Raw genomic sequence first — 53,728 nt, forward strand, 5'->3', positions numbered from 1 at the left:
CAGCACTTCAACGCCATCCTTGGGCACCGGGAATGGCACGCCGCCGTAGGCATCGGAGAAGCCGCTGCCGCCTTCGAGCAATTTGGCCGAGGTCGCATTCTTGAGGGTGTTGTCGTACAGCCATTGCGGTGCCGAACCGGAGCGGCGGGACGGGTAGATCGGCATCTGAAAGGTGTCGGGGTAGCTGTTGAACAGGGCGATCTGGCCGGGGCTGAGGTGGGCTTTGTACTGGTCGAGATTGGCTTTGGTGATGGTGGAAAGCGGTTTGTCGGCGGCGTACGGGTCGGGATGGTGTTGGCCGGGTTTGTAGCCGGCCGGGGCTTGAGTGATGCCGCCGGTCCACGCGGGAATCGTGCCGGCGGCATTGCCCGCGCGCTCGGCGCCCATGGGGGTCAGGGTGGTTTTCAGTTGTTCGGATTGTTGTGGGGTGATGCCCGCGAAGACGCTGCTAGCGGCAAGGCCTAAAACAAACCCTAGCGAAGCTTTGGTCAATCCCGAAGTGTGAACCATGATCTTCTCCAAAATACAAAAACCTGTGGGAGCGAGCCTGCTCCGGGCGGCGTTCCGACGAAAGCGGTGGGTCAGTCGACATCAATGTTGAATGTGCCGGCCTCTTCGCGAGCAGGCTCGCTCCCACAGGGGCTGTGTGTAGCCTTTAAAGGAAATACTTGAGGTTGAACCCGACGTTATCGCGGTCGCGAATGCCGTTGTTCTGCCCGCCGCCGTAGAACTCGGTGTACTGCAGTTCGGCTTCGAGCTTGTTCTGGTAGTTGGCCTTGATCCCCAGCGTGTAGGCCTTGCGACCTTCGATGGTGTTGCCGGCCTGATAGCTGTTGCCCTCGAAATCGTCCTTGTAGACGATGTACGGCGAGACGTTGACCCCGGCATACACATCGTTCCAGGTGCCGTTGAGCATCGCCGTGTAGCTGTAGGAATTGCGATTGACCTGATCGTCGCGATCACCGCCGGAGACATAGGAATAGTTGCCCGTACCCGCGTAAAAACGACGACTGCCGTCATACGCGGTGTATTGCAGACTACTGCCGCGCAGGTGTTCCGAGGCCAGTTCGAAGATGCCGAACAGCGAGTCGAACGAAGCCGTGGGGCCGAAGTTGTAGATGGTGCCCAGCGAGGTGTTGAACGCTTCCACGCGCTCGGCGTTATTGATCTGGCTGTCGAGCGTCACCATCTGCCCGCCGACATTGATCGACCTGCCCGTCACCGCCACGGCAGCTCCGTTGGCCAGGTCTCCGATCAAATCGTTGGTCGCCGCGACACCGATTGGCAGGTTCGGCCGATAAGCGATTTCACCGAATACCGACGCCTCACCCAGCGTGGTGTTGAAGCTGAAGCCGTACATGCGGATGTCTTCGGCATAGCGCCGATGCGCCTGGATATTGCCCATCACATCAGCGGTGGCCAGACCATTGGCCAGCGCCCCGGCCTGACTGCCGGCAACACCGGACAACAGGCTGGTCAGCGCATCCATGTCGATGCCGTTGTACCCGCCCAGATCCGCCGCGATGGTCGGTTCCTTGGCGTGGTAGTTGACCATGTACAGACCGAACTCGGTGCTGTTGAGCTGCTCAGCGATGTAGCGAAAGGCAAAACCAAACTGCCCATCGTTGCGCGCGTTGTAATCCTTGCCGATGCTCGCCACTTTCAGCGTATTGCCATACGCCGGGGTCACGCCGTTGGCGTACAGTCCTGTTGTTTGCAGGGCGGAGTTCAGCAGCGGGTTGTTGCCGAGTGCGCTGTACAAACCGATGACGTTGCCAAACTCCGGCACAGGCGTATCCAGCGCGGTGCCGCTGAAGTTGTTGTAACCGGTGTTGCCGCCGTCGGCGAACAGGTCGGTCTGCGAGTAGAACGTGCCGACCGGGTCGATGCGGGTTTCCTTCCAGTTGGTCTGGTAAAAACTCTCCATGGTCAGCGAATCAGTCAGGCCGATGTTGAAGCTCAGCGCTTCGACCGGTACCAGCACTTCCTTCACTTCGGCGCCGGGCAAGCGGTACTTGGCGGCGTCCACCGGGTTGGTGGTGTTGATCCCGCCGCGATAGAAAATCCCCTCGCCCCAGTTGAACACTTGGCGACCAACACGCGCCGTCACCGGCATCTGCGCAACGTCCCAACTGCCATGCACATAGGCGTCGAGCATCTCGATGCGGCTGCCGGCGATGTCGCGAGTCTGACTGGTGAAATGATCGTCCTGCGGGTAGCTCTGGCTCGGTTGCGACGGGCTGTTGTTGTCGTAGTAGTCGTTGCGCTTGTCCATCAGTTGCGTGTCGTAGAACGCGGTGCCGCGCACGAACACGCCGTAGTTCTGATAATTAGCCTCAAGCTCGGAGGTGATCTTGTACACCTCGGAAACCAGCCCGGTGTCGAAGTTGCGATTGCCGTCGTTGGTGTTGACGTCATCGTTAGTCTTGTCGCGGCCCTGCACCCGCCACAAACGGCCGTAAGACAAGGTCGTGTCGAGGGAGCCAGTGACCTGCTTGTCCATCAGGCTGAACTCCACCGCGTGCGCCGCATCGACTGCGCACAGTTGCAGCAACCCGGCCAGGCCGACACCGGGGAGCCCGGCGCCCGTCAGGCGCAATCGAGAGTTGATCATGTGTTCCTCCTTCCCTGTGTTTTTATTGTTTTGGTGTACGTTGCCACGCTACGGCGCCAATCCCGCGCTGACGTAAATCCGGCTGTGCGCGCCGAAATGCCCGAGCAACTTGAACAGCTGCTGGTTGAGTGCCGGGTGGTCGAAATCTTCGCTATGAAGTTGATTGCCGCTGCTGAAATCACTGCTGACCGGCGCCGTTTCCAGCCACTGGCCGATGGCTTCGTCGAAGGCTGCGGAGTCATTGACGGATTCTGCACTGACCACTTCGCGCAGATAATCGACCGAGTACGGTGGGTAGCTTTTGTCCCGAGCCACATCGGCGTAGGCAGCGAGCATCGGATGCGGCTGACCGGCGCGCAGCACGCGGCGCAGCCAGGTCGACTGGTACTTCTCGACTTCCATGTGCCGAGTAGCGACGCGCTCGATGGAGGCTTGTTTGTCCTCAGCGAAACCGGCGATTGCCTTGCCTTCCAGCAACAGAAGACTGGCAAGGTCGACGCCTGGCAACGGCTTGGCGTGATACGGCTGGGTCAGGTCCTGAATGTGGTGCAGGCCCCAGCCGAGAAAGCGATACCCCCAATACCGATGACCGCTGGCAAACGCCAATCGCGCCAGGCCCATGTATTGATACGCGCGCCAGTCCGGCCAACTGCGCTCGAGGAAACCGGCAGCGGCGTAGACCACCGCGCTTTCATGGAAGAAGCCCATGTGGAACGGCGCCTGCGAGCTGTACTGGAACCGCGCATCACCGAACGGTTGCGGGCCGAAACCGTAGATCGCGCCGACCTCGCCAGGGTTGTCGCTGAACAGATTGATGTCGTGGCCGTAATCCGGTTCGTCGGCGGCACTGGCGAGTATGGCCAGCGGGGCGACTTTTTCATGCTCGGCGACCACGATGAAGCGTTGACGATTCCACGGCGAAAGGGTTTGCTCGACCATGACCTGATTGGCCTGCAAATGCTCACGTTCGGGCAGGTCTTTGCCGGGCAATGGCTGGATGACCGTCGCCAGATGAATCTCGGGATTGATGCGCAGCGCCGTGAGAAAGTCGTGGCGCAGATTATCACTTGGCACCGCTGGCAATTTCAGGTTATCGGGGCGTGCCGGGTACTGGGCGAAGTGCGCACGGGCGAAGGCTTCCTGTTGCTCCAACAGCGCCAGCACGGCCGGGTATTGCTCGCTGAGAAACCGCTCCAGTGGCTCGACTTCGACCGCTGGCGCATCGCGCAACGCCGGCAGATCCTGCAACGCCAGATAGCTGCCGACCGTATGGTTCGACCAGCCCCAGGCGCTCGGGGCCGTTGCACAAAGCAGCAACAGGAGGAAGGTCAGCTTCATTGCTTTTCGTTCTTATTGGCGGTGCCGAGGGGGATGAGCCTAACAACCGACCCCGGCGCTGACACTGTCCGATCTCACCAGAAAAGTTCTCCGATGGCGCCAATTCAAATCGCAATACGGTCCCTGTAGGAGCTGCCGAAGGCTGCGATCTTTTGACTTTGATCTAAAAAAACAAGATCAAAAGATCGCAGCCTTCGGCAGCTCCTACAGGGGATTTGTGGTGGTCAGCTAAGCGGGGTAACCGGTGATTTTGCGGATGCTTTGATACAGCGGTTTCAGCTGGCGGTACATGCGCAGGTAGACGTCTTTGTAAAGTTGCTCGTAGATTTTTTGTGCCTCGGGTTGTGGGGTGAACACCGCACCGACGCGGGTCATCGCGGCGATTGCAGTTGGGAAATCTGCGTGCAATCCGAGCCCCACTGCACAGCAGATCGCCGCCCCCAAGCCAGATGCTTCGTAGACATGCGGACGCTCCGCCGGCAGGCCGAAAATATTCGCCGTCAGCTGCATCGCCGCATCACTCTGCGAGCCACCACCGGCCACGCACAGGCGCTTCACCGAAACCTTTGAACGCCGCTCGATGTTCTCCATGCCCTGGCGCAACGCATACGCCAGCCCTTCAAGAATCGCCCGGTAAATATGCGCGCGGGTGTGCACATCGCCGAAGCCGATCATCGCGCCCTTCGCTTCCACGCCCGGCTCGCGAATTCCTGGCGACCAATACGGTTGCAGCATCAAGCCCATTGATCCTGGTGGCACCGCATCGACCAGCGCATCGAACAACTGCTCCGGCTCGATACCCTGCTCTTTGGCCTGCTGCATCTCGCGCAAGCCGAACTCGTTCTTGAACCAGCTGACCATCCAGTAACCGCGATAAATCATCACCTCGCAGTTGAACTGATCGGGCACCGCTGACGGATACGGCGGAATCAACGGGACGATTTCCAGATAGCGCGAACGGGTGCTGGTGATCGTCGCCGTGGTGCCGTAGGACAGGCACACCGTACTCGCATCGACCACGCCAGAACCGACCACTTCGCAAGCCTTGTCGGCGCCTGCAGCAATCAGCGGCAAGCCTTCGGGAATCCCCGTATGGCGAGCGGCCTCGGCGCTAATGTGGCCGAGGGTTTCTCCGGGTTTGTGCAGGGTCGGCAATTGCTCGGGGCGCACCGCCAGCGCCTGCCATTTCCAGTCACTCGGCGCGGCCCATTTCAGCCGTTTGAAGTCGAACGGCAGGTAGCCAACGCAACAACCGACCGAGTCGACAAAGCGCCCGCACAGTCGATGGGTGAGAAACCCCGAGAGCAGCAAAAACTTGTCGGTCGCCGCCCACACTTCAGGCTGATGTTTTGCTATCCAGTTAGCCTCAGCCTGAGCACGAAAATAATCCACCGTGCCTTGCGCGCCGATCAGTTTGAACAGCCAGCCCCACGGCCCTTTGATCCCGCCCTCGACCTCGCTCTGCCTTTGATCGAGCCACAGAATCGCCGGACGCAGCGGTTTGCCCTCGGCATCGACGTTGATCACCGTGCCGCGCTGCGTGGTCAGGGAAACACCGGCAATCTGTGAGCGATCAATCCCCGTTTGCTGCCAGACCTGCTGACACGCCTCGCCGAGTTTTGCCCAGTAATACTCCGGATCCTGCTCGGCCCAGCCCGGTTGCGTCGAGTAGTACGCCTGCAATTCAACCTTGCCTTTGCCGAGCAGATTGCCCTGCAAATCGAAGAGCAGCGCGCGCACGCTCTGGGTGCCGTTGTCGATGGCCAGCAGGTAACGCTTGTTCGGGTGGTTGTCCATGGAGCTCTCTTCAAGGGGCATCAAGGCGTGGCATCCGGCAAACCGTGATGGCGTTGCCACAACGCCCGATAACGCTGTTCTTCCTGCTGCCAGTGTTCGTCGCTCCAGGCCAGTCGCGGCTGGCAGAGATGGCGGATGGCAGCAAAATACGCTTCGCCACCACGCGGCAATAGCAGACCGAGACGCGTGCGGCGCAGGAGCAGATCGTCGAGGTGCAGAACCATTTCCGACTCACAGGCGAAAGCCAGTTCGGCCCACAGCGTATCTGTAGCGCCGACTGTGTCATGGCCGATCTCCCTGAGCAGTTGCGCCAGCCTTGGCAAGTCGCGCCCATGTCGCCCGGCGAGACGTCGCCATTGATGGCTGCTCAACTCTGGAATCGCCAGCGCAGGGACAGCGGCAAACACCGGCGCGGCGTCATCGACCAACGGACGTTCGAGCATGGCCGCGCAGGCCTTTAGCACTTCGATGGCTTGTGGACGAAACGTGGTCAGCTTGCCGCCGGCCAGGGTCACGCAACCGGGCTCCTGCCACAGCACATGTTCACGGGTTTCGTTCGAGGGTTTGTCTTGATGATTACCCGCTGCACTGCCGACCACCGGACGCACGCCGGACCATGTCGACAGCACATCCGAAGCACTCACTTGCGCGCCGGGAAATTGTTGCGTGCAGGCGGCCAGCAGGTAGTCGAGCTCTTCGTTAGAGATGCTCGCGCTCTGATCCAGATCCTCACGGTGATCGAGGTCCGTGGTGCCGACCACCGTCGCGCCTTCCCACGGAAAAACGAACACCGGACGCCGATCGCGCTCATGCAGAAACGTGAACGCCTGCGCCACCGACAAACGCCAGCCCGGCAGCAATAAATGACTGCCGCGCAACGGCCGCAATTGCCGTGGCGTCTCATTCGGCCGCAAGCGCTCAGCCCAAGCGCCAGTGGCCACAGCAAGCACGCCACAGCGCAATTGCAGGGTGGTGCCGGCCTCGCAATCCTCGACCTGAACGCCACACACTCGGCCGTTCTCTCGCAGCAAATGCTCAACGCGAACGCCGTTAACCACGACAGCGCCATCGGCCCGCGCTTCGCTCAACACCCGCATCACCAGTCGCGCGTCATCGGTCAGCGCGTCGACAAAACAGGTGCCGCCGAGCAAGTCGTTTTCCTTCACCCCCGGCGCCAGATAGCGAAGCTGTTGCGCGTCATGAAAGCGATGGCTACGCCGTCCAGCCAAGGCGTCGTACACGCTCAGCAAACCACCCAACACCCGAGGCCCGGGAAAGCCGCCACGATAGTGCGGCATCATGAAACTCATCGGCTCGACCAACCCCGGCGCTTCGTCGAGCAAGCGCTGACGTTCGCGCACCGAATCACGGGTCAGGCGCCATTGTCCCTTGGCGATGTAACGCAAACCGCCATGAACCATTTTCGATGATCGACTGGACGTGCCCCAGGCAAAATCGCGCTGCTCCAGCAGCAGGCAACGCCAACCTCGACGCGCCGCTTCGCGCAGAATGCCGGCGCCGCTGATGCCGCCACCAATCACGATCAGGTCCCAGGTTTCATCTGCCAATGTCGGCAGAATCTGCTGGCGCCACGCGGCGTTCCAGTCCTGACTCATGGCCGTCACTCCGGCAGCAGCGTGCCGGGGTTGAGGCGCCCGGCCGGATCGAAGTGTTTGCTCAGCGCCTGCAAGGTATCCATCGCCAATGCGCCCTTCTCGCGCAACAGGTACGGCGCATGATCCTTGCCGACGCCGTGCTGGTGACTGATGGTGCCGTGGTTGTCGACGATGGTCTGGCTGGCCGCGTGTTTGAGCGCTTTCCAGCGTGCCAGCGTCGCGGGGTAATCCGCCGCCGGGCGAAACACGTAAGTGGTGTAGATGCTCGAACCTTCGCCGTAGACGTGGGACAGGTGGGTGAACACATGCACCCGCTCGCCTTCAGCGGCCAAGGCATCACGCAAACTGTTTTCGACGAGGTTGAGCAGGCTGTCGACGTTGCTCCAGTCGGTGGCGGTTTCGAGGGTGTCGACCACGTAACCGGCATTCCACAGGTTCTCGCGCAGGTAAGGAAAACGGAAACGGTTCTGCGCCCACTTCTTGCCGAGCAAGGTGCCGGTGAATACGCCGCCGAAGGCTTTGAGGTGTTGTCGTGCCTGTTTCAGCGACAGTGCGTTTTGCCGGCGATTGCCGGTTACGCCGAAGGTCAGCAGACATTTGCCCGTGCCTGCGCCGCGCAGGTTCAGGTACTTTTCCAGCCAGGCGATTTGTTGCGGATGACCGGCCAGCGCCAGTTGCGTTTCGGTTTCCACGGCGTTAGATAAACGCAGCATCGACAGCGGCACGCGTGCCTGGGCCAATTGGCGAATAGCTCTGAGAGCCTGCGGCCAGTCGGGGAGAAACACACCGTAGAAACGCTCATCAGCAGGCAATGCGCTGACCCGCACCTTGACCTCGGAAATGATCCCGAAACGGCCCTCGCAACCGAGCACCACTTCGCGCAGATCTGGTCCGGCGGCAGAGGCCGGGAAGGTAGGAATGTTCATCGGCCCGGCAAAGGTTTCCAAGGTTCCGCCAGCAAATAACTGCTCGATCCGGCCATAGCGCAACGACTGCTGACCGCTGGACCGGCTGGCGACCCAACCGCCCAACGTCGAGAGCTCCCACGACTGCGGGAAATGCCCAAGCGTGTAGCCCCGCGCACGCAACTGACTTTCCACCTGCGGGCCACTCGCACCGGGGCCGAACGTCGCCAGCAGGCTCTGTTCGTCGAGGTCGATCAGGCGATTCATCCGCGCCATCGAAACCGTCACCACCGGCCGCGCCGAATCCGGCGGATTGATGTGCCCGGCCACCGACGTGCCGCCGCCATACGGGATCAGGCACAGGTCCTGCTCGTGAGCGAGCGCCAGCAACTGGCGAATGTGTTCAGCGGTCTCGGGGAAAGCCACCGCATCGGGATAATTGCCCAAAGCACCTTCGCGCAACGCCAGCCAGTCCGGCAGGCTCTGGCCCCGCGCATGCAGCAAGCGGTCATTGGCATCGACGCTGTACAAGGTGTGCGCCTGCAACCGGGAGGCCGGTACGCGGGCCAATGCTGTTTCGAGCGAAGCATCGGGCAGCCCGCGCCCCTCGCCCAGTCGCTCATGAAGAAACTCCGCGCCCTGGGCCGGCAGTTCGACCACCGTGCTTGCCTCTCCCCAGCCGTTCCAGCGTCGCATGCGTGTGTCCTTCTAACCGTCAGATCAGTGATATTTCAGGCCCCCATACTAGCCAGCGGCCGCAAAGTGTCACGGTCGCATCCGGCCAGTTCGTGTAGCCAATTGAGTCAAACGTCGCGCAAGCGTCAGCCATTTACTTTAGTCGGGGTTTCAAATTACCTTTCAGGCTATTCGTCCGCCTCCGCTGCCGTTGATCAAAGGAATGGGATCATGCAATCGCTCGGCTACACCTCGGTTCCGCCGCTGCTCAAGTACCTGCGCCATGCCGAACAACTGGGTATGGATATCGAGCCTGCGTTGGCGGCAGCGGGTTTGCAGGCGCAGCAGTTGAGCGACAACACCCTGCGTTTGCCCGGTGAGGCGCATGAACGCTTGCTGGATTATTTCTGCGAGCACTCGGGCGATCCGCTGTTCGGGCTTAACGCGGCGAATTTCGTACTGCCCAATTCGTGGAGTGTGCTCGGTTACATCACCATGAACTGCGCGACGCTGGGCGATGCGATGAGCCGGATCATGCCGTTCGAAAAACTGGTCGGCGACATGGGCGTCAGCCGCGCCGAGGTGCAGGACGGCCATGTACATTTGATCTGGACCTGCCGCTATCAGCGTCCACGGATTCGTCGGCATCTGGTAGAAAACGTCCTCGGTTCGTGGCTGCACTATGCGCGCTGGATCGCCGACACGCAGATGTCGCCGGCCGGGGTCTGGCTGGAACATTCCTGCCCGGCCGAGGCCACGCCGGCGCAGTACGAAGCGTTTTTCGATTGCCCGGTGCTGTTTGATCAGCCGTATTCGGCGCTGGTCGTGCCGCTGGCTTATTTGCAGTTGCCGTTGCGTCAGGCGGATGCGCAGTTGCTGCGCACGCTGGAAGAACATGCGCTGGGCTTGATGGCGACGCTGGAGGATGCGTCGCTTGAGCAGCAGGTGAAAAACATTCTGCGGCAGTTGCTCAAGGAGGGTTTGCCGCGCAAGGAACAGGTCGCCGAGCAGCTCGCCGTTTCAGTGCGGACGTTGCAGCGGCAGTTGCATCAGGCGGGGACGTCGTATCAGCAGATTCTCGATGATTTGCGTCAGGAGCTGGCTGAGCATTATTTGCTTAACAGCACGCTGCCGATTCAGGACATTGCGCAGTATCTGGGGTTTACCGAACCGAGGTCGTTTCACCGTACGTTCAAGAGTCGGCGGGGGATGCCGCCGGGGGAGTTTCGGCAGATGCATCGCGGGTGATTATTCGGGCCTCTTCGCGAGCAAGCTCGCTCCCACATTGGGTCGGCGGTGAACATCAACTTTGTGAACAACGGAGATCAACTGTGGGAGCGAGCCTGCTCGCGAATGCGCCAGTTGCCGCACCCAATTCCTACAGGTAAATCTTCGATACTTGTGCGCAATAAACATCCCGCACCACAGGTGTTTAAAGACACTCAGCGTTACGCGAAACAGCCCACAAATCCTTGCGCCGTAACCTACGCCTAAGCCAGAATCCGCCGGCTTGTGCGCCCTGAGCATGCTGCGTAACTTGATTGCGTCACTGATTCCCAGTGATCGGGTTTAGTAGCCCGGTGGTAACTCTGCTGGTCGTACATTCATCACAGGTACTCGCGTACCTGAGCTTGATGGTGGCTGTACGCAGGGCGCTTCGGCGCGCCGGCTTTTAGCTGAGTTCCCCGGTCTACTAACCTGCGTACAGCTGCCACCCTTTCGTTTAGTAGCCAAAGGGTTGCCGCTCAACAAAGGGAACACAGCTATGTTCAAGATAACGCCAAACCCGCCGGTCACCGACCCGGCCTCCCCCTACGAATCCCCCGACTCAAAGAAATTCCACGAAGCCGCCGAACGCGCTCTCGACCACTATCTCGGTCCGACAAACGCCGACCTCATGGCCACGCCCTACTCCCCCAACACGCTGTACATGGCCAATCCCCAAGCCGACACCGAATCACTACTGGCCGACGCCAGCGAAACTCTTGGCTCAGCGACCGTCATGCTCAACAACCATGCCGCGCAGGTTGAAGGCACTCACCGCAAAACCCTGCAGGGCATTGCGCAAGTGGTGATGGTGGCGGAAATGGCCGTCAATCGCGTGTTGGACAGGTTAGTGCCGACCAACTAACGAAAAAGCCCGCTGCCCAACTGGAAGGGTTGGATGGCGGGCTTCTTTTTGTGGTATGTCATTTTCCCCTCACCCCAGCCCTCTCCCGGAGGGAGAGGGGGCCGAACGGGGGATATTGATTAGATACGCCGACCTGAAAGTGCTGCGGTGAATCCATAATCGACTCGGTCTTTCAGGTCGATGTACAGCGTCAGACACCTCGGTCAGTCCCCTCTCCCTCTGGGAGAGGGTTAGGGTGAGGGGCTTTTCAGCTCAGAGACAGATCGCATTGGTAAACACCAACCGATTACCAAACGGATCAACGATCGTCATGTCCTGGCTCCCCCACGGCATCGCCTGAATCCCCGGATGCGAGAACTTGTAATCCTTGGCCTCCAACTGCTGCTGAAACGCCTCCAGCTCATCCGTCTCGATGCGCAGCGCCGAACCCGGGCACGCATCGCCATGATGCTCGGACAAATGCAACACACACTCGCCACGCGACACCTGCAGATACAACGGAAAATTCGCCTCGAAACGATGCTGCCAGTCGATCTTGAAACCGAGGAAGTCGACGTAAAACTCGACAGCTTTGGCTTCATCGAAGATCCGCAGGATCGGGGTGGTTTTGCCGAAGCTCATGGGGTGCTCCCTGACTGATTGGCCCCACAGTGTAGACGGGGTGGATGTAAGCAATTCGGCTTGGGCTGGCGTTTCTTTAATTGCACAGTGCCACCATGAGACATAGATCAAAAGATCGCAGCCTTCGGCAGCTCCTACAATGGAACGCATACCTCTGTAGGAGCTGCCGCAGGCTGCGATCTTTTGGCGCCATCAGAATCAATGAAATCCTTCGCGCAAATCACCTTCGCGCGCCAGAAAACGCCCCTCCCTCCGGCCATTCGCCTGACCATCGTGATAACTCAACGCGCCATTGATCCAAACCCCATCAATCCCCTTCGCGGGCCGTTGCGGATCATTGAAATCCGCGACATCACGCACGGTCACCGGATCGAACAACACCAGATCCGCCCAATAGCCTTCACGAATCTCGCCTCTTTCCTTCAAACCAAATCGCGCCGCCGACAACCCGGTCATCTTGTGCACGGCGGTGTGCAGCGGAAACAGCCCGACATCGCGACTGAAATGTCCCAATACCCGTGGGAAAGCGCCCCACAGGCGCGGATGCGGGAACGGGTCCTCCGGCAGTCCGTCAGAACCGACCATCGATAACGGATGGGCGAGGATTCTTCGTACATCCGCCTCGTCCATGCCGTAGTACACCGCGCCGGCCGGTTGCAGGCGTTTCGCGGCATCAAGCAACGGCAGATTCCATTGCGCAGCGATGTCGATCAGGTCGCGGCCACTGACTTCCGGGTGCGGCGTCGACCAGGTGATGGTGATGCGATGCGCATCGGTGACTTGCTTCAGATCCAGCGTCGAAGAACTCGCCGCATACGGGTAGCAATCGCAGCCGACCGGGTGGGTTTTCGCGGCCTCTTCCAATGATGCAAGCAGCTCGGGACTGCGCCCCCAGTTACCGACACCGGCACATTTGAGGTGGGAAATGATCACTGGCGATTTCGCATGTCGACCGATTTGAAAAGCCTCATCCATCGCTTCCAGCACCGGCTCGAATTCGCTGCGTAAATGCGTGGTGTACACCGCACCGAACGCCGTGAGTTCTTCAGTCAGTTGCATCACTTCATCGGTGGAGGCGCTGAAGGCGCTGGCGTACGCCAGACCTGTGGATAACCCCAATGCACCGGCCTCAAGGCTTTCGCGTAACTGTTCGCGCATTGCGGCGATTTCGTCCGGCGTCGCTGTGCGGAACAAGTCATCCAGGTGATTGCTGCGCAGCGCCGTGTGGCCGATCAGTGCCGCCACGTTCAGCGTGGTATTCGCCGCTTCGACCGCCGCGCGGTAATCGCTGAAACGTGGATAAACAAATGCCGCCGCCGTGCCGAGCAGGTTCATCGGATCCGGCGGATTACCCTTCAGGGTCACGGGCGAAGCGCTGATCCCGCAGTTGCCGACAATCACCGTAGTCACGCCCTGGCTGAGTTTTGGCAGCATCTCTGGCTGACGAATCACCACGGTGTCGTCGTGGGTGTGCACGTCGATGAAACCCGGCGCCAGCACACGGCCAGCGGCGTCGATTTCCTCGCTGGCGGTGGCATCGTGCAAGTCGCCGATACGCTCGATGCGGCCATCGCGAATCGCCACGTCAGCGCGGTAACCGGGGGTGTTGCAGCCATCGATGATCAGGGCGTTGCGAATCAGGGTGTCGTACAGCATGTCAGTCTCCCAGCGGCAGGTGATCGTCGCCGCCACGGTATTCGTCGAGGGCCAGTTTGATCCGCCGCAGACGCTCTTGATTGTCTTCAGGATTGGCCAGCGCCAGCTCGGTCGCGAGCACGTCGATGGCGAGCAGCATGCCGTAGCGCGCCGCCGTCGGTTTGTAGATGAACGAGGTTTCTGCGCCTTGCAGCGGCAGGACGGTGTCGGCCAGTTCTGCCAGTGGCGAGTCGGCGCGGGTGATCGCCAGAATGCGCGCGCCGTAGTTGCGCGCCAGCTCTACAGTCTCGAGCAATTCCGGGGTGATGCCGGTCAGCGAACAGACAATGAGCACTTGCTCGGCGTTCAGGCTGGCCGCAGTGACGCGCATCATCACCGCGTCATGACACACGGCAATCGGGTAGCCGAGGCGCACCAGGCGTACCTGCAATTCATCGCTGCACAGGGTCGAGCAACCGCCCATGCCGAAGGCGTGAATCATCCGTGCCTGGCCGAGCAATTTCACCGCATCGGCAAAGCGTGATTCGTCGAATCCGGCCAGATGCTGGCGCAGGGTGGTTTCGATGTCGCCGACAATCTGCCCGTAAAACGCCGACTGTTCAGGCGTGCCCGCCGGGTCGAGAAAACGGCTGCCAACGCCGCTGGCCTGAGCCAGTTGCAGGCGCAGATCACGCAGGTCGCGGCAGCCCACCGTGCGGGCGAAACGCGACAGCGTGGCGGTACTGACTTCGGCGCGTTGCGCGAGGTCTTCGAGGCTGGCGCTGGCGGCGAAACCAACGTCATCGAGCATCAACCGAGCGATGCGGCCTTCACCGGCGCTGAAGGAATCCTGACGTGCGCGGATCTGGTAGAGGATGTCCATGGGCGGCGGGCTCCGGTTACAGCAAGTAAGAAAGGCCGACGGTCAGACCGAACGCGACTACCGAGATCAACGTCTCGAGCACGGTCCAGGTCTTGAACGTCTGCGCGACCGTCATGTTGAAGTATTCCTTGATCAACCAGAAGCCGCCGTCGTTGACGTGGGAAAAGATAACCGAGCCTGCGCCGGTCGCCAGCACCAACAGCTCAGGGTGTGGATAACCCAGACCAATGGCCACTGGCGCGACCACGCCGGACGCGGTGGTCATGGCCACGGTCGCGGAGCCTGTGGCAATGCGCATCAGCGCGGCGAACAGCCAGCCCATGATCAGCGGCGACAGCTGGAATTCGTGGGCGAGGCCGACGATCTGATCGGTGACGCCCGCGTCGACCAGAATGCGGTTCAAGCCACCGCCAGCACCGACCAGCAAGGTGATACTGGCGGTGGGTGCCAGGCATTCGTTGGTGAATTTGAGGATCGATTCACGGTTGAAACCTTGAGCTATACCCAACGTCCAGAAGCTCAACAAGGTCGCCAGCAACAGCGCAATCACCGAGTTGCCGATGAACAACAGGAACTGATTGAAACCGCTGCCCGGCGTGGAAATCAGGTTGGCCCAGCCACCGATCAGCATCAGCACCACCGGCAACAGAATGGTCGCCATGGTGATGCCGAAACCCGGTAGTTTGTCGCGCGGTTCGCGGTCGAGAAATTGCTTTTCCAGTGGGTTATCCGCCGGCAATTGAATGCGCGGCACGATGAATTTGGCGTACAACGGCCCGGCAATGATCGCGGTGGGAATGCCGATGGCAATCGCGTACAACAAGGTCTGCCCGACCGACGCCTGATAAGCCTGCACCGCGAGCATCGCCGCCGGGTGCGGCGGCACCAGCGCATGCACCACCGACAGGCCGGCGACCATCGGCAAACCGACCATCAGAATCGACACGCCAACACGCCGGGCCACAGTAAATGCAATCGGCACCAGCAACACAAAACCGACCTCGAAGAACAGCGGCAGCCCGACCAGAAAGGCGATGCAGACCATCGCCCAGTGCGCATTCTTTTCACCGAATTTATCGATCAACGTGCGCGCCATCTGCTCGGCACCGCCGGATTCGGCCATCATCTTGCCGAGCATCGTCCCCAACGCAACCACCAGCGCAATATGCCCCAGCGTCTTGCCCACCCCGGCCTCATACGCCCCCACCACACCCGACGGCGGCATCCCCGCGACCAGCGCCAGGCCGATGGAAATCAGGGTGATGACGATGAACGGATTGAGCCGGTAACGGGCGATCAACACGATCAGCGCAATGATGGCGACGGCGGCATAGACCAGCAGCCAATAGCCGAAGGAAGGCGTCATGCGGTACTCCTCGAAAGGGTCACGTTCGAATGGGTTGTGAAACTCATAAATCATTTCGAGATCGAGATTTCAAACCGTATGAAAGTAATTTTCGTGGAGAGGCAAGGCGTGTCGCTGATGGGTATGTCTTGTCATGATTAATGAAAATCATGGGGCGGGATTTACATGGCTTTTCAGTGAACGAGAAACCAATGTGGGAGCGAGCCTGCTCGCGAAGGCGGCTTCACATTCAGCATCTTTGCCGACTGATCCACCGCTTTCGCGAGCAAGCTCGCTCCCACAGTTTTGATCGCATTCCTCCAGACAGAAATGCGCAAAACCTGTGGGAGCTGGTGGACAACTCACACCATTTCGTTACGAATCCATTCAACCACCGACGTGCGCTTCGGCTCCCAGCCATGGACATGTTTTTCAAATCCAGCCAAGCGCTATACTCGCCTGACAACCTCCGCGGAGTCCCTGCCATGAGCCCCACGCCTCGCACCCAAAAAAAACTGACAACCGAAACGTTGATCCGCGCAGTTGCCAGTTCGACAGCCATCGAGACAGGTCAAAGCGTGGAGACCATTGAGCGCAAACTCAAACTCAGATCCAGTAAGTTCCTGCACTTGTCCCTGGCCAAGTAGCTCCGTGTCAAGTCGCAAAGCCCGAAACGAAAACGGCTGCCCAATGGCAGCCGTTCTAAAGGGTGATAACAAAGCCCGGCGGGGCTCAAACTGCAATCACACCATTTCGTTACGAATCCATTCAACCACCGAAGTACGCTTCGGCACCCAGCCCAGCAGTTCGCGCGCATGTTTGCCGCGCACTCGGCTGTTGGAGCCGAGGCCGTAGTTGGCCATTTCGTAGCCCCATTCGGCTTCGGCGTCTTTCAGCGGCCAGTCTTGCGGTTGACCCAGATTCAGCGCTTCGGCCATGGCGGTGGTCATGTCGATGAACGATGCTTCGCCGCTTTCGACGAAGTAGAAAGTACCTGGTACGTTCTTGGTCAGCGCCAGCAGATACAGGGCGACGACGTCTTCGATGTGCACGTTGGACCAGATGTTCTGGCCGGTGCCGACGTGGCGCACCACACCGCTTTTACGCGCCTGCTTGAGCAGACGTGGCAGTTGCACGCTGTCGCGATTGACGCCCAGGCTGTGGCCGTAGATCAGTGTGTTGCAGATGACGGCGGAGTTCACGCCGTCCTTCGCTGCCGCGAGGATCAGGTTGTCGATGGCCACGCGCGCCGCTTTGTCGACGGTCGGCTCCGGCAGATTGTCCTCGTAGTAAATGACATCGCTGGATTTACCGCCCGAGGCATCACCGACGATGCTCGAACCGCTGGTGTGCAGGAACACTTTGTTCGAACCGCGCAAGGCATCGAGCAACGCTTCAACTGCACCGCGATGATCGCTGCTGGCGGCGTTGATCACCGCATCGGCAGCACGGGCATGTTCGGTGAGCAGTGCTTTGTCATCGAGGGTGCCGATGACCGGGGTGATGCCCAGTGCTTGCAGTTCATCAGCCTGTTCGGCGCTGCGCACCAGACCGGTGACTTGATGCCCGGCCTGAACCAGACCGGTAGCGATCGAGCCGCCGATAAATCCGGCAGCGCCGGTGACGAATACGTTCATGGAGTAACTCCCTGCGTGAGTAAGTGATGGGACGAGTATCGGCCCGTGAGCCGGAGGGAAAAACCCGCCCTCACCCAATTCACTGTTGCGCAGAGGTCACGAATCAGCCCTTGAAGTCGGCGCTGGCGTAAGCAGCGAGTTTGCTCTGGATAAAGTCGAGGAAGCACTGAATGCGCAGCGCCAGTTGCGAGTTACGGTAGTACACCGCGTTGATTGGCTGGCGATAACCGCTATTGAATTCGCCCAGCAGGACTTTCAGGCGCCCGGAGCGAATGTCGTCGATGGTCATGAAGTGCGACAGGCAGGCGATGCCCTGCCCTTCCAGCGCCAGGTGGCGCACGGTCTCGCCGCTGGAGGCGCTGATCGCCGGGGTGATCGGCCAGCGATCACCGTGTACATAACGCAGCGGCCACTGGTTGAGACCTTCGTTCTGGGTGAAGCCGAGCAGGGTGTGTTCACTCAAGTCCGCCACTTGCAGCGGCGCACCGTGTTTTTCCAGATAGGCCGGGCTGGCGACGATCAGCAGCGGACTGCAACCGAGCGAGCGCGCATGCAACGTCGAGTCAGCGAGAGTGCCGATGCGGATGGCGACGTCGGTGCTTTGTTCCAGCAGGTCAATGATCAGGTCATTGCTGTTGAGTTCGAGCTGGATGTCCGGATAGAGGCGGCGGAATTCGTCGATATACGGGACCACCGCGTGGAGCATGAACGGCGATGCGGCATTGATCCGCAAGCGTCCGGACGGGGTTTGCTGGCGTGAGGACAGACGCTCTTCGAGTTGCTCCATCTGATCGAGAATCAGTTTGGCCTGCTCGAAGAAATACTTGCCCTCTTCGGTCAGGTCCATGCGCCGCGTGGTGCGGTTGATCAGCGTGGTGTCGAGCTTGGCTTCCAGCTTCGACAACGTGCGGCTGACCGCCGAAGGCGTTTGCCCGACCTGCTCGGCGGCGGCGGAAATCGAACCGCATTCGATCACGCAGACGAAAATCTGCAACTCATCGGATCTGGCTTTCACGGGTGTCCTCTTTGAGATCGCCAAGATCGCAGATGACTGCAACGCACTGTAGGAGCTGCCGCAGGCTGCGATCTTTTGCTGTTACCACCGATAGTAGCCCGAAACCATTCAGGCCTTGAGACCAAACACCTCGGTCAAATGCTGCTCATAACGCGCCACATCAGCCTCGATGTTCGGACGCTTCATCACGTCGACACAGAGGAACGTCGGCAACCCGGTCATACCGAGAAACTCGTTGGCCTTGTGGAATGGGAAGTACACCGCGTCGACGCCTTTGGCTTCGAAGAAATCAGTCGGGTCATCGAACGCTTGCTGCGGCGCATTCCAGGTCAGCGACAGCATGTATTGCTTGCCCTGAATCAGACCACCGCTGCCGTACTTCTGCGAGGCATCGGAACGGGTGCGGCCATCGCTGGCGTAGAGGCTGCCGTGGCCTTCGGTGAAGACTTCGTCGAGGTACTTTTTCACCGTCCATGGCGCGCCCATCCACCAGCCTGGCATCTGATAAATGATCACGTCGGCCCAGAGAAATTTCGCCACCTCTTCGGCAACGTCGTAGCCCTCGTCGATGAAGGTGGTTTTCACATCGACACCACCACGATCGAGCACGCTCAGCGCGGCCTCATGCAGGGTGGCGTTGTAGCGACCGTCGGAGTGAGCGAATTTTTTACCGCCATTGAGCAACAGCACTTTTTTCATGAGAAAGCCTCGGCGCAGCCATTGGGCTGGGTGGAGAAGAGAAACTGGAATGGCGGCAGATTAATGATGTGTCTCGCGCGGAATAAGGCCTGATTGCGCAAAATACATTTGATCAAAAGGCACGAATCTATCGCCGATTGCTGCAATAACATCCGCGGCATTCTGAAATTGAGGAGTCGTTGTGATGAGTGAACGCTTGGGTTTTATCCTGCACGCCAAGACCCGCCCGGAAAAAGCCGAGGCTTTCGAAGCGCTGTTTCGCGCTTACGTTGAGCCGAGCCGCGCGGAGCCGGGCTGCATCGAGTACCACATGCTGCGCGACAAGGAAGATCCGACGCTGTTCATCTTCTACGAGATATGGGCATCCCAGGCGCATCTCGACGTGCACTCGAATCTGCCGCACATGAAGGCATTCTTTGAGCGACGCATGGATTATCTGGAGCGCGATTTCGATATCCGCCAGATCGAAATGCTCAGCGAAGCCTCGGCTAACCGCTGATCAGCAGATGGGCGCCGAGTGCGCCCATACCAATAAAGAACACCCGCTTGAACAGCACGGCGCTGATGCGTTCGCGCAGCCATTGACCAAGCAACATGCCGAGAATGGCCGGGATCAGCGCCAGCAACGAAGCGCTTAGTTCGCCGCCACCGAGGGCGCCGCGCCAGAGCAATCCAGCGGCCAGTGCCAATGTCGAAACGGTGAATGAAAGGCCCAGCGCCTGCACCAGTTGATCGCGACTCAAACCCAGCGCTTGCAGGTACGGCACCGCCGGGATCACGAAGACGCCGGTGGCCGAAGTGATGACACCCGTGATCAAACCGCACGCCGGACCCAGCCAGCCTTCATGACGTGGATTGACACTCAGCGTTGGCAGAAACAAGCCGCTCAACGCGTAGAGCAACAGTGCCGCGCCGAGTCCGCGTACCACCCAATGCCCGCCTGCCATGCCGATCCACATTGTGCCGACGCCGGTGCCGAGAAAGATCATCAGCAGCATCGGCCACAGGCGTTTGATCAGTCCTTTCAAATGTCCGCCGAATGCCAGTTGCCAGACATTGGTCAGGGTTGCCGGAATGATCAGCAATGCGGCTGCCTGCGACGGCGCCATAGCCAGACCGAGCAAACCCATGGCGACGGTCGGCAGGCCGAGGCCGATCACGCCTTTGATCAGGCCGGCGAGGATGAAGGTCATGATGACCAGCAGGGACAGGGCCAGACCGAGGTTTTGGTAGAAATCTGTGAGTGTGTTCATGGCACTACTTTGCGCCAGTCGAGGTTGGCCGAAAATCTGCCATATACTGAGGCTGCCTCTGCCCATACAAGAGGCTGAGATTTTCTTTGAAGCTTCGGGCCTCTTCGCGAGCAAGCTCGCTCCCACATAGGATGGGTGTCGTACACAACTCCCTGTGAGAGCGAGCCTGCTCGCGAAGGGGCCAGCCCGAACACCCTAAAATCAGAGGCCACCCTCATGCACTTCGACCTCACCGACCTGCGCCTCTACCTGCACATCCTCGACACCGGCAACATCACCGCCGGCGCCGCCCGCAGCCATTTATCCCTGGCTGCCGCCAGCGCCAGAATCCGCGCCATGGAAGCCTCGCTCGGCAGCGATTTCCTTGAGCGCGGCCGCCGTGGCGTCACCCCGACGCCCGCCGGCAAAGCCCTCGCCCATCACGCGCGCATCCTTCTGCAACAGGCCGAACGCATGCAGCAGGATCTGGCCGACTATGCCCAAGGCGTCAAAGGTCAGGTGCGCTTGCTGTGCAACACCACGGCGATCACCGAATACCTGCCGGAAGTGCTCGCGGATTTCTTGCGCGACCATCCCAATCTGGATATCGATCTGCAAGAACTGCCCAGCGCCCGCATCACTCACGCCCTGCGTCAGGGCGCGGCAGACCTGGGCATCGTGTCTGACGCGGTAGACACCAGCGGCTTGCAAACCCGCGCGTTTCGCGATGATCCACTGGTACTGGTTTTGCCGCCGGGTCATGCCTTGGCGAGTCGGGCCTCGCTGACGTTCGGCGAAACCCTGGCGCATGACTACGTGACGCTAAGCGCCAACAGCGCACTGGCCATTCATCTGGAGGAACAGGCCCTGCACATCGGCCAGCGCATGACCATCCGCATCCGCACCGATGGCTTTGACAGTGTCATGCGCATGGTCGCTCGCGGCGCCGGCCTGGCCATCGTGCCAAAGGTTGCCGTCGAGCGTTGGGCCCCCATGCATGCGCTGATCTGCCGTCCGCTCGACGACCTCTGGGCGAACCGCACCTTGAAACTGTGCGCGCGGGATTTCGCGCACCTGCCCGGATACGCCCGTGCCCTGCTCGATGCGCTGATGCCTTGACTCTACCGCTAGGGGCAGACTCTATCCTGTGAGCTTCATTTCAGGAGTACACATAATGAGCAAACGAATGCTCGTGATTCTGGGTCACCCCTCCACCGACAGTTTTTGCGGGGCATTGAGCGAGACCTACGTGCAGGCGGCCAAAGACGCCGGGCATGACGTCCGTCTGTTGCGCCTGGACGCGCTGGCGTTCGACCCGGTTCTGCACGAGGGTTACAACAAGGTTCAGCCGCTGGAGCCGGATCTGCTGCAAGCCCAGGCCGACATCACCTGGGCTGAACACCTGACGTTTGTCTATCCGATCTGGTGGGGCGGGATTCCGGCGTTGCTGAAAGGATTTGTCGACCGGATTTTCCTGCCCGGTTTCGCCTTCAAGTATCGCGAAGGCAAAGCGTTCCCGGACAAGCTGCTCAAGGGCCGCACCGCGCATCTGCTGGTGACCATGGACACGCCGTACTGGTATTACAAATGGGTCTACGGCATGCCGGGGCTGCATCAGATGCGCAAGACCACCCTGGAGTTCTGCGGGATCAAGCCGTTGAAGACGCTGACCTTCGGGCCAATTCTAGGCTCCAAACCGAAACAGCGCGAAAACTGGCTGGAGCAAGCCCGCGTGAGCGCTGCCTGCTGACGCAACACGGCTGAAACACTGACGGCGCGTGGCCGTCGTCAGTCCGTCTGCGGGTTCCCGTCGGTGCCCGTCCGTCGCCTGTGCACGTCATTTACGCGCAGTTGCAATTTTCAGATGCTATTGGACATATAATCGCCGCCGATCAGGCATGACGCCTGATCGCGCTAGCTATGTTTGACCATCGAGACGGACCTTTATGTATATCGGCAAAGCCGCCCAGCTGTCGGGCACCACTGTCAAAAGCATTCGCCACTACGAAGAAATCGGCCTGTTGCCCGAACCCAAGCGTGAAGGTAAATACCGCATCTACAGCCAGCAAAGTGTCGAGGTGTTGACGTTCATCAAGTGCGCCCAGCAACTGGGCTTCAAGCTCAAAGAGCTGCAGGTGATCCTCAACAACTACCGCGGCGACGAATTCCCGTGGGACATGGCGCAACGAGCCATTGCCGAAAAAAAAGCCGAACTGGTGACCCAGATCGGCGATTTGCAGCAATTGCACGACGGCCTCGAGGCGTTCGAAAGCAACCTCAACGACGCCCGCCAGGAATGCCAGTTCGAACGCATCGCTCGCTATGGCGAAAAAAACCCGGTCAATACACTGAACTGAAAACCCTGCTGCGCCGCATGAGCAGACTCGCCTGCCGCCTCAGGGCAGGTGCGCCCGCCCGTTGGCGAATCAGCCCGGCACCGGCTCCCCTTCTGTGCGCAATGCTGGAGCCGGCGCATGCACAGGCGCAATCGCCGCAAAGAACCACGGCGATACCAGCGTCACCAGGACAATGGTCATGACCCCGCTGGAAAACAGCGCCATCGCCACCAGTGCACCCAGATCGACAATCGGCTTGAAGTCGGAAAACAGCAGCGCCATGAAGCCTACCGAGAAGATCACCACGTTGATCACCGTCGAACGGCCGACGCTGTGCATCGCCTGCAAAATGGCCGCGTCGATTTCAATGCCCTGCTGCACCAGCAACTTGATGCGTGACAGCAGGTGCACCGCGTAATCCACCACGCCGACCACGAGGAACGTCACCAGCGTCGTGCCGATGTTCAGCTCGATGCCGAACAGGAACATGAAGCCGTAGACCGTCACCGAGGTGGTCAGCAAGGTCAGCATGCCGAGCACACCGAGGCGCACCGATTTGAGCCAGTACATCATCATCAGCGTGACCACCAGCAAGGCCAGGGAAAAACTCAGCACCTGGCCCTGAGTGATTTCCTGCAGTACGCCCGTCCAGATCAACGGAGTACCGGCGTGGGTCACCTCAAGGTTGGCCGGTTTATTGATCAGCAACCAGGCATCGAGGCGGTCGAGCATGCCCTGATAGTCGCTGGCGACCGACGAGGTCATGGTGTACAGGGTCAAGGCCTTGGAGAAATCGGCGTTGAGCACGTTGTTCAGGTCCGAGCCGCCACCGTTTTCGAACAGCATCACGTGCTGCTCGATCAGCGAATTGCCCGGTACTTCAAACTGCTCGACCTGCCCGTCGTCATTGACTGACATGACCTTCTCCACGGCATTCGGCACCCGCAGATAATCCGGGTTCATGTCGTTGAGCACCAGGTTCATGCGTTTGACGTAGGTGGCCAGCGAGTAGCCGTAACTGACGTTCGGTTGCTGTTTGATGAAGTGGTCGAGCTTGTCGATGAACTGCACCACTTCGGTGGTCAGCACGCCGCGCGGCTCCTTGCTGTCGATGGCGATCCAGCCCGGCGCCGTCCCCGCTACTTTGGCGTGGTTGATGAACTGATCGGACACGCGAATGTGGCTTTCCGGCTTGAAGTAGGCGATGCCGGAGTCTTCAATGTCGACGCGGAAGGTGAACACGGTGGCCAGTGCCAGCAGCGGCAGAATGACCATCAGGATCGGTTTGCGGAAGCGGATCATCCAGGCACAGAACGCCACCAGATACCGCGAGATGATCGATTCCTGGTGCACGACAGCCTTGGCTTGCTGCGGCTGATCCTTGCCCCAGATCGAGATCCACGCCGGAATCAGCAACAGCGAAATGATCAGCGCCGCGGTCAGGCCGATGGACATGAACACGCCGAAATTACGGATGCTGACAATGTTGTTGGTGGTGGAAATCATGAACGTGGCGATGGTCGTCACGGTCGTCAACACCACCGGCACCACCATCAAGCGCTGGGTTTCACGGTTGGCCTCGCGATTGCTCTTGCCGGCGTTTTTCTGCTCGTAATACTCCGCCATCACGTGGATCGCATCCGAGCAGCAGATGGTAAACAGGAATACTGGCAGCACACTGGTCAGCAGGTCGAACGGCACCCGCAATAGCGCCATCAGCCCCAACGTCCAGATGGTGCAGAACAGAATATTGAACAGCGGCAACAGCACGCCCAGCGGTTTGCGGAAGAAGAAGATCAACAGCAGTGTGATCAGCAAAAACACGATCGGAAAAAGCACGGCCAGGTCATGGTCGATGATTTCCTGCTGCGCGGCGATGAAGATCGGCATGCCGGCAATGAAGATTTCGTCCTTGTACTCCGGGTGCTCCGCCTGATATTGCGCGACGATGCCACGTACGATCTGATAAGCCCGCAGTTGCGCCTGAGCGTCGTCCTGCTTGGTGCCGAGCTCAGCCACCAGCATCGCGACCTTTTTGTCCTTGGACACCACCCCGTCGACCATCAACTCGTTGCCCATGATCTGCGACTCGACCAGCGCCGGGTCCATGTCATAGGCATTCAGGGTTTTGTGGATCAACAGCTCGCCGTCGTCGGTCAGGACGATGTTTTCCAGATCGCCCATCGAGGCCATTTCGCGGATCGGGTTGATCCGCTCGGCGAGAAAGGTCAGGAACAGCTGATCATGGGAATCCCAGTTTTGACTCTGGGCATGATCACGCAATGCCTTGGCGTTGGCGTAATCGTTCTGCGAAAAGCCACCCTCGAGAATATCCCGGGTCAACAACTGCGCACGGCTGTCGTCTGCATGCCGGGCGACGATCTGCGCCAACTGCTCCTTGTCGGCATCGTTGGCCAGGATCATCTTGCGCACCGACTGCGACATCGAAAACAACGCGTTGAGTGTTGATTTGTTGAACACCGTTTGCGGGTTGTTCAGCGCCACCATCACCGAGTCGAACGTGCCGGTGAACTCACCCTGCAAGTCGATGATGGTCTTGCGCGCCGGGTGGCTTTCCTTGAGCAGATAAGGGTTGGTGTCGGACACCAGCGCGCCCAGCGTATAAGTGAAATACGCCGTAATCGCCACCAGCAGGAAAACAATCGCCCGCGCATAGCGCTCGACGAAATTCAGATATCTTTCCATGATCATGCGGTTCCAGGTCGTCGGGGTCGGCGCTTAGCGGGCAGACACGGCAAATTCCGGCAGGTCACCGGTTTTCAGCCCGCGCTTGATGGCGGTCTGGGTGAACAGGCGATCTTCCAGCGAGACGTTGTACTGCAACTGGTTGAAGCGCATTTCCGAACGGGTGCCGTCGATGAAGTGCTCGGTTTCGCTGAGCACAATGCTGTCGATCGAATCGATGGTCGCGACTTTCTGCGTGCGCATCTGCTTGATCAGCACACCTTTGACGTCGAAGAAGTCCTGACGCATGACCAGGAAATTCTGCTTGTCGATCCACACCTTCAGCTTGTTGTAACCGGTCTTGGCCAGCACCTCGGGGGACGCCGGTTCACGCTCGATCACGTAGCAGTCGCGGCCCTTGATCTGCTCTTCACCGACGAGTTTCTGCGAGTAGTCCTTGACGCGGATCTTGTCCAGATCGGCGTACGAGTACTCACTGCCCATGAACGAGCCACGCTTGTCGGTGGTGGAGATGCGGCGGGTCTGACGGCTGACCGGCAGGTACATCCACTGGCTGTCTTCCAGGCCGAGGGTTTCGTGCGGGTTTTCGATGTGGAAGGCAACGTCACGCACGTCAGTCGGCGCGGAAAAGTACATGCTGAATTTGTCGCTGTCCGGGTAATCCTTTTGCAGGTAGGTGAACTCGCGAACGCGGGTATTGCCTTTCTTGTCATGCAGGATCAGCGAAACCTGGGACATGAAGCTGTTCCCGTCATTGCGATCGCGTACCTGGCGGATGATCTCATCGGCATTGCCGGCCTCGGCGGCACTGGCGCAAGCGCTGCCAAGGATCAAAGCGGCGGTGGTCAGACTTTTCAAAAACGGCAACATAACAACTTCCTTTTCGTTGGATGAATGCACCTGCGCGCGAGAGCGGCAGGCGTGATGGGTCAGAACAGATAGCCGGCCGACAGCCGCACTTGATCGCGCTTTCTGTACTCGCCGAAAGTCTTGTCGGGCTTGCCGAAAAACACGTCCACCTCCAGGCCGAGCTTGATGTAGTCCACCGGCTTGTAGGTGAAGATGCCTTGCAGCAAGGCGTCGTCCTGAAACGGCGGTGAGCCAGCGACCACCAGACGACTCTTGAGGCGGTCCTGCCAATGGGTGCCTTCGGCCGACAGGGTGAACAGCGGCTCACGCTTGTCCTGCAACATGCCGTCCTGCCAATCGAGCAACACCTGCTCCTGCCACTGCGCGGAAATCAGCCAGTCGCGCAACAGGTAGTCGACGCCCAGCAGCGACTTGACCATGGGCGTGCTGTCGGCACCGTAGGCGCGGGTCGGATTGGTCACGCGCCAGTTGTCGAAATACGCGACCTCGCTGCGCACCACGATGCTGTGCCCGGCGTCGATCGCCAGCCCGGCACCGCCCATGGTGTAACGGGGAAACTGCCGTTCCAGCCGTGTGCGACCGTCGTCGGCGAGGCCTTCGACCGCGTACACCGGGTCTTGCTGACGAGCGCTCAAGGCAACAAAACTGGTGTCCACCGCGCCGATCCGGCCGTTGGCGCTCAGGCCATAGGAATAGCCCTTGTCGCCGTCATAGCCGGGCTTGGAATCGAGCAGGAAATACTGTGGGTCCGGCGTAGCAAACAGTGGCGCGGCAAATTCACTGCCCTCAACCGGCGCCCGGTTTTTCACGAAGTCGGTGATCCACAACGCCTCCAGTTCCCACTCGCCCACCGGTTGCGCAAAACGCACCATGGGCACGGCGATGCGGCTGTCTTCGAGCAGCGGCGTCAGACCATCACGATAGTCCAGCGGGTTGATCTGATCGAGCACGCGCAATTCATCCGCGCGGCCCCAGACCACTTGCTGCCAGCCCACTGTCACTTCACCGTCACCCAGCGAATGGCCGACGTAGAGGTGCCGCCAATCGGCATCGAAACGGTACTTGTCCCGCGCCCGTTCGCTGTACGGATTGTTGCCATCGTAGCGTGCGTCGTAACGCACGCGGCCCTTGGCCTTGTAGTAACCGCCCTCCCAGTTGTCTTCCAGGTTGGCTTTGAAATACACGGCTTTCTGCGTGACCTGATCGTCACCGTGCAGGCGCAAAGCCGTGGCCACGCCGACTTCACCGTCGGCGTAATCGGGCTTGAGATCAGCGACGGTAAACTCGGCCATCGCGGTGGGCGCAGCCATGCACGCCCACACCGCACCCACGATGTGACTGTTGTGAAATCGAGGCATCGCTACATTCCCAACCCGACACCGCCATCGATCACCAGACTCTGGGCAGTCACCCCACCAGCCTCGGGGCTGGCCAGGTAACGCACCATCGCCGCCACTTCTTCGCTCTGGATGAAACGGCGCATCGGCAGTTTCTTCTTCGCGTTGCGTACGATCTGTTCCTGGGTCAAACCGGCAATTGCCGCTTGCGTCGCCAGTTCACCCTGCAACATCGGCGTATCGATCCACGCTGGCAGAATCGCATTGACGGTGATTTGCCGCGAAGCGAGATCCAGCGCCAGCGCTTTGGTCATGCCGACGATGCCGTGCTTGGACGCGCAGTAAGCGGTGTTGCGCACCTTGCCGGCACGGCCGAGGATCGACGACATGTTGATGATCCGCCCACGGTCCGGCATCAGTGCCAGACACAACGAGGTCACATAGAACGTACCGTTGAGATTGACCGAAATCACCTTGTGCCAGTTGTGCAGATCCTCCGGTTCGTTCTCGTTGCAGATGCCTGCACTGTTGACCAGCACGTCGACGTACTCGACTTGCGAGCCGAGCGCCTTGAAGAACGTCTCCATGGCCGGCAGGTCGGCAATGTTCGCCGCATGGATCTCGATCCGCGCCTGGATCTGCTCCTGTTGCTCATCGACCCAGCGCTGCAGTTCGGCCAGATCGAGATCCAGCAGGATCAGGCGATTTTCGGCGTCGGCGGCAAAACCCTCGGCGACCGCACGGCCGATGCCTTTGGCTGCTCCGGTGATCAGAATGGTCCGGCTCATGGCATCTTCAACCCGCCGTTAACCGACAGGACCTCCCCGGTCAGGTACAAACCGCGATCGGCGAGGTACAGCACCGCTTCGGCAATTTCCTCCGGTTCGGCGTAGCGCTTGATCAGCAGACGCGACTGGATTTCCTCCTCCTGACTGCCGATCAGCGCCGTACTCATCTCGGTCTTGACGATGCCCGGGGCGACCGCGTTGACGCGAATGTTGCGCGGCGCCAGCTCCACCGCCAAGGCACGGGTCAACGATTCGACCCCGCCCTTGGCAGCGGCATAGTTGCTTTGGCCTTTGCCGGGCTTCTGCGCCGCCACCGAACTGATGTTGACGATGCAACCGCTGCGCTGGCGCAACATGCCCGGCACCACCTGCTGACAGCACAGCATCGTGCCGATCAGGTTGGTCTGGATCACGTCGACCAGGTCGCGCGCCGACATCGTCGCCAGCAAACCATCGCGAGTGATACCGGCGTTGTTAACCAGCAGATCGATACGCTGAAAATGCTGATCGACCCGCTCGAAAAACGCCTTGATGCTGTCGCCGCTGCTGACATCGCACTGCAACGCCAGGCAATCGATCCCCGACGCCTGAACCTCATCGCGCAAGGTCATTGCCGCGACTTCATCGCGCACGTAACTGAACGCGATCTGATAACCCGCCCCGGCCAGGGCCAGGACAATCGCCCGACCGATGCCACGACTGCCACCGGTCACCACTGCTACTTTATTCGGCATGACCGTTCCTTAAAGCGAGTTGTCGGTTTTGAACTGCGCGAGGCTGAAGCCGTGGGTCGCCGCCAGTGCACGAATCTGCTGCACTTGCTCGCGGCTGATGTCGCCGTAGGAGTAGTGCTGTTTCATCCCGGACAGGCCCATCAATACCGACTCGGCCATGCACGCGTACAACTGACCTTGCTTGAGATAGGCCCGTACGTTTTTCACCAGGCCATCGCCCAGCGGCGTCTGCACGATGCCGCCGTGCATGTAGAGCACGTCGCTGCGTTGACTGGCGAGATTCTGGTCAACGTTCAGCGGAACGGCGATGTCGCAGATCACACTGTTTTCGGCGAAGTGCTCGGCAAAGAGAAACGGCTGCGGTGCGTTCGCCGCGCAGAGCACGATGCGCGCCTGTTTCAGCACATCAAGATCGTTGCTGACGGTGATGAAAGCGTTTGCGCCCAAGCGTTCTTCGACCAGCTTCGCCACACGCTGCCCCAGATCGGCACTGCTGCCGTGGGCCTGCAACAGCGCATCAATACCGTCGATTTGCTGCAAGCGACGGGCAAGACGGTCGTGCTCGGCGACACCCTTGAGGATCGCGCGGGCGGCTTCGGCGTAAATCAGTTGCGCGGTTTTTTCCAGACGACGCAGGGAGCCGTCGCGGCCGCTGCCGATAAGGATCAGGTGCTCGACGCTGGTCGACAGCAGTGAGGCGTAGGTCGAGGCAATATTGCCCGCCGCACCGACCACCGCAGCGGTCTGCTCGCTCAGTTCCAGGCCTTGCTGCTTGCAGCCCTGTTCGATGGCTTCCAGGCCCATGCCGATGGTCAGCGCGTTGCCGGAAGTCAGCGCCATGTCGGGAATCTGCAAGGCCTGGCAGTTGTTGGTGACGATCGAGGTGTACATACCCAGCCCGGCGACGGTGTAACCATCGGCGCGGGCATCCTTGATGCGATTGCCGACTTCTTCGCGGATGGTTTGCAGATCACCGCTGGCGATATAAGCCGCCATGGCATCGGAGTCCATGCACAGCGGGTACAGGGTGAATTCCACGGCGGTGCCGAGTTTCGAGCGGATCTGCACCGGGCCGATTGGCGCGGCACGGCGCTCGGGCGCCATGCGTTTGATGAACTCGCGCTTCTGCTCGGCGCTCAGGGTCGACAGTGAAGGATCGACGTCGCTGAGCATGTCCGAATCAATCAAATGGTTGATGAACGCCACGCGCGCCACCACGCGTACGTTCTCGTCAGACTTTGGGAGGCTTTCGTTCTCCTTGAAGCTGACCTCACGAGCCGGCACCTGCGCAATGCTGTCGGCGCACACACCGGCCGCCAGCGGAAACGCATCACGCCGACGCAGCATGTCGCAGACTTTCTGCAAGGAAGCGATCAGTCCGTCGATTTCTTCGAAGGTGATGCACACCGGCGGCTCCAGACGAATCACATTGGCGTTGCTGCCCGACGGCGCCACGCGCAGGGATTCGAATTGCAGCAGGTAGCCGGCGATGATGTAGCCCAGCGCATCGTTGTACTGCGCCGATGCCTGAACCAGCGAACTGGTGCCGGTCAGGTCGTGCAGTTCGAAGCCCAGCAGCAAGCCACGACCACGCACGTCGGCGATCACGTCCGGGTAGGCCGCTTTGAGTTCCAGCAGCGAAGACTTGAGGTATTCGCCCTTCTTGTTCACGTCCTTGAGCATCGCGCTGTCGTTCTCGAACAGACGGCGCAAGGCCGACAAAGCGATATGGCAAGACGCATCGTCTTCGGCGAAGGTCGAGCTGTGGATGTAGCTGAAATCGTTTTCGTAGTGGCTGGCGCGGATTACCGTCGCAGCGATTTTCATCAAGCCACCGCCCAGCGCTTTCGACAGGCAGTAGTAATCACCCTGCAAGTTGAAATGGCTGGCGCCGAGCAAGGTGCCGGTGCGGCCGAAACCCGATTGCACTTCGTCGATGATCAGCGGGCATTGCTGCTCGTTGCACAGGCGCCGCAGGCCCAGATAGAACTCATTGGCGAATTCGTTGATGCCACCCTCGCCCTGAATCGGCTCGAGCAATACCGCCGTGATCGCGCTGAATGCTTCGCGGCGTACCTGCAGGGTTTCGCCGCTCCATTCCAGGCTCAGCCAGTGACGCACATGACGGGCCGGCAGGTCGTGCAACTGCTGTGGCTGTTGCGGGTCGATGAACTCGACATTGAGGCCGAAACGGGCGAACGGCTTGCGGTACTGCTTGCCATAGGTCAACTGAACGGTGTTCACCAGTTTGCCGTGGAAGCTGCCGCGCACAGCCAGGAACACCGGCTCGACATGCAGTTGCGCCAGGTTGTGCTGACGCACCGCTTCGGCCACTTGGCGCACGGTGACGCAGGACAGATTCTGCGGCAGCAGACCGGTTGGCAAATCGAGATCGTCGACGTCCAGTTCGACATAAGCCTTGTCGCTGGCAACCAGATTGGCGAGGGCGAAATCACGCTCGTCGAATTGCGTCTGCAGGTTTTTCTGACGACGGTATTCGGCGTGCTTGACGGCGATTTCCACCGACTCGGCGCCACTGTTGGAGAAGGTCGAAATGTAGCGCTCGCTGTTGTTCAGTTCACGGTTGAACGCTTCACTGAGTTCACGCCCCAATTGACCGGCCGCACCGCGCACCGACATCTGCGCGTTGAACGGGACATCGGCACGCAACAGGTCGACGAGCTGATCGACAAATTGCGGATCGTTGTGGCCATACAGCGCGGCGCCGTAACCACCGAGGAAGTCGGTGACGGTTACTTCATCGCCCTGGCGGTCGCGGTAAAACAGTTTGCTGCCCAGCGCTCTGTGGAACTGACATTCCAGGCCCAGGGCCTGCATCAATTCAACGAATTTCGGCCGTACGTAATCGCGGTAATCCATGACAGTTCTATCCCTTGAGTAAAAAATCAGCTGCGTTTCGTTGCATGCCGACGGTCAGTCGGCCGCGTGAAATTCGAGTTGGTAGCCGGCACTGAAACCGTTGTCGTCGCGGTTGATCACCAGGCAATCGTGCAGCACGGCATCGCGCGGCCCGCCGATCACGAACGGCAAGTGCGCATCCACCGGTTGTTCCAGCCCACTGACCGGCGGGATGCTTTGCGCCTGCAACGCCTGCCTGGCTAGGATCAGATCCACCAGGCTCGGCGCACCGCTGAGAATGCCGGTCAGCGCTGTGCTGCTAGTGATGTGTGCGGCGCCGGTTCGCGCCAGGGTGCGAGCCAGATCGGCATCCTTGTGCGGATCGCCAGTGGCGCTGCTGACCAGCAGATCCACCTGTTTGTCTGGCAGGTTCAGCGAGTCCAGACGCGGATGGGCGAACAGTGCTGTCAGGCAAGTTTGCGGCCCTGCCGGCAGATCATCGGCGCGGCGCAGTACCAGTGCCGCCGCGCCTTCGCCGGCAATACCACCACGGCCGTGGCGATCAAAGGCGCGCAGACTTGGCGAAGCGTCGGTGCTGATAACGCCAGCCTCGGCCAGTGCAGCCAGCGCCAGCGGATCCAGTTCACTGCCGGCGCCGACCACAATGGCCGCATCCACTCGACCGCTTTGCAGCGCGGCGCAGGCCTCGCGTAGCGCCGCCAGATTGCCGGCGACGCCTTGCATGTAAGCGTTGCTTTCGCACTCCAGTTTCAACGCCAGACTGACCACCCCGAGCAAACCGTTGCTGAGGCTTTTGAGGACCAGAAACGGATCGAGCGCGCGCTCCTGCAATACGCGTTTGGCCAGACGCTGCATGTCGGCACCGGTCTTGGTCTGACATTCGTGCAGCAGCTCACCGTAAGAGGCGAGCGACGGATGGGTGTACCCGCCCTGGCAGCAATAGAGACCAAAACGTACGTTGTCGCGGCCCGGTTCAAGCCCTGCCTCGGCCAGTGCCTGACGCACGGCGCTGACGCCCCAGATCACTGCCGGCGGACAATAACGCTGGAGGTTTTGTGCAACGTCCTGGCGACTGCGTTGATGATCGTCCTCAGCGACGTGACCGAACGCGACAACACGCTCACTGTGAAAAAGCGGCGACTGCAAGGCCGAGATCGCGCTGCGACCTTCGCGGGCTGCCGACCAGAAACGCTCGATACCCCAGCCGCTGGGTAAGACACAGCCGCTGCCAGTGATGGCGATTCGTGCAGAGGCATTGGTCATTGTCCGTGCTCCCGATATTTGCCAAGGGCCAGCGAGGTGTTGAGGCCGCCAAAACCGAAAGAGTTGCTCAACGCGTAATCCACGCGACGACTGACGGCCTGACCGGCGCAGTAATCCAGATCGCACTGTTCGTCAGCGTCATGCAGGTTCACCGTGGGCGTGACCAGATCGTTCAGGCAGGCCAATGCGGTGACGATGCATTCGGGTGCGCCGGCCGCCGCGATCAGGTGACCGAACTGCGATTTGTTGGCGCTGACAGCCAAGACTTGATAGTGCTTGTGTTCGGCAAACACACTTTTGATCGCGAGGGTTTCGGCCACGTCGTTGAGCGGCGTCGAGGTGCCGTGGGCGTTGATCAGATCGATCTGTTGCGGGCGTAGCCCGGCGTCGTCGAGTGCGGCCTGCATCGCCAGCGCCGCGCCGCGTCCTTCGGGTTGTGGTGCGGTGACTTTATAAGCGTCCAGGCTGCTGCCGAAACCCAGCACTTCGGCATAGGGTGTCGCGCCCCGCGCCAAGGCGTGTTCGAGGCTTTCGAGGACGACAAAACCGCCGCCTTCGCCGGCGATCAGCCCGCTGCGGTCACGATCGAACGGCCGACACAGGTCGGCGCCCCAGCGTTGCTCTCCCGAAGCGGCGCCGAGCAGGTACAGCGCGGCCATGGTGTCGAGATTGAGCACCGAGTCGGCCCCGCCGGCCAGCGCTACGCTGACTTCGCCACGACGGATCATCTGAAAGGCATTACCGATCGCTTGGGAGGCACCAGCACAGGCACTGCTGATATTGATCACGGGGCCTTCGCAGCCCAGATCGTCGGCGATTACTCGCGCCAGACGGTCGTTGCTCTGACGCAGCGAGCCATCGGCACTTACTTGCCCGGCACGCGGCATCAAGTGTTGCCAGCCCGGGGCAGCGCCATCCGGGGCGGCGGTCAGGAGCATGTCGGCGAGCATGTGTTGCGGCGCGCCAGAGGCACACAGCACCGCTGCGCCGCGCAATTGCTCCGGTTGCAGGCCACTGTCGTTGACCGCTTGCGTGGCGGCCACCCAGCCAAAGCGGCTGCGTTTCTCCAGTGGCAGGGTCCAGGCCGCGTGGCTGTGCAGTTTTTCCGGCAACAGGCTCATGTCGACGGGCGCTGCATAACGCACCGCGAACGACGCCTCTTGCAGGTCGTCCGGCTGCCATGGCCGCACACAATGTTCGGCACCGAGCATTTTTTCCCAGAGGGTCTGCCATTCGAAACCGAAACCGGTGACGGCGCCCATGCCGGTGATCACAATCCGTGTCGCACTCATGCGTGCCTCTCCATGGTTTCACTGCTCAACAGCAATGCGCCCCAGTGACCGGCGCGAGTGTGGCTGACCAGCAGCGTGTAGCCTGGCGTCGCCGTCGCCTCATGACTGAGGTGCAAGGTCAGGGCTACTTCAGTCAGCAAGCCGCTGGCGCCCAGTTCACCGGTCATGGCGCGGGTACTGCGAACCTCGCGCGGGAAGGCTTCGAGCAACTTCATCAACTGCTCGTCAGCGCAATTGCCGACGACCTGTTCGACGTCGCCCACGCGCAGTTTCTCCAGACTCAAGGCTTGGTCGATCACGCGCTGGCCTACGGCTAAAGAACGTTGCGGATCCGCGCTGTAACCCCGAGCGAACCCGGCTACGCGCAAGACGTGTGTCGTATCCGCGGGTGGTGTTGACGCCAGCAACAGCGCCGCGGCGCCCTCACCGAAAACCGGCTCGTTCGCCTGATCCGGCTCGCGCAGGTACAGGGCCGGTGTCAGGTTCGGACTGCTGCTGACCACCAGCGCGGCGTCGGCATGCCGCTCGCCAATCTGCTGGCAGGCTTCGATCAGCGCATCCAGCCCGGCGTTGTCCTGGGAACAAAATCCGCCCATTGGCCCGTGGCAATTCAATGCTTCGGCGACATAAGCCATGACGCTGCTGTTGAGCAGGGTCAGCGCATGCAGGGGCGGCGTGTTGGCCAACAGTTGGCCGAGTTGTTTGTGTGGCTGTTCGATGATCGCCTGCACCGCGTCCCAACAAGGGCTCGGTGCGTCGACTTCGGGAATGGCCGCGGTCAGCGCAACGCGCGAGGCGGGCAGTTGCAGCGCCGCCAGCGATGGCGCCAGCCGTGCTGCGCAATGCAGTAGACGCAAACCCTGCGGCTCGACGCTGCGCTGGATCTTGCGATCGAACAAATCGCTCGCCAGACGCGGCGTCGGCAATGCAAAGGCCAGACGTCGCGTGTCAAAGGCCAGTGGCTGTGCAGAACGCGGTGTGCCGAGCAAGTCGGCACATTCGCTGCCAGCTGTATTCAGGACAGCAGCGGCGTGCAGATAGATGGCTCTGTTCATGTCATGCCCTTCCCAGAACCAGCGAACTGTTGATACCGCCGAAACCGAACGAGTTGGACATCACCACGTTGATCGACTGGCGAAGCGGCTCGCTCAGAAACTTCAGCGATGGGTATTCGGCACGTTCAGGGTCGTAATTCAAGGTCGGTAACAGCACACCGTCACGCAGGCTCATCAGCGACAGCACGGCTTCGATTGCACCGCTGCCGGCCAATGAATGGCCGACGGCCGATTTGTTGGCGGTGAAGGTCATGAAGTCCTGGCAGCCGCCAAACAACCGCTGCAAGGCCAGCGCTTCACAACTGTCATTGGCTTGGGTGGAGGTGCCGTGGGTGTTGACGTGTTGCACGGCACTGCGCAGCAGTCCCGCATCTTCGATTGCAGCTTCCATGCATTCCTCGTATTTGCTGCCATCCCGGCTGCTGGAGGTCATTTTCTGCGCCTCGCAGACATTCGCGTAACCGAGCACCCGGCCCAGTGGCGCAGCCTTGCGTCGTTGGGCGTGTTCAGCGGATTCGAGAACGACCATGGCCGCCCCCTCGCTGAGCACAAAACCACTGCGGTCAGGCATGAACGGGCAGCTTTGTTCGCTCGCCGGCAAGTCGGCCTGACAGAGCGCGCCGAGACTGTTGAACATGTAGTAGGGCAATTCGTTGGCCATCAACTCGACGGCACCACAAATGGCCAGATCGATCTCACCGCGCTCGATGGCCCGGTAAGCACTGCCGATGGCCATAGTGCCCGCGGCACAGGCATCGGAATGGGTCGAGATGTGATCGCGGATGCCGAGCCGATCGGCCAGGTGTTGTGTCTGTTGATCGACTCGCCTGTTGAAGATCGCGCCGGGCGATGGCGGATGATCCAACAGACGGTCGAGGTCGACGCGCCCCGCCTCATTCATGCAACGGCTGACACGATGCAGGTCGTGGCTGTCGGCACAGTACTTGTTGGCGCCCAGAAACAGACCGCTGCGACTGTGAGCAAAGTCTGCCGGCGTCAGGCCGGCATGCTCCAGCGCCTGCCGGGCAACGTATTCGGCCAGCACACTTTGCCGTGGGTGCAGCGCCGCGTTGCCGCCGAAACCGGCGCCGATCCGCTGCCACTGCGCATCGTCGATAAATCCGGCTGCGCTGTTGTTGAATCCCAGCGCCTTGAACCGGGGATGTTCGCGGACACAGGATTGCTTCCGGCAAATCCGCTCGAACAACGTGGCAGCGTCCAGCGCCATGGGCGCCACCAGGCCGAACCCGCTCACATAGACTTCTCGTGCCCGCATGAGAACTCCTACACCGCTTCTTTGGCGTGAGTGGTCACAAACTGCTCAACCAATTGACGCGACACTTCATCACCATCGGCCGGCACAAGGCGCGCACTGCAGGCGCCACAGACCACTTGTTGGCGCTCGTTCAGAACCGCCTGGTGAGCGTTGCAATCCGGGCAGGTGGCCGGCAGGTAGTTGAAGAGATTGCGACACTGGTTGGCCCAGTTAAGCACGGTGGTCGCGGCGAACACCTGAGCCGGTTGCATGCCCGCCTTCAGTTGATCCGGGGTGTAGGCGCTCAGGCTTTGCTCAAGCAAAAGCTTGCCGCTTTCGGTAATGCGACCGTTGGCGAGAAACTCGCTGGCATCACCGCAAACCGCCACCGCATGGTCGAGTACGCTGGTTTTCGGCAGTGTGCAGCCATATTGGCGGCCCAGCTGGAAGCTCAGGTCGACGATGTCCAGCGAATCGGCACCCAGATCCTCGACGATGCTGCTGTCCTCATCGATCTCATCCGCGCCCATCACCAACAGCTGTGCCAGGATCTCGCGAGTGCTGGCAATGACATGTTCCAAGTCCAATGGATTGTTCATTTCTATCTCCCTATATGTCGTGACTACTTCATGAATTCGACTTATGAAAAGTAACTTTTCCCACAGCAACTTCTCACGCGGCGGAAATCTAAACTCTGCCCTTAAGGGGAGAGTCAACGAACTATTCAAGGTTTTTTTACAACTTGAAAAAAGTCTGAAAAACCTCGCAAATACCGCACCTCCCTGGTGCGGCCAAGGACTTATTTACTTAACAAAGACGGGGTATGGTGGGGCGCCCGCGCTATCGGGTAGGTTGGTTCTCGAAAGCAACTAAGGACGCAACGGAACCGACGTACTAAAAGCAAAAACCAGACAAGTAAAATAGTTATAACTTCATAACCTTTGTTTTAGATCAGTACTGCCGTTAATTGATTTTGCTGGAAGGTTTACGCCTCCATCCGTAAAACCAGGCAGCGTTTATGGATATCTGAATGTCGAGCACAGACATCTAGGCCAAAGCACGGCGCTATAGGGTGCAGCTTCCGTTTGATCGCCTTGTCTGGAGCCGACACATGACCGCCCCTATCACCGTTCTACGCGACACCCACCCGTTGCCGGTACTCGACGCCTGCAAATGGGAAAAACTCGAAGGCGACCCGCACACCGTCAACCTCAACGCCTACACCAGCGAAGACGGCAGCAAGATCATGGGCACGTGGATCTGCACACCGGGTAAATGGCGCGTCGAGTATGTGAAGTGGGAGTACTGCCATTTCCAGGAAGGCTATTGCGTGATCACCCCGGACGGCATGGCGCCAATTCACTTGCGTGCTGGCGATATCTTCATGGTTGAGCCGGGGATGAAAGGCACGTGGGAAGTGGTCGAGACCGTGCGCAAGTATTTCGTGTTCGCCTGATGCAAAAAAGCCGGGAGATCACCCGACGTGATTCCCGGCAAACAATATCGGATACCCAAAAATCCCCTGTGGGAGCTAGCAGGCTAGCTCCCACAGTTTGTTCAGCGCTGCCCTTCTATTGCAGGCTTGCGATAGCTGTTGATGATCGCCGAGAAATCCTTCCCGCCGTCACCACGCTGACTCATCGCCTGATACAGCTGCTGCGCCACAGCGCCGAGCACCACCGGTTGGTGAGCCTGACGCGCCGCTTCCGTCGCCAGACCCAGGTCCTTGAGCATCAGTTCTGCACCAAACCCACCGGTATAACCACGCGAGGCCGGTGCCGTTTCGACGATGCCCGGCCATGGGTTGTACATCTCCGAACTCCAGCAACGCCCGGTCGAACTGTTGATGATCCCGGCCAGCACAGTCGTGTCGATGCCCAGTGCATCGCCCAGCGCCATCGCCTCACTGACACCGACCATCGAAATCGCCAGCAGCAGGTTGTTGCAGATCTTGGCGATCTGCCCGGTGCCGACTTCACCGCAATGCACGATGTTGCGGCCCATCTGCGCCAGCACCGGTTGCAGCGTGGCGAACAGTTCCGGGGTGGCGCCAACCATGAAGGTCAGCGTGCCGGCGGTCGCACCTCCGGTGCCACCAGATACCGGCGCATCGGCCATGGCCACGCCTTGTTTGGCCGCCGCCGCTGCCACATCACGCGCTGTCTGCGGATCGATGGTGCTGCAATCCACCGCTGGCACACCTTGGCGAATGCCAGCCAGCACACCGTCCTCACCGAGCCAGACACCGCGCACATGCACAGCGGCCGGCAGCATGGTGATCACCAGTTCAGCATCCTCGGCCGCCTCACGTGCCGAACCGCGAATAGTGCCGCCCAGTTGTTCCAGTTCCGCCAGCACGGTTTTGTTCAGGTCGACCAGATTCAGCGAATGGCCGGCCTTGATCAGGTTGCGCGCCATCGGCGCACCCATGTTGCCCAGACCGATAAATGCGATTTTCATGGCAGTTCCTCAGCGCAGGTTGATAGTGGTGTTCACGCCGTCGTTGACGCTGTCGTCATCGAACCAGCGCGCCGTGACCGTTTTGGTCTGCGTGTAGAACTGCACCACTTGCTTGCCGTACGGACCGAGGTCGCCGAGTTTCGAGCCGCGCGAACCGGTGAAGCTGAAGAACGGCACCGGCACTGGAATCGGGATGTTGATACCGACCTGACCGACGTCGATTTCGGTCTGGAATTTACGCGCCGCCGCACCGCTCTGGGTGAACAGGCCGGTGCCATTGCCGAACGGGTTGGCGTTGACCAGCGCAATCGCCTGATCGAGGGTGTCGACTTCCAGCACCACCAGCACCGGGCCGAAGATTTCCTGGGTGTAGATCTGCATGTCGGTGGTCACGCCCGAGAACAGGGTCGGGCCGACAAAGTTGCCCTGCTCGTAGCCCGGCACCTTGATGTCGCGGCCATCCAGTTCCAGCTTGGCGCCTTCCTTGATGCCGCTTTCGATCAGATCAAGAATTCGCGCCTTGGCTTTTTTCGAGATCACCGGGCCGACGTCAGTGCCCGGCTCGCTGCCGGCGTTGACGGTAAGTTTTTGCGCCAGCGCTTTCAGGTCCGGCAGCCATTGTTTCGCCGCGCCGACCAGCACCACCACCGATGTGGCCATGCAACGTTGCCCGGCCGCACCGAAACCGGCGCCGACCAGCGCATTCAGCGCTTGCTCGCGGTTGGCATCGGCCAGCACCACGGCGTGGTTCTTCGCGCCCATCATTGATTGCACACGCTTGCCGTGTTTGCCGGCCAAGTCGTAAACGTGAGTGCCGACTGCGGTCGAACCGACGAAGGACACCGCTTTGATGTCCTTGTGCGTGCACAGGCCATCGACCACGTCTTTACCGCCGTGAACCACGTTCAACACACCGGCCGGAACGCCAGCCTCGATTGCCAGCTCGACCAGCAACATGGTCGACAGCGGATCCTGCTCCGAAGGCTTCAAGACAAAGGTGTTGCCGCAGGCGATGGCCATCGGGAACATCCACAGCGGAATCATCGCCGGGAAGTTGAACGGCGTGATGCCGGCGCACACGCCGATTGGCTGGCGCAGGGTGTAAGTATCGACGCCGCCGGCGACGTTCTCGGCGAACTCGCCCATTTGCAGGCTGCCGATGGAGCACGCGTGCTCGACCACTTCCAGGCCACGGAAAATATCGCCTTCGGCGTCGGCAATGGTTTTGCCCTGCTCGGCGCTGAGCACCACGGCGATGCGTTTGGAGTGTTCGCGGATCAGCGCTTGCAGCTTGAGCATGATGCGCATGCGTGCGCCGATCGGGGTCAGTTTCCAGGTCTGGAAGGCGCGCTGGGCGGCGCTGACGGCGGCATCGACTTCAGCGGCGGTGGCGAACGGGACTTTCGCCAGCACTTGCTGGGTCGCCGGGTTGACGATGTCGTGCCATTCGGTGGTCTGCGACTCGACCCATTCGCCATTGATCAGCAGCTTGACCTTCTGGACCGTGGTTTCGTTGGGCGTAAGCGATGCGTTCATGCTGGTCTCCGAAACTTGTTTTTATCGTAGGAGCCAAGGCGAAAGGTTCGCCTTGAGATGAGGCGTGTGTCACGAATTGGTTGTCGGACTGTTTTTGGAGTATAGATGTGCAAACTTCTAATAAGAACGCACATATAAGCCCGTCCATCATGCAAAAAAACATCACCTCTCTAGGCTCGCTGAACTGGGACGACCTCAAGTTTTTCCTCGAAGTCGCCCGTACCCGCAAGGCCAGCACCGCCGCCAAACGGCTGGCCGTCGACTACACAACCGTTTCGCGGCGCATCAGTTCGCTGGAAGCGGCATTGGGCACTTTGCTGTTCGAGAAGTCGCGGACCAGCGGCTTCGTCCTGACCACCGAGGGCCAGCGTTTGCTCGGCTATGCGGAGTCAATCGAAAGCACATTGCACATGGCCTGCGAGCAGGTGTCAGGCTCCGGCGTCGCGTTGTCCGGGCATGTGCGCATGGGTTGCACCGAAGGTTTCGGCAGCTTTTTCATCACCCCGCAACTGAGCCATTTCGTCGACGCCTACCCGGCGATCTCGGTGGACATCCTGCCACTGCCGCACTTCATCAGCCTGTCCAAGCGCGAGGCCGATATCGTCATTGCCCTGGAACGGCCGGAGCACGGGCCGTACGTGTGCTGCAAACTCTGCGACTACCGTTTGCAGCTCTATGCGACTCAGGAATATCTCGACAAACACCCACCGATCCGCCGCCCGGCAGACTTGGGCAAGCATCAATTCATCAGTTATGTGGATGACCTGGCGTTCAGCTCGGAGCTGCTGTACCTGGCGAACGTATTGCCGGGCGCCAGCGCCAACTTGCGCAGCACCAGCGTGATCGCGCAGTTCGTCGCGGCGCAGCAAGGGCGCTCACTGGCGATTCTGCCGTGTTTCCTCGCCGCGCAGGATCCGCGTTTGCTGCCGGTATTGCCGGAGGACATCGACATCACCCGGCAGTTCTGGATGTACTGCCGGGAGGATCTGCGCAAGTTGAAACGGATCACCCTGTTGTGGGATTACATCCGGGAGGTGACCGAGCGAAATCAGGATCTGTTGATGGGGCAGACCCGCGACATGCAGTTCGCCGACTAGTCGGCGCTGACCACAATCGAGACCCGGCGGTTTTCCGTTCGGCCCGCGACCGTATCGTTGGACGCCACCGGCTCTTTGCTGCCCAGGCCCTGCAACTGGATGTTCTCTTGTTTCATACCAACCGTGCCCAACACGTTGGCGACACTCTTGGCGCGACGCAGCGACAGTTGCTGGTTGTAGGTTTCCTTACCGGATGCGTCGGTGTGGCCATCGACCCGTACGCGCTCGATACCGACACCCAGCAGTGCCTTGCCGATGCGCCCGACGATTTCGGTACTTTCCTTGTTCAGGCTTTCAACGTCGCTGCCAAACAGCACTTTGCCGGACAGGCCAAATTCCCAGCCCTCGTCGGTCAGCTCGAAGCCCTGTTGTTTGAGAACGGCGACCTGCGCTGGCGTCAGGCCTTTTTGCGGCGCAGTCTGGCAACCGGTCAGGGCCAATACGGCCATCAATAGCACAGCGTAAAAAGATCGAATGGACAGTGTGAACACGAGAATCAGCTCCTGGTTTGAACGGAATCGACCGGGTGCTCCGCCCCAGCCGTGAATTGGGCGCCGCGCGACAGGCGCTTGGCTTGATACATCGCCACATCGGCAGCATCGAGCAAGGCTCCCGGCGTTGCACCATGATCGGGATAAACCGCGATGCCGATACTGAGCGAGGTCACGACACTGGTGTCGCCCGGCAGGGCGATGGGCATGTCCATGCTGGCGAGGATCTTGTCGGCGATGCGCTCGGCGTCTTCGACCTTGTGCAGCGGCGTGAGCAGCACGGCGAACTCGTCACCGCCCAGCCGCGCCACCAGATCCTCCTCGCGCAACTGCGCACGAACGCGATTGGCCACCGCCACCAGCACCGCATCACCGGCGGCGTGACCGAAGTTGTCGTTGATCCCCTTGAAGCGGTCGCTGTCGAGAAACAACACGGCAACGCGTTCATTGTGTTTGCCGGCATTGCGCAACGCGCGGATCAAGCGTCCTTCGAAAAAGGCGCGGTTTGGCAGACCGGTCAGGCTGTCGTGACTGGCCTGGTGAGCGAGGGTTTCGTTTTCGTTTTGCAGATGGGTTTGCCACGACTCCAGTTCATCGAGCAAGGCGTTGAAGTCATTGCCGAGGTTGTCGAGTTCGGCGATCTGCGCTGGCGGCACGCGGCGATCCAGCGCTCGTTCGCTGCGGGCGGCGTGGGCCACATTGGCCAGACTGCGCAGAGGACCGGTGATCGCGCGTAACTGGCGACGCGCCAGGTAGAGCGCCACCCAGGCGCTGATCGCGGTGCAGAGGACGATCCCCGCCAGACCGCTGAGCAGAAAGCGCATCAGGCTGCCACCATGGCCGGTGAGCAGCACACGACCGATTTCACGGTCCTGATGCTCGATCGGCAGGCTGATGGGTTTTTCCAGGATGGCGCGGGTGATCTGCATTTCCAGCTCAGAGAACAAACCGTTTTCCGGGCGTTGCCAATGCGCGAGCAGTTGTCCCTGACTGTCCAGCACCTGGGCGTCAGCGACCTCTTCGGTGGAAGCAATCAGCGCCAGCGATTCGTTGGCGGCCGACTTGTCGTTGAACACCACCGCGGCTTCCACGGTGTAGCTGATAGAACGGGCGATCAAGTGCAGGTTGTGATCGGCGTACACCCGTAAAGCCAGTACGCCGAGCAACGTCAGCGAAACGCTGGCCATCGCCACGCCCACCAGTGCGACCGTCAAATGGCCTCGGCCAATGACCGAGCCCAGCGTTGGGCGGCTATTCGATCTGAACAGGTTCATGGCGCCGCCGGTTTGCGACGCGACAATTGCAGCACGCTGGGGTGAATGCGCACGCCGCTGCGGGCAACGGAGTCGAGATTGACCTCGAAGGACACTTGCTCATCGCCAACGCGCAGACAGAACAGGCTGCCGACCGTGCATTGATCGCCACCTTCGCTGATGCTCAGCACCGGATGACCGATCAGCGCAGCGAACAAGCGAGTGCGCTCATCGGCGGTCAGTTTGCCGATGTACACCGCATCGCATTCGCTGACGATCGCCGGGTTGTCAGCCAGCAGGCGACGTACGGTAACCGGTCTGCCAGTGGCTTGCGTGGTGCCTTTGACCAGGTCGTCGGTGTATTCGGTCGGGCCGACGATGCACAGGCGCAATTGCGCTGGCTCAACCGGCCAGCGCGCGTAGCTGAGAATGCCAAGAACAACCTGCGTGACAGATTTTGCCCGTTGTTCGGCCATGCCCGTCGGCGCTTGCGGCTGCGCGACAGCTGCACCCGTCAACAACCAGAGCAGACCGACAAGCAACGCGTGCTTGCAGACAACTACGCGCCCTGTCGCCCAGACAGACACCTTCATGCAGGGATTCTCTTGGATCGTACCGAAATGATGCCGCAACGATAGCACAGCGCTGAAACACCAGCGAGACAGCGACCTCTGACCGGTTGGTCAGTAATCACCTCCAATCGTCGGGATTTTCACCTCGCAGGCACGCTCCCCTCCTCCAGTTCCAGCATCAACCCGCTCAGGCGTTTGACCTTGCGCTGCACCGCTTCTTCAAACACGCCCGCTCGGGATTCGATCAAGGTGAACCAATGCTTGGCCCGGGTGATACCGGTGTAGATCAACTCTTTGGTCAATACCGGGTTCAAGGCGTCGGGCAGGATCAGCGCGGTGTGGGCAAACTCCGAACCCTGAGACTTGTGCACCGTCATGGCGTAGACGGTTTCGACGTCGTTGAGGCGGCTTGGCAATACGAAGCGCACACCGCCCTGACCGTCGTTGCGCGGGAAGGCTACGCGCAGCACCGGTTTGCCTGCATCAGGTCCTTCGCGCTCGGGCAGCTTGAGGGCAATGCCGATGTCGCCGTTCATCAAGCCCAGACCGTAGTCATTGCGCGTCATCAGGACTGGCCGGCCTTCGTACCATTGCTGATCGTTTTCGATCAGTCGTGCTTTGAGCAGCGCGGCGGTGATGCGTTGATTCAGACCTTCAACACCCCATGGCCCTTTGCGCACTGCACACAGCAACTGGAACGTGTCGAACGCCTGCAAGACTTCGCGGGCCCAAATGACCCAGTCCGGATGTTCGAGCGGCCTACCCGACGATGGACGCTGCTCGCGCAGCACGCGCAAGTAATGGCGATAGCCTTGTGGCCCGTCGCCATGCCCTTCCAGCAACAGCCGCTCAAGTTTCTGATCGTGCTCCCCCTTGAGCGGCAGCGAATACACATCGTCGTAGTGCCCGGCAGTGAGTAACTGACGTGCTTCATCCGGCAACTGTTGATTGACTCGCCGCGCGAGCTGGCCGATCCCGCTACCCTCGCCGAAGCGCCGCGAGTAGCGGAGCATCACCACTTGCTGGGCCAGTGGGTGAGCACCCTCGACGTCCTCATGCAAGCCACTGTCCTTAAGGGACTCACCGCTGACCGACTCCAGCCACTGTCGGGTCTGCGGGTTGTACCAGCCACTTTCGGCATCCCGGCACAAATCCCCCAGCACTGCGCCAGCCTCAACAGAGGCCAGTTGATCCTTGTCACCGAGCAACACCAGTCGTGCATGGGGTGGCAAGGCATCGAGCAGATTGGCCATCATTTCCAGGTCGATCATCGAGGCTTCGTCGACCACCAGCACATCCAGTGGCAGGCGGTTGCCTGAATGGTGACGGAAGTGTCGGGTGCCGGGACGACTGCCCAGCAGACGATGCACGGTGGTGACGTCGCAAGGAATCTTCGCCCGCACCTCTTCGCTGACTTCCAGTGACTGCACTTGTTGGCTGATGGACTCGGTCAACCGCGCCGCAGCCTTGCCTGTCGGCGCCGCCAGACGAATCCGCAGCGGATGACCGGCCGCGACTGCGGGGGCTTGAAGCAATGCCAGCAAACGCACCACCGTGGTGGTTTTACCGGTCCCCGGCCCGCCGGTAACGATGCTGAAGGCGCCGCGAGTGGCGAGAGCGCAGGCGAGTTTCTGCCAGTCGATCACCTCGCCAGCCTTGGCTGGTCCGAACAGTCCATCCAGTCGCTGCGACAGATCGTCCGGCGTTGGCTCTACTTGCTGCAGGCGCTGACGCAACGCCGAATCGATGCGCCGTTCGTAGGCCCAGTAGCGTCGCAAATACAGACGTTTACCGGCCAACACCAGCGGACGTTGCTGTGCGATGTCACGGGTATCCGCCGCCAGTGCGACCAAAGAGCTGCCCGCGAGAACCTCGCACCAGTGCGCACCCTCGAGCGCTTCAAGCAACTGCGAAGGCAGTAACAACACCCCCCCTTGCACGTCACCTTCGGGGGGCAGCGACAGAGCGAAGTCGGGAGCTTTCAGGGTTTCGTACAGATCGAGACAAACATGACCGTGGCCAAGTTGATGGCTGGTCAGGGCAGCTGCGAGCAGCACCAGCGGATCCGTATCGCGCTCAAGTTCGTGAAGAAACGCGACAAACGCTTTGTCCAGCGCCCGCAGCCAGCCACGCTCGACCCAACGGGTCAGCAATATCAACAGGTCATCGGCGCGGGTCAGGGGCGATAGTCTCGACAAACTGTCGGCTGCCAGCGGCGTGGGGAGCAGATCGGCAAAGGTGCGGCTCATAGCAGGACTCCCTGTTCCCAGGCGGGTTCGGACTTGGGTTCGGGTTTTCCTTGGAACATTCGGTCGAGACGTTCGATCAGCTCTCGGGGCGGACGAGCAAAATACACGCCGCGACTGTCAGCACGGGTGCCGCGCAGGAAGAGATACAACGCGCCGCCGACATGCCGGTCGTAATCGTAATCAGGCAGCCGTGCCTTGAGCTGGCGATGCAACGCCAACAGGTACAGCACGTATTGCAGGTCATAGCGGTTGTCGAGAATCGACTGTTCCATGGCTTGTTCGGTGTAAGCCAGATCATCCACGCCAAGCCAGTTGGACTTGTAGTCAGCCACGTAATAACGGCCGTCGTGTTCAAAGGTCAGGTCGATGAAGCCTTTGAACATGCCGTTGAGCTGCACCGGTTCTGCCGCCACACGGGCCACGCCCCTGTGAGTGTGCTGTCGCACCAGTTCGTCGAGTTTGAGGACATCGACTTTATGGCTGGCGAACCAGAACTCCATCTCGACCCGATACTGCTTCAGTTGCTCCAGAACAACTGGCGGCTGCCCACCTGCAATCGGCAATGGTGACTGCAGCAAATGTTGCAGCCAGTCACTCAGGGTGTTGATCCAGCCCTCCCAGCCGCGCAAATTGCAGCGCCGGGCAATCGCATCTTCCAGCGCTTCGCGGGAAACGGCGAAGCCGTCGTCACCGGCCCATTCCAGCAAACCGTGAAGAAACGTTCCCGGATTGGGGCCGCGCGGAAAGCGGTGGATATCGGCGCCGCCAGCTATGATTTCTCTCGGCGCGTCCGGGTCGAGGCGTTCGTCGTCAAACAGCTTTTGTGCCTGCGGGCTGTCCGGCGCTTCATCGCTGCCGACACTCAGCACATCGCTGATGCGCAGCGCACTGTAAGACGCAATCCACCAGTTTTCGCTGGCCTTGCGCTTGGGCAACAGGGTGGCGCTCAGCACGGCGTCGTTGCGTGGTGGCCGGTAATGCTCGTCGGTGGATTGTGGCATTTCACTGGTGTGGATGGCCGGGCAGTCTTGTTGCAGGTCTTGCAACCAGCGCTTCAGTTCGCTCGACTCACCCAGCGATACGCCACCGCCGAGCAAATAACCCAGCGCTGAAAGGTGCAGCACCGAGCTATTGTTATTGCCTCGCTTGAGATCCGTCACGCCCAACCAGCAGGCATGCTGCGCGCGGGTCAGGGCAACGTAGAGCAAGCGCAAGTCTTCGGCGAGACGCTCATCATCCGCTTGTGCAATCAGCTCGGCAGTCGGTTTGAGACTTACCTGAGCCTTGCCTGCTGCATCGTGGTAATGCAGCGGCAGACGACTGCCATCAACGGGTTTTGCCGAGCAAATGAACGGCAGGAACACCAATGGATATTCCAGTCCCTTGGACTTGTGGATAGTCACGACCTTGACCAGTTGCTCGTCACTTTCCAGGCGCAGAATCTGCTCTTCGCCAGCCTGACCGGACACTGCCAGCAGTTCGCCGAGATGACGAATCAGCGCTTGTTCTCCGTCCAGCTCCGCAGCCGCTTGCTGCATCAACTCCGACAGATGCAACAGGTTGGTCAGCACGCGCTCGCCATCGCTGCGTGTCATCAAGGTTTGCGGCAAATGGAAGTCGTGCAACAGGCGTCGCAACATCGGCAGCACACCCTGTTTGCGCCATAGCTCGCGATAGCCACGGAATTGCATGACCCGGGCTTCCCACACCAGTTCGTCCTGGTTCAGACGTTCCAGCTCGGCCAATGGCAGGTTCAGGGTGATACAGGCCAATGCGGCTTTCAGGGAGCGCTCGACATCCGGCTCGGCGCAGGCCTTGAGCCAGGACAACAGGTCGTGGGCCTCTTGCGCCGCAAATACCGAATCCTTGTCCGACAGGTAAACGCTGCGCACGCCACGGGCAGCAAGTTCACCGCGTACGGCCTGCGCCTCTTTGCCGTCGCGCACGAGAATAGCGATGTCGGACGGCCTCAGACCTCTGAAGTCTTTGCCGTCCTGAGTGAATCCTGCGCTAGCGTTTTGCCCACCATTGAGCAGCGCGGTGATTTCGCTGGCGCACGCCGCTGCCAACTGCTGACGATAGACCGCGCCCGACAGTGGCTGGTCGCTGGACAAGTGCCAGACATTCAACGCCGCGATAGCTTGCCCGGCAACTTGCAGATGTTCCTTGCGACCTTGAGATTCGACGGGAAGAAATGGCACTGGGTTGTCGCCATTTTTCTCGCGGAACAAAAACGCACCGCGACCCAGCTCTCGGGACTCGGCGCGTGCGAATACATGGTTGACCGCGTTGACCATGCCGTGGCTGGAGCGGAAGTTGGTGCCCAGCGTATGCAACCGACCAGTGGTGGCCTGACGCGCGCGCAGGTAGGTGTAGATGTCCGCACCGCGGAAAGCGTAGATCGCCTGCTTCGGATCACCGATCAGAAACAGCCCCGTGTCTGGACTGTTGTCTTCGATACGATAGATGCTTTCGAAGATTCGGTACTGCACCGGGTCGGTGTCCTGAAACTCATCGATCAGTGCGACCGGGAACTGCTCGCGGATCAACGTCGCGAGACGTTCGCCACCATCGGATTGCAGCGCGGCATCCAGACGCAAAAGCATGTCGTCGAAGCCCATTTCGGCACGACGGCGCTTCTCTTCTTCAAAGCGTGCGCCTACCCATTTGGCGGCATGTTGCAGCACAGCAGCATCGGGAGTGGGTAATGCATCGAGATTCGACTTGAGCTTCGGCATGGCGTCCAGGCCCGGGTGGCTCGGGGCCTGACCTTTCCACGCTTCGGCCATGCCGTCGGGGGTCAGTCGGGTGAAACCGGTGCCGATATCCAGTTGCTCCAGGGACTCGTCTTCGGCCCATGCCTTGAGCTTTTCAAACCAGGGTTCGAAGTAACGCGCCTGCATCTTGCGCCCGTCGACGGTTTTGCTCGCAACGCCCTGATGACAAATGGCGAGCAATTCGTCAGCCCACTGGCGCCAGGGCATTTTCAATTCGGTCAACGCCGCCCGGCGTTCTTGCAGGCATTCTTCGATCAGCTGCGCAGGCGCCTTCCCCTCGTCGCTGTCGCGCTCACTGGCGAACAAGCCGCGTATGCGTGGCAACAATGCCGCAGGTCCGCCCCAGTTGCTGCGAACCCAGTTCAAGGCATCGCCTTGCATCGGATAACAGAACAGCCGCCAGTAATCGCGCAACACCTCGCCAAGCAAGTCGCTGTGATCGGTTTCCAGGGATTGGGTGAACAAACTGCCGCTGTCGAACGCGTGTTCACGCAGCATACGCTGACACCAACTATGGATAGTCGAAACGGCCGCCTCGTCCATCCATTGCGCGGCGACATCGAGACGGTTGGCACAACCGGGCCATTGTTGAGAGTCGAACTGATCACGCAATTCGGCAATCAATCCGTCGGGCGCAGGCGTTTCGTCGCGGAAAAATCGGGCGGCCTCCGCCAGACGCGTGCGTATGCGTTCGCGTAATTCCTTGGTCGCAGCATCGGTGAAGGTCACGACGAGAATCTGTGGTGGCAGCAACTCGCGACCGAACCCGCTCAACTCGTCACCGTGCCCCAGGATAAGTCGCAGATAGAGCGCAGAAATCGTGAAGGTTTTACCGGTACCGGCACTGGCTTCGATCAACTGGCTGCCCTGTAGCGGAAATGCCAGTGCGAGGGGTGTCTTGGTACTCATGCGCGAGCCCCTTCAGTGGATAGCGAACGCCAGGGCGCTTCAAACAGCGGACGGTACAAAGCATCACACCAACCGGAAAACGTCTCGTCAGCAAGCAATGCCTCGAAATCGGCAAATTGACGTGACAACGCCGGGCTCTCGCGGCGCTCACCTTCGCTGGTCTGCCCGTCACCGTCATAGGTTTTACGTGCAGCAGCTTCTGCCTTCAGCGGGTCGGTCTGAGAAAGCCACGCGAAAGCGGTCTTTACTGCGATGGGCAGCGGCTGTCGCATACCCGCCTGCCAGGCGAGGAGCAAATCACCGAGGAACCGTATGGCGCGATCTGGCTCCATGGGATCAAGCAGCAGGGTGTCATCGCTGGCAACCAGTGCAGTGCTCAGGGAAAGTCCGCTGGCGCAGGCCACCAGATGATTGACCCAGGGTCTGGTCAGGCGATGCCATTTACGGCTTTTGATCGAGCCAATGCTGTTGGGGATGGTCGTGACCGACAACAGGCCACCGTCGGCGCGCTGATGCAAACCGGCAAGCCAGCCTTCAAGGCGTAACCCCTGCAATTCAAGGTTGACCGGTAACGCACTGGTCAAAGGGCCAGGCCAGAGTGTCAGCAGTTGTTGATAACGCTGCAGCAAATCCGGCAGAGGTTCGATCAACTCTCGTTGCAGGCACTCGCCGAACCCAGCCATTGGCAACAGGCCGCTGTTTTGCAGACGCCGTGCCTGGGCAGTCAGCGCCTCATCGACATTGTCCGGTTGCCTGAGAGCGGCTTCGAGCAGGCTGTCGCTGAGTGTGTAACGCTGCAATGCGTCCAGCACGAAGGGTTCTTCATCGGCCAGAGGAGCTTCGGCGGCCTCGAAATAGACCTTGAGGCGCTGGGTGAAAAAGTGTCGAACCGGATTGCGCAAAAAATCCTGCAGCAAAGCCAGGCTCAACGGTTCCTCTTGTACATAAGGGGTAAGCAACTGCACTTCGCGTTGAGGCTCATGCTGCTGATGCAGAACCTGCCATTCGCTGGCGTAGCTGAAGAGGTGATCGCCGTCATGAAAATAGCGCGCGCTGAACGGTTGCAGCGGGTGCTCTTGCGTCATGGCACTTAACAGATCGCCGCTTTCGTCGAGCAATCGCCAACCGCTGGCGAGGTGATCGCGCAACTGGCCGATCAACACGGAAGCCGGTCGCTCACTGTTGTCGCGAATGCTGCGGCCGACCCAACTGATGTACAGCTGATTGCGCGCTGACAAAAGTGCTTCGAGCAAAAGGTAGCGGTCATCTTCACGCCGCGAACGATCTCCCGGACGGTAGTCGCTGCCCATGAGGTCGAAGTCCAGCGGAGGCTGTGCGCGGGGATAATCGCCGTCATTCATTCCCAGCAGGCAGACCAGTTTGAATGGAATGGCACGCATGGGCATCAGCGTACAAAAATTCACGGCACCGGCCAGGAAGCGCTGAGATAAACGCCCCTGATCCAGCCCGGCGAGCCAGGCTTCGCGCACAACTGTCAGTGGCAGCTCATCCGCAAGACCTACGGCCTCACATGTTTCCAGCCAGGTTTCACGAAGCTCTTCGAGCTGCGTCAGCAAGTAATCGTCATGTTCGTTACTGGCTTTGAAGAACAGTTGCATCAGCGCTTGCAACCGATAACCCCACTCCTTGGGTTGAGCGGGTTGAGTGAGCTGCTGATGAGCAAGTTCCAAAGCGTCGAGCAAGGCTACCAACGGCCCGATCAGTGCGGCGTCGAGTCCGCCGATTTCATCATAGGGCTCAATCCCTTCACACGCGTTGGCGCTGCCGACGGCGTAGCCCAAGAGCATCCGGCGCAGACCGAAATGCCAACTGTTTTGTTCAAGCTCATTCGGTAAACCCAGGCCCGCCCGCTGCTCGGCGTTCATGCCCCAACGCACGCCTGCACCTTCGATCCAGCGGTGCAGCGTTGGCAGGTCGCGCTCCTCCACACCAAAGCGTGCGCGAAGTGCGGGAACGTCGAGCAGGTCGAGGATTTCACTGACCGGGAAACGGCTATCGGGAAGCTTGAGCAGGTGTTCGACCGCGATCAGCAATGGATCGCGGCCGCGCTGCCCCTGATCGGCCAATGTGAAGGGTATGAATCGCGGGTCGTGGCGATCAAGCTGACCAAACACCGCGCGGATATGCGGCGCGTAGCTGTCGACATCCGGCACCATCACGATCACATCGCGAGGGCGCAGATCCGGGTTGGCACTGAAGCGCGCGAGGAGCTGGTCATGCAATATCTCGACTTCACGTTGAGCACTGTGGGCAATGTGAAAGCGTATCGACTCGTCATCAGCCAGGTCGACAGCGGGCCAGTGTTCACGAGTTTCATTGAGCGGGCGCAACTCCAGGATGTCGTCCTGGAGTTGATTGAGCAGATTCTGTGGCTGGGTGTCGCTGAACAGGTCTATGCGACCGTCGCGAAAAGCCGCTCGATAGCTATTCGGATCATCATAACTGTCGAGTAGGCTGATGTAGTCCCGGCCTTGCTTGCCCCATGCTGCCAACAGCGGATGGGCATGTTGATGCAGTGTTTCAGGATCAAGCACGACGGGCATTCCGCTTTTGCGCGATTGCCGCTTGTATTGATGGCGCAGCAGATCCTTGTCGGCGACGATGTCGGCCCAGTGATGGCGGCAGGGGTTGTGCACACACAGCAGAACCTGACTGAAACGCGCGAGCCCGGCCAGCGCTTCAAGCACTTGGGCTGGTAACGAAGAAATCCCGAAGACGATCACTCGTGATGGCAAACCCACCGGGGCCTCGGTGAGATTATTGATGCGCTCGATGAATCGCTGATGAACACCCGCACGACTCTGCGCCATTCCCAGTTCGCCCACGTCATCGAGCAATGCACGCCACAACTCCGCTTGCCAGCAACTGGTCGGTGGCAGCGGTTTTACTTCGCCTCTGACATTTCGCAGTTGATGCCGCCCTTCGGCCCAATCCTCGAGCCAGTCGGCGCGATAGACCTGATATTGGTCGAAGAGATCCGCGAGGCGCTCAGACAGTTGATAGCGTTTACGCAAGTCAGTGTCGTTGGTGAGGAAGCGTTGTAACGGCTCGAAATGCGGGCGATCGATCACCTGGGGTAGCAAGCGCATCAGACGCCAGGTTAACGGTGCCTTATCGAGCAGGGATTTGGCCGGAATTTCTTCTCGTCCAAGAACCATGCGGTAAAGCTGCCACATGAAACTGCCCGGCAGTTGCACATCAATCGCTGCCGCAATACCGCAGCCGCCCAGATCCTCGTCCTGCGGGTCTTCCGCCAGAGCCAATTTGAGCCATTGGGCAATACCGTTGCTCTGCACCAAGGCAATTTCATTTTCCAGGGGAGCTAGTGGATAGCGCCGCATGATGCTGATCACAAGGCTGCGCAGTTCGTCCAGGCTGTTGCTCTGAACCACCATGAATGCAGCGTTGAGGGACTGGGCGTCCGGCATAAGGGTTTCCTTGGAGAAGTACAAAAGCCAGGGCAGAACCTTAGCATTGTCGGCAGGTTGTGACAGCCGGACGGCGTCCGTGAATGCTGTACGAACTTTCCTGCGGGCAAAACAAAACCCCAACTGCTTTCGCAATTGGGGTTTCGGAATTTAATCTTGACGATGACCTACTCTCACATGGGGAAACCCCACACTACCATCGGCGATGCATCGTTTCACTGCTGAGTTCGGGATGGGATCAGGTGGTTCCAACGCTCTATGGTCGTCAAGAAATTC

At 60.2% G+C, this 53,728-nt stretch carries 41 protein-coding genes and 1 rRNA gene (1 of these 42 only partly in view); 8 read left to right on the forward strand and 34 right to left on the reverse strand.

Annotation, left to right across the window (positions count from 1 at the left end; translation table 11 throughout):
- The 6 genes from F8N44_RS22675 to F8N44_RS22705 all read right to left on the reverse strand — a co-directional run.
- A protein-coding gene (locus tag F8N44_RS22675; RefSeq protein ID WP_150651863.1) for a DUF1329 domain-containing protein crosses the window boundary here: on the reverse strand, window positions 1-510 show its beginning. It extends 864 nt beyond the left edge of the window; 510 of the gene's 1,374 nt are visible here — the first part of the coding sequence; it begins with the start codon at window positions 508-510; its stop codon lies beyond the left edge, outside the window.
- 145 nt (window positions 511-655) lie between these two features.
- Entirely contained in the window at window positions 656-2,614 is a 1,959-nt protein-coding gene (locus F8N44_RS22680; RefSeq protein ID WP_150651864.1) for a DUF1302 domain-containing protein, read from the reverse strand.
- A gap of 48 nt (window positions 2,615-2,662) precedes the next feature.
- Window positions 2,663-3,952: a phospholipase gene (locus F8N44_RS22685; protein WP_150651865.1), complete on the reverse strand. Its 1,290-nt coding sequence runs from the start codon at window positions 3,950-3,952 to the stop codon at window positions 2,663-2,665.
- A gap of 228 nt (window positions 3,953-4,180) precedes the next feature.
- On the reverse strand, window positions 4,181-5,749 hold the full coding sequence (locus F8N44_RS22695; RefSeq protein WP_150651866.1) for an FGGY-family carbohydrate kinase: 1,569 nt from the start codon (window positions 5,747-5,749) through the stop codon (window positions 4,181-4,183).
- A 20-nt stretch (window positions 5,750-5,769) separates the two neighbouring features.
- Complete coding sequence (locus F8N44_RS22700; protein WP_150651867.1) at window positions 5,770-7,365, reverse strand: glycerol-3-phosphate dehydrogenase/oxidase; 1,596 nt, start codon at window positions 7,363-7,365, stop codon at window positions 5,770-5,772.
- A 5-nt stretch (window positions 7,366-7,370) separates the two neighbouring features.
- Window positions 7,371-8,966, reverse strand: coding sequence for an FAD-binding oxidoreductase (locus F8N44_RS22705; protein WP_150651868.1), 1,596 nt, complete (start codon window positions 8,964-8,966; stop codon window positions 7,371-7,373).
- Window positions 8,967-9,176: 210 nt separating this feature from the next.
- Here F8N44_RS22705 and F8N44_RS22710 point away from each other — a divergent pair, with 210 nt between their 5' ends.
- A complete protein-coding gene (locus F8N44_RS22710; RefSeq protein WP_150651869.1) occupies window positions 9,177-10,193 on the forward strand; it encodes an AraC family transcriptional regulator in 1,017 nt (338 codons plus the stop codon).
- A gap of 517 nt (window positions 10,194-10,710) precedes the next feature.
- Window positions 10,711-11,076 carry a DUF6124 family protein gene (locus F8N44_RS22715; protein WP_150651870.1) on the forward strand — a complete coding sequence of 122 codons (366 nt, stop codon included), beginning with the start codon at window positions 10,711-10,713 and terminating at the stop codon, window positions 11,074-11,076.
- A 252-nt stretch (window positions 11,077-11,328) separates the two neighbouring features.
- Here F8N44_RS22715 and F8N44_RS22720 read toward each other — a convergent pair whose 3' ends face one another.
- From F8N44_RS22720 to F8N44_RS22755, 7 genes are all read right to left on the reverse strand, one after another.
- A complete protein-coding gene (locus tag F8N44_RS22720) occupies window positions 11,329-11,697 on the reverse strand; it encodes a glyoxalase superfamily protein (RefSeq protein ID WP_038357449.1) in 369 nt (122 codons plus the stop codon).
- 198 nt (window positions 11,698-11,895) lie between these two features.
- Window positions 11,896-13,353, reverse strand: coding sequence for an N-acyl-D-amino-acid deacylase family protein (locus F8N44_RS22725; RefSeq protein ID WP_150651871.1), 1,458 nt, complete (start codon window positions 13,351-13,353; stop codon window positions 11,896-11,898).
- Window position 13,354: 1 nt separating this feature from the next.
- Complete coding sequence (locus F8N44_RS22730; RefSeq protein WP_150651872.1) at window positions 13,355-14,215, reverse strand: MurR/RpiR family transcriptional regulator; 861 nt, start codon at window positions 14,213-14,215, stop codon at window positions 13,355-13,357.
- Window positions 14,216-14,231: 16 nt separating this feature from the next.
- Window positions 14,232-15,581, reverse strand: coding sequence for a GntP family permease (locus F8N44_RS22735; RefSeq protein ID WP_123594513.1), 1,350 nt, complete (start codon window positions 15,579-15,581; stop codon window positions 14,232-14,234).
- 722 nt (window positions 15,582-16,303) lie between these two features.
- Window positions 16,304-17,197 carry an NAD-dependent epimerase/dehydratase family protein gene (locus F8N44_RS22745; RefSeq protein WP_150651873.1) on the reverse strand — a complete coding sequence of 298 codons (894 nt, stop codon included), beginning with the start codon at window positions 17,195-17,197 and terminating at the stop codon, window positions 16,304-16,306.
- Between the two features lie 103 nt (window positions 17,198-17,300).
- Entirely contained in the window at window positions 17,301-18,212 is a 912-nt protein-coding gene (locus F8N44_RS22750) for a LysR family transcriptional regulator (RefSeq protein ID WP_150651874.1), read from the reverse strand.
- A gap of 108 nt (window positions 18,213-18,320) precedes the next feature.
- Window positions 18,321-18,911, reverse strand: coding sequence for an NAD(P)H-dependent oxidoreductase (locus tag F8N44_RS22755; RefSeq protein ID WP_102901516.1), 591 nt, complete (start codon window positions 18,909-18,911; stop codon window positions 18,321-18,323).
- Window positions 18,912-19,095: 184 nt separating this feature from the next.
- Here F8N44_RS22755 and F8N44_RS22760 point away from each other — a divergent pair, with 184 nt between their 5' ends.
- The gene (locus F8N44_RS22760) at window positions 19,096-19,410 is read left to right on the forward strand and encodes a putative quinol monooxygenase (RefSeq protein ID WP_127925755.1); all 315 of its coding nucleotides are present in this window, start codon (window positions 19,096-19,098) and stop codon (window positions 19,408-19,410) included.
- Here the strand turns inward: F8N44_RS22760 and F8N44_RS22765 are convergent.
- Window positions 19,400-20,164, reverse strand: coding sequence for a sulfite exporter TauE/SafE family protein (locus tag F8N44_RS22765; protein ID WP_150651875.1), 765 nt, complete (start codon window positions 20,162-20,164; stop codon window positions 19,400-19,402). The two genes, F8N44_RS22760 and F8N44_RS22765, sit on opposite strands and share 11 nt — an antisense overlap.
- A gap of 216 nt (window positions 20,165-20,380) precedes the next feature.
- On the opposite strand from F8N44_RS22765, the gene F8N44_RS22770 reads away from it, so the two are divergent.
- From F8N44_RS22770 to F8N44_RS22780, 3 genes are all read left to right on the forward strand, one after another.
- Window positions 20,381-21,262, forward strand: a complete 882-nt coding sequence (locus F8N44_RS22770; protein ID WP_150651876.1) for a LysR substrate-binding domain-containing protein — start codon at window positions 20,381-20,383, stop codon at window positions 21,260-21,262.
- Between the two features lie 55 nt (window positions 21,263-21,317).
- Window positions 21,318-21,893 (forward strand): NAD(P)H-dependent oxidoreductase, encoded by a 576-nt coding sequence (locus F8N44_RS22775; protein WP_150651877.1) that lies wholly within the window; start codon window positions 21,318-21,320, stop codon window positions 21,891-21,893.
- A gap of 196 nt (window positions 21,894-22,089) precedes the next feature.
- Window positions 22,090-22,500, forward strand: a complete 411-nt coding sequence (locus F8N44_RS22780; protein ID WP_127925750.1) for a MerR family transcriptional regulator — start codon at window positions 22,090-22,092, stop codon at window positions 22,498-22,500.
- Window positions 22,501-22,569: 69 nt separating this feature from the next.
- Here the strand turns inward: F8N44_RS22780 and F8N44_RS22785 are convergent, their stop codons facing one another.
- From F8N44_RS22785 to F8N44_RS22835, 11 genes are read right to left on the reverse strand one after another with little or no spacing between them, the layout of a single operon-like run.
- Entirely contained in the window at window positions 22,570-25,185 is a 2,616-nt protein-coding gene (locus tag F8N44_RS22785) for an efflux RND transporter permease subunit (RefSeq protein WP_150651878.1), read from the reverse strand.
- Window positions 25,186-25,218: 33 nt separating this feature from the next.
- Window positions 25,219-26,055 (reverse strand): outer membrane lipoprotein-sorting protein, encoded by an 837-nt coding sequence (locus tag F8N44_RS22790; RefSeq protein ID WP_095119577.1) that lies wholly within the window; start codon window positions 26,053-26,055, stop codon window positions 25,219-25,221.
- 59 nt (window positions 26,056-26,114) lie between these two features.
- Window positions 26,115-27,413, reverse strand: coding sequence for a DUF1302 family protein (locus tag F8N44_RS22795; protein ID WP_150651879.1), 1,299 nt, complete (start codon window positions 27,411-27,413; stop codon window positions 26,115-26,117).
- A gap of 2 nt (window positions 27,414-27,415) precedes the next feature.
- Entirely contained in the window at window positions 27,416-28,180 is a 765-nt protein-coding gene (locus F8N44_RS22800; protein WP_150651880.1) for an SDR family NAD(P)-dependent oxidoreductase, read from the reverse strand.
- A complete protein-coding gene (locus tag F8N44_RS22805) occupies window positions 28,177-28,914 on the reverse strand; it encodes a 3-oxoacyl-ACP reductase family protein (protein WP_150651881.1) in 738 nt (245 codons plus the stop codon). The genes F8N44_RS22800 and F8N44_RS22805 overlap by 4 nt, the downstream gene beginning before the upstream one ends.
- Window positions 28,915-28,923: 9 nt before the next feature.
- The gene (locus F8N44_RS22810; RefSeq protein WP_150651882.1) at window positions 28,924-31,794 is read right to left on the reverse strand and encodes an aminotransferase class III-fold pyridoxal phosphate-dependent enzyme; all 2,871 of its coding nucleotides are present in this window, start codon (window positions 31,792-31,794) and stop codon (window positions 28,924-28,926) included.
- A 54-nt stretch (window positions 31,795-31,848) separates the two neighbouring features.
- Window positions 31,849-33,057 (reverse strand): beta-ketoacyl synthase N-terminal-like domain-containing protein, encoded by a 1,209-nt coding sequence (locus F8N44_RS22815; RefSeq protein WP_150651883.1) that lies wholly within the window; start codon window positions 33,055-33,057, stop codon window positions 31,849-31,851.
- Window positions 33,054-34,349: a beta-ketoacyl-[acyl-carrier-protein] synthase family protein gene (locus F8N44_RS22820; protein ID WP_150651884.1), complete on the reverse strand. Its 1,296-nt coding sequence runs from the start codon at window positions 34,347-34,349 to the stop codon at window positions 33,054-33,056. Before F8N44_RS22820 ends, F8N44_RS22815 begins: the two co-directional genes overlap by 4 nt.
- Complete coding sequence (locus F8N44_RS22825; protein ID WP_150651885.1) at window positions 34,346-35,404, reverse strand: beta-ketoacyl synthase; 1,059 nt, start codon at window positions 35,402-35,404, stop codon at window positions 34,346-34,348. Before F8N44_RS22825 ends, F8N44_RS22820 begins: the two co-directional genes overlap by 4 nt.
- A 1-nt stretch (window position 35,405) precedes the next feature.
- A complete protein-coding gene (locus F8N44_RS22830; RefSeq protein ID WP_150651886.1) occupies window positions 35,406-36,680 on the reverse strand; it encodes a beta-ketoacyl-[acyl-carrier-protein] synthase family protein in 1,275 nt (424 codons plus the stop codon).
- A gap of 8 nt (window positions 36,681-36,688) precedes the next feature.
- The gene (locus F8N44_RS22835) at window positions 36,689-37,258 is read right to left on the reverse strand and encodes an acyl carrier protein (RefSeq protein ID WP_150651887.1); all 570 of its coding nucleotides are present in this window, start codon (window positions 37,256-37,258) and stop codon (window positions 36,689-36,691) included.
- A 512-nt stretch (window positions 37,259-37,770) separates the two neighbouring features.
- On the opposite strand from F8N44_RS22835, the gene F8N44_RS22840 reads away from it, so the two are divergent.
- The gene (locus tag F8N44_RS22840; protein WP_150651888.1) at window positions 37,771-38,115 is read left to right on the forward strand and encodes a cupin domain-containing protein; all 345 of its coding nucleotides are present in this window, start codon (window positions 37,771-37,773) and stop codon (window positions 38,113-38,115) included.
- Between the two features lie 101 nt (window positions 38,116-38,216).
- Here the strand turns inward: F8N44_RS22840 and mmsB are convergent, their stop codons facing one another.
- Together mmsB and F8N44_RS22850 are read right to left on the reverse strand one after the other, a co-directional pair.
- Window positions 38,217-39,119: a 3-hydroxyisobutyrate dehydrogenase gene (mmsB, locus tag F8N44_RS22845; protein WP_150651889.1), complete on the reverse strand. Its 903-nt coding sequence runs from the start codon at window positions 39,117-39,119 to the stop codon at window positions 38,217-38,219.
- A 9-nt stretch (window positions 39,120-39,128) separates the two neighbouring features.
- Window positions 39,129-40,655 carry a CoA-acylating methylmalonate-semialdehyde dehydrogenase gene (locus tag F8N44_RS22850; protein ID WP_095114177.1) on the reverse strand — a complete coding sequence of 509 codons (1,527 nt, stop codon included), beginning with the start codon at window positions 40,653-40,655 and terminating at the stop codon, window positions 39,129-39,131.
- 149 nt (window positions 40,656-40,804) lie between these two features.
- Between F8N44_RS22850 and F8N44_RS22855 the strand changes: the two genes are divergently transcribed.
- Window positions 40,805-41,752, forward strand: coding sequence for a LysR family transcriptional regulator (locus F8N44_RS22855; protein ID WP_150651890.1), 948 nt, complete (start codon window positions 40,805-40,807; stop codon window positions 41,750-41,752).
- Here the strand turns inward: F8N44_RS22855 and F8N44_RS22860 are convergent.
- From F8N44_RS22860 to rrf, 7 genes are all read right to left on the reverse strand, one after another.
- Entirely contained in the window at window positions 41,749-42,201 is a 453-nt protein-coding gene (locus tag F8N44_RS22860) for an OmpA family protein (RefSeq protein WP_412071537.1), read from the reverse strand. The genes F8N44_RS22855 and F8N44_RS22860 overlap by 4 nt on opposite strands.
- Window positions 42,202-42,248: 47 nt before the next feature.
- A complete protein-coding gene (locus F8N44_RS22865; RefSeq protein ID WP_150651892.1) occupies window positions 42,249-43,517 on the reverse strand; it encodes a diguanylate cyclase domain-containing protein in 1,269 nt (422 codons plus the stop codon).
- Entirely contained in the window at window positions 43,514-44,089 is a 576-nt protein-coding gene (locus F8N44_RS22870) for a YfiR family protein (protein ID WP_150651893.1), read from the reverse strand. The genes F8N44_RS22865 and F8N44_RS22870 overlap by 4 nt, the downstream gene beginning before the upstream one ends.
- Before the next feature lie 119 nt (window positions 44,090-44,208).
- The gene (recD, locus tag F8N44_RS22875; protein ID WP_150651894.1) at window positions 44,209-46,317 is read right to left on the reverse strand and encodes an exodeoxyribonuclease V subunit alpha; all 2,109 of its coding nucleotides are present in this window, start codon (window positions 46,315-46,317) and stop codon (window positions 44,209-44,211) included.
- Window positions 46,314-50,003 (reverse strand): exodeoxyribonuclease V subunit beta, encoded by a 3,690-nt coding sequence (recB, locus tag F8N44_RS22880; protein WP_150651895.1) that lies wholly within the window; start codon window positions 50,001-50,003, stop codon window positions 46,314-46,316. The genes recD and recB overlap by 4 nt, the downstream gene beginning before the upstream one ends.
- Window positions 50,000-53,452, reverse strand: a complete 3,453-nt coding sequence (gene recC, locus F8N44_RS22885; protein WP_150651896.1) for an exodeoxyribonuclease V subunit gamma — start codon at window positions 53,450-53,452, stop codon at window positions 50,000-50,002. Before recC ends, recB begins: the two co-directional genes overlap by 4 nt.
- 154 nt (window positions 53,453-53,606) lie before the next feature.
- Window positions 53,607-53,722 (reverse strand): 5S ribosomal RNA (gene rrf / locus F8N44_RS22890).
- Between the last annotated feature and the right edge of the window lie 6 nt (window positions 53,723-53,728).

Source organism: Pseudomonas fluorescens (genome assembly GCF_902497745.1).
Taxonomy (GTDB): domain Bacteria; phylum Pseudomonadota; class Gammaproteobacteria; order Pseudomonadales; family Pseudomonadaceae; genus Aquipseudomonas; species Aquipseudomonas fluorescens_BM.

What these genes read in the sequence shown, in the direction of transcription:
- F8N44_RS22770 (WP_150651876.1), top strand. Translation starts at nt 20,381, where the DNA reads ATGCACTTCGACCTCACCGACCTGCGCCTCTACCTGCACATCCTCGAC.
- F8N44_RS22825 (WP_150651885.1), bottom strand. Translation starts at nt 35,404, where the DNA reads ATGAACAGAGCCATCTATCTGCACGCCGCTGCTGTCCTGAATACAGCT.
- F8N44_RS22800 (WP_150651880.1), bottom strand. Translation starts at nt 28,180, where the DNA reads ATGAGCCGGACCATTCTGATCACCGGAGCAGCCAAAGGCATCGGCCGT.
- F8N44_RS22830 (WP_150651886.1), bottom strand. Translation starts at nt 36,680, where the DNA reads ATGCGGGCACGAGAAGTCTATGTGAGCGGGTTCGGCCTGGTGGCGCCC.
- F8N44_RS22810 (WP_150651882.1), bottom strand. Translation starts at nt 31,794, where the DNA reads ATGGATTACCGCGATTACGTACGGCCGAAATTCGTTGAATTGATGCAG.
- F8N44_RS22785 (WP_150651878.1), bottom strand. Translation starts at nt 25,185, where the DNA reads ATGGAAAGATATCTGAATTTCGTCGAGCGCTATGCGCGGGCGATTGTT.
- F8N44_RS22685 (WP_150651865.1), bottom strand. Translation starts at nt 3,952, where the DNA reads ATGAAGCTGACCTTCCTCCTGTTGCTGCTTTGTGCAACGGCCCCGAGC.
- recB (WP_150651895.1), bottom strand. Translation starts at nt 50,003, where the DNA reads ATGAGTACCAAGACACCCCTCGCACTGGCATTTCCGCTACAGGGCAGC.
- F8N44_RS22680 (WP_150651864.1), bottom strand. Translation starts at nt 2,614, where the DNA reads ATGATCAACTCTCGATTGCGCCTGACGGGCGCCGGGCTCCCCGGTGTC.
- F8N44_RS22755 (WP_102901516.1), bottom strand. Translation starts at nt 18,911, where the DNA reads ATGAAAAAAGTGCTGTTGCTCAATGGCGGTAAAAAATTCGCTCACTCC.
- F8N44_RS22790 (WP_095119577.1), bottom strand. Translation starts at nt 26,055, where the DNA reads ATGTTGCCGTTTTTGAAAAGTCTGACCACCGCCGCTTTGATCCTTGGC.
- F8N44_RS22865 (WP_150651892.1), bottom strand. Translation starts at nt 43,517, where the DNA reads ATGAACCTGTTCAGATCGAATAGCCGCCCAACGCTGGGCTCGGTCATT.
- F8N44_RS22705 (WP_150651868.1), bottom strand. Translation starts at nt 8,966, where the DNA reads ATGCGACGCTGGAACGGCTGGGGAGAGGCAAGCACGGTGGTCGAACTG.
- recD (WP_150651894.1), bottom strand. Translation starts at nt 46,317, where the DNA reads ATGAGCCGCACCTTTGCCGATCTGCTCCCCACGCCGCTGGCAGCCGAC.
- mmsB (WP_150651889.1), bottom strand. Translation starts at nt 39,119, where the DNA reads ATGAAAATCGCATTTATCGGTCTGGGCAACATGGGTGCGCCGATGGCG.
- F8N44_RS22815 (WP_150651883.1), bottom strand. Translation starts at nt 33,057, where the DNA reads ATGACCAATGCCTCTGCACGAATCGCCATCACTGGCAGCGGCTGTGTC.
- F8N44_RS22775 (WP_150651877.1), top strand. Translation starts at nt 21,318, where the DNA reads ATGAGCAAACGAATGCTCGTGATTCTGGGTCACCCCTCCACCGACAGT.
- F8N44_RS22695 (WP_150651866.1), bottom strand. Translation starts at nt 5,749, where the DNA reads ATGGACAACCACCCGAACAAGCGTTACCTGCTGGCCATCGACAACGGC.
- F8N44_RS22715 (WP_150651870.1), top strand. Translation starts at nt 10,711, where the DNA reads ATGTTCAAGATAACGCCAAACCCGCCGGTCACCGACCCGGCCTCCCCC.
- F8N44_RS22860 (WP_412071537.1), bottom strand. Translation starts at nt 42,201, where the DNA reads ATGGCCGTATTGGCCCTGACCGGTTGCCAGACTGCGCCGCAAAAAGGC.
- F8N44_RS22855 (WP_150651890.1), top strand. Translation starts at nt 40,805, where the DNA reads ATGCAAAAAAACATCACCTCTCTAGGCTCGCTGAACTGGGACGACCTC.
- F8N44_RS22870 (WP_150651893.1), bottom strand. Translation starts at nt 44,089, where the DNA reads ATGAAGGTGTCTGTCTGGGCGACAGGGCGCGTAGTTGTCTGCAAGCAC.
- F8N44_RS22765 (WP_150651875.1), bottom strand. Translation starts at nt 20,164, where the DNA reads ATGAACACACTCACAGATTTCTACCAAAACCTCGGTCTGGCCCTGTCC.
- F8N44_RS22820 (WP_150651884.1), bottom strand. Translation starts at nt 34,349, where the DNA reads ATGAGTGCGACACGGATTGTGATCACCGGCATGGGCGCCGTCACCGGT.
- F8N44_RS22725 (WP_150651871.1), bottom strand. Translation starts at nt 13,353, where the DNA reads ATGCTGTACGACACCCTGATTCGCAACGCCCTGATCATCGATGGCTGC.
- F8N44_RS22780 (WP_127925750.1), top strand. Translation starts at nt 22,090, where the DNA reads ATGTATATCGGCAAAGCCGCCCAGCTGTCGGGCACCACTGTCAAAAGC.
- F8N44_RS22850 (WP_095114177.1), bottom strand. Translation starts at nt 40,655, where the DNA reads ATGAACGCATCGCTTACGCCCAACGAAACCACGGTCCAGAAGGTCAAG.
- F8N44_RS22840 (WP_150651888.1), top strand. Translation starts at nt 37,771, where the DNA reads ATGACCGCCCCTATCACCGTTCTACGCGACACCCACCCGTTGCCGGTA.
- F8N44_RS22730 (WP_150651872.1), bottom strand. Translation starts at nt 14,215, where the DNA reads ATGGACATCCTCTACCAGATCCGCGCACGTCAGGATTCCTTCAGCGCC.
- F8N44_RS22760 (WP_127925755.1), top strand. Translation starts at nt 19,096, where the DNA reads ATGAGTGAACGCTTGGGTTTTATCCTGCACGCCAAGACCCGCCCGGAA.
- F8N44_RS22795 (WP_150651879.1), bottom strand. Translation starts at nt 27,413, where the DNA reads ATGCCTCGATTTCACAACAGTCACATCGTGGGTGCGGTGTGGGCGTGC.
- F8N44_RS22735 (WP_123594513.1), bottom strand. Translation starts at nt 15,581, where the DNA reads ATGACGCCTTCCTTCGGCTATTGGCTGCTGGTCTATGCCGCCGTCGCC.
- F8N44_RS22835 (WP_150651887.1), bottom strand. Translation starts at nt 37,258, where the DNA reads ATGAACAATCCATTGGACTTGGAACATGTCATTGCCAGCACTCGCGAG.
- recC (WP_150651896.1), bottom strand. Translation starts at nt 53,452, where the DNA reads ATGCCGGACGCCCAGTCCCTCAACGCTGCATTCATGGTGGTTCAGAGC.
- F8N44_RS22720 (WP_038357449.1), bottom strand. Translation starts at nt 11,697, where the DNA reads ATGAGCTTCGGCAAAACCACCCCGATCCTGCGGATCTTCGATGAAGCC.
- F8N44_RS22700 (WP_150651867.1), bottom strand. Translation starts at nt 7,365, where the DNA reads ATGAGTCAGGACTGGAACGCCGCGTGGCGCCAGCAGATTCTGCCGACA.
- F8N44_RS22710 (WP_150651869.1), top strand. Translation starts at nt 9,177, where the DNA reads ATGCAATCGCTCGGCTACACCTCGGTTCCGCCGCTGCTCAAGTACCTG.
- F8N44_RS22805 (WP_150651881.1), bottom strand. Translation starts at nt 28,914, where the DNA reads ATGCCGAATAAAGTAGCAGTGGTGACCGGTGGCAGTCGTGGCATCGGT.
- F8N44_RS22745 (WP_150651873.1), bottom strand. Translation starts at nt 17,197, where the DNA reads ATGAACGTATTCGTCACCGGCGCTGCCGGATTTATCGGCGGCTCGATC.